Annotated in this window: 46 protein-coding genes and 1 pseudogene (1 of these 47 running past the window's edge); 22 read left to right on the plus strand and 25 right to left on the minus strand. The window is 73.6% G+C overall.

Annotated features, from left to right (window positions below; genetic code table 11):
• The 8 genes from AC5WAM_RS26315 to AC5WAM_RS26350 all read right to left on the minus strand — a co-directional run.
• Positions 1-1,359, minus strand: the 5' portion of a protein-coding gene (locus tag AC5WAM_RS26315; RefSeq protein ID WP_366790405.1) for a GlnX family signal transduction membrane protein. The gene continues 96 nt to the left of window position 1, outside the view; the window shows 1,359 of its 1,455 coding nt (coding positions 1-1,359); it begins with the start codon at positions 1,357-1,359; its stop codon lies beyond the left edge, outside the window.
• 362 nt (positions 1,360-1,721) lie between these two features.
• Entirely contained in the window at positions 1,722-2,699 is a 978-nt protein-coding gene (locus AC5WAM_RS26320) for an N-acetylglucosamine kinase (protein WP_366790406.1), read from the minus strand.
• Positions 2,690-4,009, minus strand: a complete 1,320-nt coding sequence (locus AC5WAM_RS26325; RefSeq protein ID WP_366790407.1) for a 6-phospho-beta-glucosidase — start codon at positions 4,007-4,009, stop codon at positions 2,690-2,692. Before AC5WAM_RS26325 ends, AC5WAM_RS26320 begins: the two co-directional genes overlap by 10 nt.
• 7 nt (positions 4,010-4,016) lie before the next feature.
• Positions 4,017-4,928 carry a carbohydrate ABC transporter permease gene (locus AC5WAM_RS26330; RefSeq protein WP_366790408.1) on the minus strand — a complete coding sequence of 304 codons (912 nt, stop codon included), beginning with the start codon at positions 4,926-4,928 and terminating at the stop codon, positions 4,017-4,019.
• 5 nt (positions 4,929-4,933) lie between these two features.
• Positions 4,934-5,866 carry a carbohydrate ABC transporter permease gene (locus AC5WAM_RS26335; RefSeq protein WP_366790409.1) on the minus strand — a complete coding sequence of 311 codons (933 nt, stop codon included), beginning with the start codon at positions 5,864-5,866 and terminating at the stop codon, positions 4,934-4,936.
• 13 nt (positions 5,867-5,879) lie between these two features.
• Positions 5,880-7,220, minus strand: a complete 1,341-nt coding sequence (locus AC5WAM_RS26340; protein ID WP_495518994.1) for an ABC transporter substrate-binding protein — start codon at positions 7,218-7,220, stop codon at positions 5,880-5,882.
• Positions 7,221-7,286: 66 nt separating this feature from the next.
• A complete protein-coding gene (locus tag AC5WAM_RS26345; RefSeq protein WP_366790411.1) occupies positions 7,287-8,465 on the minus strand; it encodes an ROK family transcriptional regulator in 1,179 nt (392 codons plus the stop codon).
• A 274-nt stretch (positions 8,466-8,739) separates the two neighbouring features.
• A complete protein-coding gene (locus AC5WAM_RS26350) occupies positions 8,740-9,822 on the minus strand; it encodes a mechanosensitive ion channel family protein (protein ID WP_366790412.1) in 1,083 nt (360 codons plus the stop codon).
• 298 nt (positions 9,823-10,120) lie between these two features.
• On the opposite strand from AC5WAM_RS26350, the gene AC5WAM_RS26355 reads away from it, so the two are divergent.
• The gene (locus AC5WAM_RS26355; protein ID WP_366790413.1) at positions 10,121-10,657 is read left to right on the plus strand and encodes an HNH endonuclease; all 537 of its coding nucleotides are present in this window, start codon (positions 10,121-10,123) and stop codon (positions 10,655-10,657) included.
• Between the two features lie 137 nt (positions 10,658-10,794).
• Here the strand turns inward: AC5WAM_RS26355 and AC5WAM_RS26360 are convergent, their stop codons facing one another.
• Positions 10,795-13,728, minus strand: coding sequence for a beta-N-acetylglucosaminidase domain-containing protein (locus tag AC5WAM_RS26360; protein ID WP_495518995.1), 2,934 nt, complete (start codon positions 13,726-13,728; stop codon positions 10,795-10,797).
• Between the two features lie 329 nt (positions 13,729-14,057).
• Here AC5WAM_RS26360 and AC5WAM_RS26365 point away from each other — a divergent pair, with 329 nt between their 5' ends.
• From AC5WAM_RS26365 to AC5WAM_RS26375, 3 genes are read left to right on the plus strand one after another with little or no spacing between them, the layout of a single operon-like run.
• Positions 14,058-14,294, plus strand: a complete 237-nt coding sequence (locus tag AC5WAM_RS26365; protein ID WP_150511176.1) for a hypothetical protein — start codon at positions 14,058-14,060, stop codon at positions 14,292-14,294.
• Between the two features lie 8 nt (positions 14,295-14,302).
• A complete protein-coding gene (malQ, locus tag AC5WAM_RS26370) occupies positions 14,303-16,450 on the plus strand; it encodes a 4-alpha-glucanotransferase (protein ID WP_495518996.1) in 2,148 nt (715 codons plus the stop codon).
• Positions 16,451-16,498: 48 nt separating this feature from the next.
• Positions 16,499-16,738 (plus strand): hypothetical protein, encoded by a 240-nt coding sequence (locus AC5WAM_RS26375; RefSeq protein WP_138959772.1) that lies wholly within the window; start codon positions 16,499-16,501, stop codon positions 16,736-16,738.
• An 86-nt stretch (positions 16,739-16,824) separates the two neighbouring features.
• On the opposite strand, the gene AC5WAM_RS26380 is transcribed toward AC5WAM_RS26375, so the two are convergent.
• Positions 16,825-17,349 carry a MarR family winged helix-turn-helix transcriptional regulator gene (locus AC5WAM_RS26380; RefSeq protein WP_366790416.1) on the minus strand — a complete coding sequence of 175 codons (525 nt, stop codon included), beginning with the start codon at positions 17,347-17,349 and terminating at the stop codon, positions 16,825-16,827.
• Between the two features lie 156 nt (positions 17,350-17,505).
• Here AC5WAM_RS26380 and AC5WAM_RS26385 point away from each other — a divergent pair, with 156 nt between their 5' ends.
• From AC5WAM_RS26385 to AC5WAM_RS26395, 3 genes and pseudogenes are all read left to right on the plus strand, one after another.
• A complete protein-coding gene (locus AC5WAM_RS26385; RefSeq protein ID WP_495518997.1) occupies positions 17,506-18,483 on the plus strand; it encodes an EamA family transporter in 978 nt (325 codons plus the stop codon).
• A 217-nt stretch (positions 18,484-18,700) separates the two neighbouring features.
• Positions 18,701-19,650, plus strand: a pseudogene (locus tag AC5WAM_RS26390) (DMT family transporter); the annotation flags it as partial.
• Between the two features lie 175 nt (positions 19,651-19,825).
• Positions 19,826-20,719: a LysR family transcriptional regulator gene (locus AC5WAM_RS26395; protein WP_495518998.1), complete on the plus strand. Its 894-nt coding sequence runs from the start codon at positions 19,826-19,828 to the stop codon at positions 20,717-20,719.
• 297 nt (positions 20,720-21,016) lie between these two features.
• On the opposite strand, the gene pepN (AC5WAM_RS26400) is transcribed toward AC5WAM_RS26395, so the two are convergent.
• Positions 21,017-23,584, minus strand: a complete 2,568-nt coding sequence (pepN, locus tag AC5WAM_RS26400) for an aminopeptidase N (protein WP_495518999.1) — start codon at positions 23,582-23,584, stop codon at positions 21,017-21,019.
• Positions 23,585-23,771: 187 nt separating this feature from the next.
• On the opposite strand from pepN (AC5WAM_RS26400), the gene AC5WAM_RS26405 reads away from it, so the two are divergent.
• From AC5WAM_RS26405 to AC5WAM_RS26425, 5 genes are all read left to right on the plus strand, one after another.
• Positions 23,772-24,788 (plus strand): ABC transporter substrate-binding protein, encoded by a 1,017-nt coding sequence (locus tag AC5WAM_RS26405; RefSeq protein ID WP_495519000.1) that lies wholly within the window; start codon positions 23,772-23,774, stop codon positions 24,786-24,788.
• A gap of 76 nt (positions 24,789-24,864) precedes the next feature.
• Positions 24,865-25,746 carry an ABC transporter permease gene (locus tag AC5WAM_RS26410; RefSeq protein ID WP_366790421.1) on the plus strand — a complete coding sequence of 294 codons (882 nt, stop codon included), beginning with the start codon at positions 24,865-24,867 and terminating at the stop codon, positions 25,744-25,746.
• A gap of 8 nt (positions 25,747-25,754) precedes the next feature.
• Positions 25,755-26,501 carry an ABC transporter permease gene (locus AC5WAM_RS26415; protein ID WP_366790422.1) on the plus strand — a complete coding sequence of 249 codons (747 nt, stop codon included), beginning with the start codon at positions 25,755-25,757 and terminating at the stop codon, positions 26,499-26,501.
• A 129-nt stretch (positions 26,502-26,630) separates the two neighbouring features.
• Positions 26,631-27,458, plus strand: a complete 828-nt coding sequence (locus AC5WAM_RS26420; protein ID WP_495519001.1) for an ABC transporter ATP-binding protein — start codon at positions 26,631-26,633, stop codon at positions 27,456-27,458.
• Positions 27,455-28,729: a flavin-dependent oxidoreductase gene (locus tag AC5WAM_RS26425; RefSeq protein ID WP_366790424.1), complete on the plus strand. Its 1,275-nt coding sequence runs from the start codon at positions 27,455-27,457 to the stop codon at positions 28,727-28,729. The genes AC5WAM_RS26420 and AC5WAM_RS26425 overlap by 4 nt, the downstream gene beginning before the upstream one ends.
• On the opposite strand, the gene AC5WAM_RS26430 is transcribed toward AC5WAM_RS26425, so the two are convergent.
• Together AC5WAM_RS26430 and AC5WAM_RS26435 are read right to left on the minus strand one after the other, a co-directional pair.
• The gene (locus AC5WAM_RS26430; protein ID WP_495519002.1) at positions 28,698-28,910 is read right to left on the minus strand and encodes a DUF397 domain-containing protein; all 213 of its coding nucleotides are present in this window, start codon (positions 28,908-28,910) and stop codon (positions 28,698-28,700) included. The genes AC5WAM_RS26425 and AC5WAM_RS26430 overlap by 32 nt on opposite strands.
• Positions 28,907-29,758, minus strand: a complete 852-nt coding sequence (locus AC5WAM_RS26435) for a helix-turn-helix domain-containing protein (RefSeq protein WP_495519003.1) — start codon at positions 29,756-29,758, stop codon at positions 28,907-28,909. The genes AC5WAM_RS26430 and AC5WAM_RS26435 overlap by 4 nt, the downstream gene beginning before the upstream one ends.
• 234 nt (positions 29,759-29,992) lie before the next feature.
• Between AC5WAM_RS26435 and AC5WAM_RS26440 the strand changes: the two genes are divergently transcribed.
• Entirely contained in the window at positions 29,993-30,430 is a 438-nt protein-coding gene (locus tag AC5WAM_RS26440; protein WP_495519004.1) for an ATP-binding protein, read from the plus strand.
• Here the strand turns inward: AC5WAM_RS26440 and AC5WAM_RS26445 are convergent.
• A complete protein-coding gene (locus AC5WAM_RS26445; RefSeq protein WP_495519005.1) occupies positions 30,427-31,611 on the minus strand; it encodes an MFS transporter in 1,185 nt (394 codons plus the stop codon). The two genes, AC5WAM_RS26440 and AC5WAM_RS26445, sit on opposite strands and share 4 nt — an antisense overlap.
• 125 nt (positions 31,612-31,736) lie before the next feature.
• Between AC5WAM_RS26445 and AC5WAM_RS26450 the strand changes: the two genes are divergently transcribed.
• Positions 31,737-32,621, plus strand: a complete 885-nt coding sequence (locus tag AC5WAM_RS26450) for a LysR family transcriptional regulator (RefSeq protein WP_495519006.1) — start codon at positions 31,737-31,739, stop codon at positions 32,619-32,621.
• Positions 32,622-32,627: 6 nt separating this feature from the next.
• Here AC5WAM_RS26450 and AC5WAM_RS26455 read toward each other — a convergent pair whose 3' ends face one another.
• The 3 genes from AC5WAM_RS26455 to AC5WAM_RS26465 all read right to left on the minus strand — a co-directional run bounded on the left by AC5WAM_RS26455 (position 32,628) and on the right by AC5WAM_RS26465 (position 36,782).
• Positions 32,628-33,143, minus strand: coding sequence for a DUF1203 domain-containing protein (locus AC5WAM_RS26455; RefSeq protein WP_495519007.1), 516 nt, complete (start codon positions 33,141-33,143; stop codon positions 32,628-32,630).
• A 387-nt stretch (positions 33,144-33,530) separates the two neighbouring features.
• Positions 33,531-34,538, minus strand: a complete 1,008-nt coding sequence (locus AC5WAM_RS26460) for an aspartate-semialdehyde dehydrogenase (protein ID WP_172383882.1) — start codon at positions 34,536-34,538, stop codon at positions 33,531-33,533.
• A 159-nt stretch (positions 34,539-34,697) separates the two neighbouring features.
• Positions 34,698-36,782 carry a TerD family protein gene (locus AC5WAM_RS26465; RefSeq protein ID WP_495519008.1) on the minus strand — a complete coding sequence of 695 codons (2,085 nt, stop codon included), beginning with the start codon at positions 36,780-36,782 and terminating at the stop codon, positions 34,698-34,700.
• 229 nt (positions 36,783-37,011) lie between these two features.
• Between AC5WAM_RS26465 and AC5WAM_RS26470 the strand changes: the two genes are divergently transcribed.
• The 3 genes from AC5WAM_RS26470 to AC5WAM_RS26480 all read left to right on the plus strand — a co-directional run bounded on the left by AC5WAM_RS26470 (position 37,012) and on the right by AC5WAM_RS26480 (position 40,111).
• Positions 37,012-37,560, plus strand: a complete 549-nt coding sequence (locus AC5WAM_RS26470) for an RNA polymerase sigma factor (RefSeq protein WP_495519009.1) — start codon at positions 37,012-37,014, stop codon at positions 37,558-37,560.
• On the plus strand, positions 37,557-38,375 hold the full coding sequence (locus tag AC5WAM_RS26475; RefSeq protein WP_495519010.1) for a hypothetical protein: 819 nt from the start codon (positions 37,557-37,559) through the stop codon (positions 38,373-38,375). Before AC5WAM_RS26470 ends, AC5WAM_RS26475 begins: the two co-directional genes overlap by 4 nt.
• A gap of 239 nt (positions 38,376-38,614) precedes the next feature.
• Complete coding sequence (locus AC5WAM_RS26480; protein ID WP_495519011.1) at positions 38,615-40,111, plus strand: M28 family metallopeptidase; 1,497 nt, start codon at positions 38,615-38,617, stop codon at positions 40,109-40,111.
• A gap of 118 nt (positions 40,112-40,229) precedes the next feature.
• On the opposite strand, the gene AC5WAM_RS26485 is transcribed toward AC5WAM_RS26480, so the two are convergent.
• From AC5WAM_RS26485 to AC5WAM_RS26500, 4 genes are all read right to left on the minus strand, one after another.
• On the minus strand, positions 40,230-43,529 hold the full coding sequence (locus AC5WAM_RS26485) for a S8 family serine peptidase (protein WP_495519012.1): 3,300 nt from the start codon (positions 43,527-43,529) through the stop codon (positions 40,230-40,232).
• A gap of 609 nt (positions 43,530-44,138) precedes the next feature.
• Positions 44,139-44,585, minus strand: coding sequence for an NUDIX hydrolase (locus AC5WAM_RS26490; RefSeq protein WP_366790436.1), 447 nt, complete (start codon positions 44,583-44,585; stop codon positions 44,139-44,141).
• Between the two features lie 56 nt (positions 44,586-44,641).
• Positions 44,642-45,526: a pyridoxamine 5'-phosphate oxidase family protein gene (locus AC5WAM_RS26495; protein ID WP_495519013.1), complete on the minus strand. Its 885-nt coding sequence runs from the start codon at positions 45,524-45,526 to the stop codon at positions 44,642-44,644.
• Positions 45,527-45,585: 59 nt separating this feature from the next.
• Positions 45,586-46,041 carry a VOC family protein gene (locus tag AC5WAM_RS26500; protein ID WP_366790439.1) on the minus strand — a complete coding sequence of 152 codons (456 nt, stop codon included), beginning with the start codon at positions 46,039-46,041 and terminating at the stop codon, positions 45,586-45,588.
• Positions 46,042-46,197: 156 nt separating this feature from the next.
• Between AC5WAM_RS26500 and AC5WAM_RS26505 the strand changes: the two genes are divergently transcribed.
• The 3 genes from AC5WAM_RS26505 (at position 46,198) to AC5WAM_RS26515 (ending at position 50,045) form a co-directional block, all read left to right on the plus strand.
• Positions 46,198-46,752 carry a CGNR zinc finger domain-containing protein gene (locus AC5WAM_RS26505; RefSeq protein WP_366790440.1) on the plus strand — a complete coding sequence of 185 codons (555 nt, stop codon included), beginning with the start codon at positions 46,198-46,200 and terminating at the stop codon, positions 46,750-46,752.
• A 260-nt stretch (positions 46,753-47,012) separates the two neighbouring features.
• On the plus strand, positions 47,013-48,764 hold the full coding sequence (locus AC5WAM_RS26510) for a TIGR03767 family metallophosphoesterase (protein ID WP_495519014.1): 1,752 nt from the start codon (positions 47,013-47,015) through the stop codon (positions 48,762-48,764).
• Between the two features lie 111 nt (positions 48,765-48,875).
• Positions 48,876-50,045: a serine hydrolase domain-containing protein gene (locus AC5WAM_RS26515; protein ID WP_495519015.1), complete on the plus strand. Its 1,170-nt coding sequence runs from the start codon at positions 48,876-48,878 to the stop codon at positions 50,043-50,045.
• A 108-nt stretch (positions 50,046-50,153) separates the two neighbouring features.
• On the opposite strand, the gene AC5WAM_RS26520 is transcribed toward AC5WAM_RS26515, so the two are convergent.
• Positions 50,154-51,221, minus strand: a complete 1,068-nt coding sequence (locus AC5WAM_RS26520) for a hypothetical protein (RefSeq protein WP_366790443.1) — start codon at positions 51,219-51,221, stop codon at positions 50,154-50,156.
• A 310-nt stretch (positions 51,222-51,531) separates the two neighbouring features.
• On the opposite strand from AC5WAM_RS26520, the gene AC5WAM_RS26525 reads away from it, so the two are divergent.
• Positions 51,532-52,608 carry a S1 family peptidase gene (locus AC5WAM_RS26525; protein ID WP_495519016.1) on the plus strand — a complete coding sequence of 359 codons (1,077 nt, stop codon included), beginning with the start codon at positions 51,532-51,534 and terminating at the stop codon, positions 52,606-52,608.
• 73 nt (positions 52,609-52,681) lie between these two features.
• Here AC5WAM_RS26525 and pepN (AC5WAM_RS26530) read toward each other — a convergent pair whose 3' ends face one another.
• Positions 52,682-55,270: an aminopeptidase N gene (pepN, locus tag AC5WAM_RS26530; protein ID WP_495519017.1), complete on the minus strand. Its 2,589-nt coding sequence runs from the start codon at positions 55,268-55,270 to the stop codon at positions 52,682-52,684.
• A 147-nt stretch (positions 55,271-55,417) separates the two neighbouring features.
• Here pepN (AC5WAM_RS26530) and AC5WAM_RS26535 point away from each other — a divergent pair, with 147 nt between their 5' ends.
• On the plus strand, positions 55,418-56,074 hold the full coding sequence (locus AC5WAM_RS26535; protein WP_366790446.1) for a mycothiol-dependent nitroreductase Rv2466c family protein: 657 nt from the start codon (positions 55,418-55,420) through the stop codon (positions 56,072-56,074).
• Positions 56,075-56,107: 33 nt separating this feature from the next.
• Here the strand turns inward: AC5WAM_RS26535 and AC5WAM_RS26540 are convergent, their stop codons facing one another.
• Positions 56,108-56,329: a hypothetical protein gene (locus AC5WAM_RS26540; protein WP_144003464.1), complete on the minus strand. Its 222-nt coding sequence runs from the start codon at positions 56,327-56,329 to the stop codon at positions 56,108-56,110.
• 140 nt (positions 56,330-56,469) lie between these two features.
• Positions 56,470-57,120: a superoxide dismutase gene (locus tag AC5WAM_RS26545; protein WP_172388058.1), complete on the minus strand. Its 651-nt coding sequence runs from the start codon at positions 57,118-57,120 to the stop codon at positions 56,470-56,472.
• Positions 57,121-57,347 lie beyond the last annotated feature (227 nt).

Below are 57,347 nucleotides of genomic sequence, written 5' to 3' on the forward strand. Positions count from 1 at the left end.
CGCGCCCTTGCCGTCCTGCGCGGCCTGCTGGAACTCGCGCTGCTCGTGCGCGAGCGCCGTGTCCAGGGCGCTGTCCACATTGTCGAAGGACTCGCCCGTCGACGTGCCCTTGGTGCTCTCGGAGCCGATGACCTTGTCGAGCGCGGCCTCGTAGGAGCCCGCGTCGTCGCTGGCGCGGGCCGACTTGTGCCGGGCCTTCCACTCGGTCACGTTGTCCGCCGCGGCCGCGACCGGGCGCTGCCCCGCGCCGTCGTCGGCCAGCCGGGCCGCCTGCGCGAGCAGCCCGGACCCGCCCGCGAGCCGCCGCATCTGCTCCTGGTAGGCGGTGTCGAACTTGTCCTTGCCGTCCTCGGTCGTCTCCGCGCCCCTGCTGACCAGGGTCAGGTTCTCGTTGCCCCGCGCCTTGAGGGAGCTGATCCGGGCGTCGTTGAGGACGGTCAGGGACCGTACGCCGTCGTCGTACGAGGTGCTGAGGCCGGAGCGGGCCACGGTGTGGCCGACGACGAGCCACAGCAGGACGACGGCGGCGGCCGTGCTGGCGGCGAGGAGGCCCGCGTTGAACACCCGGTTCGTGCGCCGGTAGTTGCGGCGCTGGGCCCACACGAGCGCGGCCAGGGCGAGGGCGCCGAGGGCCAGCGAGGCCCACGGGTAGGGCTCGGCGTCGGCGTAGTCGTCGTCCAGGCGCTGGTTCTCGGCCTTGTAGAGCTTCTCCGCGGCGGGGAGCATGCGGGTCTGCATGGTGTCGTTGGCGTACCGCAGATAGGCGCCGCCGAGGGGCAGGCCCTGGCGGTTGTTGGCGCGGGCCCGCTCGATCAGGGACGTGTACCGGGGCAGCAGCTTGTTGAGCGCGCTGATCGCCGCGGCCGACGAGCCGTTGCCGCCGGTGCCCGCGTTCGCCGCGGCCGTGGCCAGCTTCTCGCTGGCCCGCTCGATGTCCCGCTGGTAGCGCTCCCTTATGTTCGCGGGCTCCTGGCCGCCGCCCAGGAAGCCGGTCGACGCGGCCGTGTTGGCGTCCGCGAGGGAGCGGTAGATCGCGGCGGCGTCCGCGCTCAGCGGCTGGCTGCGGTGCAGCACGCGGTCCGCGGCGTCCGCGCGCGACGTCGTCTCCCAGGTGGTGACCGCGCCGAACGCCAGGACCAGGGCGGCGAGGACCGCGCCGATGACGCGGAGCCTGCCCGGCTCCGTGGTGGCCGCCTTGCGCAGGCGCTTGACGCCCTCCGCCCAGGCGGGCTCCCGCGCGGGGGCCTTGGGCGGCGGCTTCGGCAGAGCCGCGGGCTGCGCGGCGGGCTGCGCCGCGGGCGGTGCCTCGGGTGCTGCTGGCGGGTGTGTCACCTGGGCCTCGACCTCCCCCTTGGTCATCGGACGTGGCACCGCCGTCTCTTCCTGGGCCCCGGGCCTCGGGCGGGAAGTGGTGCTCGGCCGCAAGTATCGCCGTCGGGGCGGGGATCCGCACGGGGCTTGCCTCGATCTTGTGCGGATTGCGGTGGGCCGCGCACTTTGGAACACGCGCTCGACCGCGCTCCGGTTCCCTTCCGCACCGCCGCCGCGGCGGGATCTCTCCCACCGCCCCCACCCGTGACACCCGACGAGCCGGTCGGGCCCCGACCTGGCGGCCTGCGCGCCGTCGTTCGGCGGTCAGTCGAACGACGGCGTGCGGCGGGGCCAACCAGCCCGTCCGGCGTTTGAGGACAAGCGCGGTAGCGCGGTGCTTTGAGCCGGGGTCAGAAGGCGTAGTGGTCGCGGAGGCGGGCGTAGGCGGAGGGCGGGGCGGCCGTGGTGTCCAGGGCGAGGAGGGCTGCGCCCAGGACGGGGGGTTCGGTGACCACGCGGGGCACGGCCTTGGGCGCGCGCTCGGCGAGCAGGGAGCGTACGCCGTCGTCCAGGAGACGGTGGCGCGCGGCCAGCACGCTGCCGCCCAGGAGCACGGGCGCCTCCTCCTCCAGGAGGCCGAGGCGGGCGAGCGCCACCGCGGCCATGGCGACGATCTCCTCCGCCATCCGCTCCACCAGCGCCCGCGCGACCGCGTCACCCGCGGCGGCCGTGGCGAAGAGCACGGGCGTCAGCTCGTGCTGGCGCACCGCCTCGACGTGGCCCAGGTGCAGCGCCTCGATGAGCGCGTACATGGAGTCGAGCCCGAAGTGCGCGGGCAGGTCCCGCATCAGCGCGGTGGGCCCGCCGCGCCCGTCCTCGGCGCGGGCGGCGTGCCACAGGGCCTCCTGGGCGAGCCCGCCGCCCCCGCCCCAGTCACCGGAGATCTTGCCGATGGCGGGGAAGCGGGCGGTGCGCCCGTCGGGCAGCATGCCCACGCAGTTGACGCCCGCGCCGCACACCACGGCGACGCCGCGCGGCTCCGCGTCCTCCAGGAGGCCCGCGCGCAGCACCGCGAAGGTGTCGTTGCGCACGTCGACGGTCCCGCCCCAGCCGCGGCGGCGCAGCGCGTCGGCGAGCTCCCGCTCCTCGACCGGGAGGTCGGCGTTGGCCAGGCAGGCCGAGACGTGGCCGACGGACGTCAGGCCCGCTTCCCGCAGGGCCCGGCCCACGGCGTCCGCGAGGACGTCCACGGCCGTCTCGACGCCGTCCTGCGGGGGCCGGAATCCGCCGCCGCGGGCCGTGCCGACGACGCTGCCGTCGGCCGCGACCACCGCGACGTCGGTCTTGCTGTTGCCCGCGTCGATGGCGAGCACGGGACTCAGGCCCACGCCAGGTGCTCCCGGTTGTGCGCGACGAGCTTGTCGGTGAGCTGCTCCGCGTACGCGTACTGGCCGACCAGCGGGTGGGCGAGCAGCGCCTTGAAGACGCGGTCGCGGCCGCCGTGCAGGGCCGCGTGCAGCGCCAGGTCCTCGTACGCCGTGACGCTCGCGACCAGGCCGGAGAAGAGCGGGTCGAGCGACGGGACGGCCAGCGGCGTGGCGCCGTCCTTGCCGACGGAGGCCTGGACCTCGATGACCGCGTCGTCGGGGAGGAAGGGGAGCGTGCCGTTGTTGTAGGTGTTGACCACCTGGTACGGGCTGCCGCCCGCCCGTCTCCCGCCGCCACCCTCAACGGAGGGCCCTTCGGGCCCGCTGCTGGTCTCGCCGAGGAGGGACGCCGCGAGGTCCACGGCCGCCTCCGAGTAGAAGGCGCCGCCGCGCTTGGCGAGCAGCTCCGGCTTCTCGTCCAGGGCCGGGTCGCCGTACATCGCCAGCAACTGCCGTTCCATCTCGGCGACTTCGGCCGCCCGGGAGGGCTTGGTGGCCAGCTCCCGCACGACCTCGTCGTGCTGGTAGTAGTAGCGCAGGTAGTAGGAGGGGACGACGCCGAGGCGGTCCACCAGGGTCTGCGGCATGCGCAGGTCGGCTGCGACGGCCTCGCCGTGCTCGGCGAGGAGGCCCGGCAGGACGTTCTCGCCCTCGGGGCCGCCGAGCCGGACGCCGAGCTCCCAGGTCAGATGGTTCAGGCCCACGTGGTCCAGGTGCACCCGCGCCGGGTCCACGCCCAGGTGCGCGGCGAACTTCCGCTGGAAGCCGATCGCCACGTTGCACAGGCCGACGGCCTTGTGCCCGGCCTGGAGCAGCGCGCGGGTGACGATGCCGACCGGGTTGGTGAAGTCGATGATCCAGGCGTTCGGGTTGGTGCGGCGCACGCGCTCGGCGATGTCCAGGACCACCGGGACGGTGCGCAGCGCCTTGGCCAGGCCGCCCGCTCCGGTCGTCTCCTGGCCGACGCAGCCGCACTCCAGGGGCCAGGTCTCGTCCTGCTGGCGGGCGGCCTGGCCGCCGACGCGCAGCTGGAGCAGGACCGCGTCGGCGTCGGCGACGCCCGCGTCCACGTCGGACGTGGTGACGATCCGGCCCGGGTGGCCCTGCTTGGCGAAGATGCGCCGGGCGAGGCCGCCGACGAGTTCGAGGCGCTCCGCCGCCGGGTCGACGAGGACGAGCTCCTCGATCGGCAGGGTGTCCCTCAACCGCGCGAAGCCGTCGATGAGTTCGGGTGTGTAGGTCGAGCCTCCGCCGACCACTGCGAGCTTCATTGCTGAATCAGCCCTTTACTCCGGTGAGGGTGACGCCTTCCACGAAGGCCTTTTGTGCGAAGAAGAAGATGACAATGACCGGAGCCATGACCAGCAGGGTCGCTGCCATGGTCATGTTCCAGTTCACCATGTGGGCGCTCTTGAAGGACTCCAGGCCGTAGCTCAGCGTCCACGAGCCCGGGTCCTGCGCCGCGTAGATCTGCGGGCCGAAGTAGTCGTTCCAGCAGTAGAAGAACTGGAAGAGCGCGATGGCCGCGATGCCCGGCTTGGCCATCGGCACGATGATCGTGAGGAGCGTCCTGAACTCGCCGCAGCCGTCGACGCGCGCCGACTCGATGTACTCCTTGGGGATGGTCAGGAGGAACTGGCGGAGCAGGAAGATCGAGTACGCGTCGCCGAACGCCATCGGGATGATCAGCGGCCACAGCGTGCCGGACAGATGGAACTGCTGGGCCCACACCAGGTACATCGGGATCACGATGACCTGCGGCGGCAGCATCATCGTGGAGATGACGAGCAGCATCGCGGTGCGGCGGCCGCGGAAGCGGAACTTGGCGAGCGCGTACGCGACGGGGATCGCCGAGCACACGGTGAAGAGCGTGCCGAGGCCCGCGTACAGCAGGGAGTTGCGCCACCAGGTGAGGAAGCCGTCGGTCTCGAAGACGGCCTTGTAGTTCTCCCAGTGCCAGGAGGACGGCCACAGGTCGCCGCTCATCGCCTGGGAGTCGCTCATCACGGACGTCAGGAAGACGAAGACGAACGGCAGGAGGAAGAGCAGCGCGACGGCGATCGCCACGCTGTGCACGGCTATCCAGTGCAGGATCCGCTTGCGGCGGGCGCGGGCGGCCGCCGGGTCGCGCCGCCCCGCGGGGGCGGCGGCCTTCGAGGGCGCGGGCGCGCTGAGTGTCGTGGAAGTCATGGGGATCAGTCCTCCGCCGAGAGCAGGCCCGAGCGCTTGCGCATGAGCAGCAGGGTCGCGGCCATGGCGATGGCGAAGAGCACGAGCGAGAGCACGCACGCGGCGCCGGTGTTGAAGTTCTGGAAGCCCATCGAGTAGACGAGCTGCGGGACCGTGAGCGTGGAGTGGTCGGGGTAGCCGGGCTGGATCACCGAGCCGGGCCCGATGTTGACGCCGGAGGCGATCTTCCCGGCGACCAGGGCCTGCGTGTAGTACTGCATGGTCTGCACGACCCCGGTGACCACGGCGAACATCACGATCGGCGTGATCGACGGCCAGGTGACGTAGCGGAACTTCGCCCAGGAGCCCGCGCCGTCGAGCTCCGCGGCCTCGTACTGCTCCTTGGGGACGTCGAGCAGCGCCGCCATGAAGATCACCATGAGGTCGCCGATGCCCCACAGGGAGAGCATCACGAGCGACGGCTTGGCCCAGTTCGGGTCGTTGAACCAGGTGGGCGCGTCGATGCCGGCCCTGGACAGGATCTCGTTGACCGGTCCCGTGCCCGGATTGAGCAGGAAGACGAAGGCGACCGTGGCCGCCACCGGCGGGGCCAGATAGGGGATGTAGAACGCGGTGCGGAAGAACCCGACCCCGCTCTTGATCTTCGTCACGAGCAGCCCGAGCGAGAGCCCGAAGAGCACGCGCAGGGCCACCATCACGACGACCAGCCACAGCGTGTTCCACAGGGCGGGCCCGAAGAGCGGCATCTGCTCGAACACGTACCGCCAGTTCCGCAGGCCCACGAACGTGGGCTCCTTGATCTGGTTGTAGTGCATGAACGAGAAGTAGACGGTGGCGATCAGCGGGTACGCGAAGAAGACGCTGAAGCCGATCAGCCAGGGGGAGAGGAAGCCGAGCACGCGCAGTCTGCGGCGCGTCGGGGGTGAGAGTGTTGCCATGGCGGGGCCCTCCTCAGTTCTCTGACTGGAGGTTGTCGGCGTCGATCTGGTCGTCGAGTTTCTTCAGGCCCCCGCGCAGGTTCTTCTCGCGGCCCGCCTCGACCCCGTACGAGAAGTCCCCGAACGAGTTGACGTAGGAGTTGCCGTTGGTGGTCGGGGGCAGGGCCTGGCTGTGCTCGCTCTGCAGGATCTTGAAGAAGGTGCGGAACGTCGGATCGGCGTCCAGCTTCGGCGACTTGAGGGCCGCGAACGTCGAGGGCACGTTGTGGATGGCGTTGGCGAGGTTCACGACCTGGCCGGTGTCGGCGGTCAGGAAGCGCACCAGCTCCCAGGCCGCGTTCTGGTGCTTGCTGCTGTGCGCGATGCCCGCGACGGTGCCCGTGATGAAGCCGCGGCCGTAGGTGTCGGCCTGGTCGTCGGGCACCGGGAGGGGCGCGACGTCCCAGGTGAACTTCGCCTTGGCGTCCTTCAGCATCAGGCCGCGCCACTCGCCGTCCAGGAGCATGGCGAGCTTCTGGGTGAGGAAGGCGTTCTGGCTGGACATCTCGTCGCCGAAGGTCAGACGGAACTTCTCCAGGGCTTCGAAGCCGCCCTGCGCGTCGATCAAGGCGTTCGTCGTCTTGAAGTAGTCGTAGGAGGCAGGCTCCTTCGCCAGCCGCGACTTGCCGTGGGCGTCGAAGTAGCGCGGGCCCCACTGCGCGAAGAGGCGGTCCGGGCTGCCCTGGTACAGGCGGAAGTTGGGCATGTAGCCGACCCGCTCGTACGAGTCCTTGCCGCTGCGCACGGTCAGCTTCTTCGCCACGGCCTTCAGCTCGGACATGGTGCGCGGCGGGTGCTCGATGCCCGCCTTCTCGAAGAGGTCCTTGTTGTAGTACATGCCGAACGCGTCCGCGAGGAGCGGCAGCGCGCACTGGGTGCCCTCGTAGCTCGTGTAGTCGAGGAGGGTCTTGGGGAACGTCTTCTTCTTGTCGAGGCCGGTCTTCTTCATGAAGGGGTCGAGGTCGACCCACATGCCGGAGTCGCAGTACTGGCCGACGTTGTTGGTGGTGAAGGAGACCACCACGTCGGGGGCCTCGCCGCCGCCCGCCCTGAGGGCCTGGTTGATGGTGGCGTCGGTGACGTTGCCGGTCGCCTTCACATCGATGTTCGGGTGCAGCTTCTCGAACCGCTCGATGCTCTCGTTGATCGCCTTGACCTCGCCGGGCGCCGACCAGCCGTGCCAGAACTTGAGCGTCACGGGCTTGGTCGGATCGTCGTCGTCGCTGCCGGTGCTCGGGTTGGCGCAGCCGGACAGGAGCAGTCCGGCGGCGGCGAGCACGACCGGCACGCGTGCGCGTATGCGCCATCGCGGCATGGCGGACTTCCTTTGCGGGAGGGGGAGGGGGCGGGGGCGGACGGGGGAATGCGGGTCCGGCGCGGCTCAGGCCGTGTCGAAGAGGGTGTCGCGGGCCTGGGTGAGGGCCGTGCGCAGGGCGCCGGTGAGGATCGGGTCGCCGTCGAGCTCGCTGATGCGCAGCAGGGGGCGGGGCAGCGCGAGGCCGGTCAGCTCGGCCTCGACGCGCAGGCGCAGCTCCTCGCCGCCCGCCTGCGGCACCTGCCCGGACAGGACGACCAGCTCGGGGTCGACCACCGCCACGACCGCGGCGAGGGCGGTGGCGATGTGACCGGCCAGCTCGTCGCGCACGGCGGGGTCGGCGAGGGCGTCGGCGAGCGGCTTGCCCCCCGCCCGCCTGCGGACCACGGAGCCGGAGACGAGGCTCTCGAAGCCGCCCCGGTAGGAGCCGGGCGTCGACTCGGGGCCGCGCAGCAGCGGGGCGCCCGGCACCGGCATGTAGCCGATCTCGCCCGCGCCGCCGGTCGCGCCGCGCAGCAGGGTGCCGCCGAGGACGATCGCGGCGCCCACGCCCTCGTCGAGCCAGGCGAGCACGAAGTCGTCGTGGTCCTGGGCCGCGCCCTCGTACTGCTCGGCGATGGCGGCGAGGTTCACGTCGTTCTCGATGGTGACCGGGGTGCCGAGCACCTCGGCGAGCTCGGCGCGCAGGGTGCGCGAGTGCCAGCCGGGCAGGTGCGGGGCGTAGCGGAGCCGGCCGTCGTGCGGGTCGATGGCGCCGGGCGTGCCGATGACGGTGGCGCACAGGTCGTCGTGGTCGAGCCCGGCCTGGGCGAGCGCCCCGTCCACGGCCTCGACGACGAGCTGGGCGGTGCGGTGGCGCACGTCCTCGGCGATGGCGTCGGCCTCGATGCGGAAGCGGCCCACCTCATGCCCGGTGATGTCGGCGACCAGGGCGGTCAGCCCGGTGGGGTCGGCGGACAGGGCGGCGACGCTGCCGACGCCCGGGTCGATCTCGTACAGGACGGCGTTGGGGCCGGGGCGGCCGCTCTGGCGGCCGGTGGTGCGGACCAGGCCCGCGCTCTCCAGGCGGCTGAGCAGCTGCGAGGTGGTGGGCTTGGACAGGCCGGTGAGCTCGCCGATGCGGGTGCGGGTGAGCGGCCCGTGGGCGGCGAGCAGGTCGAGCGCGGCGCGGTCGTTCATGGCGCGGAGCACGCGGGGCGTGCCCGGAACGCCGGGCGACCCGTTGGAGGGGGTGGTTCCGGCCATCGCTGACGACACCTGCCCTTCGGCTGCCCGCCCCCCTACGTCACTGTTAGGAAGGCTTCCTATTGGTTGCGAGGAACGTAAGCCGCCGTGAAGGGCCCGTCAAGAGTGGGCGGCGCGGGGGCAACCAAGTCGTTACCTGCGGAAGATCCACCGGGGCGCACGCACCGGCCGCGGACGCCGAAGGGGGCGCCCGGGTGGTGCCGGGCGCCCCCAAGGGCGGATGAGAAAGGTGTCCGAAAACAGCCCGAGGGGCTCCCGCGGTGGAGCCCGACGGCTACTTCGACAGGTTCGGCGGGGGCGGTATCGGCGAGGCCGTCATCGACTGCGGGGACGTCGTCGAGGCGTACGCGGACGGCGCCGCCACGCCCGCCGTCGGGTCGGCGGCGGGCCCCTCCTCCAGCGGCAGCGGCAGGCCGCCCACGATGCGGATGCCCTCCTCGTCGAAGGCCCGCTTGATGCGCCAGCGCAGCTCGCGCTCCACGCCGAGCGACTTGCCGGGCATCGTCTTCGCCGAGACCCGCACCACCATCTGGTCGAGCAGCACGCTGTCCAGGCCGAGCACCTCGACCGGGCCCCACAGCTGCTCGTTCCAGGGCTCGTCCTTGCCGATCCGCTCGCCGACCTCGCCGAGCACCCGCTTGACCTTGTCCAGGTCCTCGTCCGAGCGCACGGTCACGTCGACCCCGGCGGTCGACCAGCCCTGGGAGAGGTTGCCGATGCGCTTGACCTCGCCGTTGCGCACGTACCAGATCTCACCGGCGTCGCCGCGCAGCTTGGTGACGCGCAGGCCCACCTCGACGACCTCGCCGGAGGCCACCCCGGCGTCGATGGAGTCGCCCACGCCGTACTGGTCCTCCAGGATCATGAAGACGCCGGAGAGGAAGTCGGTGACCAGGTTGCGCGCGCCGAAGCCGATGGCGACACCCGCCACACCGGCCGAGGCGAGCAGCGGCGCGAGGTTGATCTCGAAGGCGCTGAGCACCATCAGCGCGGCCGTGCCCAGGATCAGGAACGACGCCACCGAGCGCAGCACGGACCCGATGGCCTGCGACCGCTGCCGCCGCCGCTCCACATTGACCAGGAGCCCGCCGAGCGCGGTGCCGTCCACGGCCTGCGCCGTGCGGTTCATCCGGTCTATGAACTTGGTGATGGTGCGCCGTACGAGCACTCTGAGGACCATCGCGATCACGACGATCAGCAGGATGCGGAGCCCGATGGCGAGCCACGTCGACCAGTTCTCCTCGACCCAGCTCGCGGCGTTCTGAGCGCTCTCGTGCGCGTCGTCGAGCGTGACGGGCTTCGGCGTCTTCGTCGGGTCCGGGTCCGTCCCGGCGGCCGAGAGCACGGACAGGAACACGGCGGGTACCTCCAGGCATAGCGGTCTGCCCAGGAGATGCGCCGGGCAGACCCACCACACTAACGGGGCATTGTGTGGGGATCGTTGTCATGTTCGAAGGCGGCCGGGTGATCACCCGGTGACCAGCGGCAGCTCAGCCGTGGGAACACGTGTCATCAGCGGTGCCGGAGGGATGTGGTTGAAAACACTTCAAGGCCGTTACCGGGACATGGTGGCGCTACGACCAGGCATGAGGGGAAACTGGTGCACAGATCGTCCCGGCGCGAGCCACGCGCCGCCGGCGTACAAGGAGGCCTCCGTGCCGCATGTCCTGGTCCTCAACGCGTCGTACGAGCCCCTTGGCGTCGTACCGCTCCGCCGCGCGCTCATCCTCGTCCTGGAGAACAAGGCACTCTGCCTCGAGGAGTCCGGCGCCTTCATGCACAGCGCGACCCGCACCATCCCCGCACCCAGCGTGGTCCGGCTCAAGCGGTTCGTGCGGGTCCCTTACCGGGGGCCCGTTCCTCTGACGCGACGTGCGCTGTTCGCCCGTGACGGCGGCCGGTGCATGTACTGCGGTGGCGTCGCAACCAGCGTCGACCACGTCATTCCGCGCAGCCGCGGCGGCCAGCACGCCTGGGACAACGTGGTGGCGTCCTGCCGCCGCTGCAACCACGTGAAGGCCGACCGGCACCTGATGGAGCTCGGCTGGCGCCTGCGCCACAAGCCAGCCCCGCCCACAGGTCTCGCCTGGCGCATCATCGGCACCGGGCATAGGGACCCGCGCTGGCTGCCGTACCTGCAGCCGTTCGGCGCGGACGACGCGATGGCCCGGATCGACGGCATCTCCGCCTAGGGGATCGGATCGGTTCGGGCCTTTGTCGTAGCCGCGACGACGCACGGCCAGGATGTGCGGCGTCGCGGCTACGACAGCATCGCGGCCACGGCCACGGCCACCTGCACGGAGCATGAGCACGGGCCGGGCCCCCGGGCTCAGTCCGCCACCCCCCGCTCGGCCACGGCGTAGGCCTCCACCGACCACAGCGAGTAGCCGAAGCGCGTCGCCCGCCGGTCGCCCTGCACCCGGACGAAGCGGGTGCCCGGCGCGTCCATGCGCACCGACTCGCGCCCGCCGCGCCCGTCCCGCACGGTGGCGGCCGTGCGCCAGGTCCTGCCGTCGGCCGACGTCTGGATCCGGTACGCGGCGGCGTACGCGTCCTGCCAGCGCAGCACCACCTGGCCGAGCCGCACCGGACCGGCCAGCTCCAGCTGCCACCAGGCGCCGTCCTCGGGCGGGGAGGACCAGCGGGTGGCGGCGTCGCCGTCGAGGGCGGCCGAGGCCGGGAAGCGCGCCGTCTCGTCGCCCGACGACGACGCCCGCGCCCCGCGCGCCAGGTCCGGGCCGCCGGTGCGGGGATAGGCCCGCACCGCCACCGTCCGCGTCCCGCCCGCGAAGGACACCGGGATCTCGTACGTCCCCGCGCGCGTGCCCGCCGGGACGCTCACGTCGAGCGGCACCTCCACCCGGGTGCCGCGCGGCAGCGCCGTCGCCTCCGGGACGCGCACCCGGATGCCCCCGGGCGCCCGCGCCTCAAGGCGCCCGTACACGGGGCCGGGCCGGCGCGGGAGCAGCCGCGCCGTCACCCGCGCGGGGGCACCGCCGATCTCCGCGTCGGCCTCGGCGCGGGCCAGCGTCAGCCGGGCCGCGGGGCCGTCGGCGAACCAGGGCGCCAGGTGCAAGACCGTTCCGCCGGACGCGGTGACCCGCACGGCGTCGGCGCTCAGGCCCGGCTCCGGGCGGGCCTCGGTGAACCCGGAGGCGGAGAGCCCGGCGAGGCGGCGCCAGCCCGCGCCCGGCACGTGGGCCTCCAGCGCGCCCCGGGTGCCGGGGTCCGTCAGGGCCGTCACGGCGGCCAGTGCCCGGGCCCGGCCCCAGCGGGACTCGGGCCCGTCCGCCGCGTGCGCCCCGTCGAGCCCCGCCCACCGCCGGTACGCCCGCTCGACGCGGTCCAGGAACGGGTCAAGGACGCCCGCGCCGACCGTCACGCCGCCGGTCCGCAGCTCCGCGCGGAGCCCGTGCAGGGCCCGGGCCGCGCGCCAGGCCGTGGCGCCGTCGTCGCGGGCGGTCGCCGACAGCAGGGCGACGGCCGTCTCGCCCGCCGCGCCGTAGCGCGCCAGCTGCGCGGCCCAGGGCGCCACGTCGCGCCCCACCTCCGTCCCCGCGAGGTGCCCGGGCGCCGCGCGCATGACGGCGAAGGCGGACCGCAGCTCCTGTGCCGCGGCCTCGGCGCGGCCCTGCTCGGGCGTCGCGCGAGCCGCCCAGAACGCCCGCAGCAGGGGCCGCAGATACGCCGACTCCTCGGCACCGAGGACGGACGAGGCGTCGTTGCCCGCGAGGGCCCGCAGCGCGCCGCGCGCCCGCACGTCGCCGCCCGCCAGGTCGTCGATCGCCGCGAGCCAGGACGCGTGGGGCCGGTAGCCGCGCGGGTTCCAGGCGTAGTCGGCGGCCGTGAACAGCGGGATGCGGGACGCGACGGGCTGCTCCATGGCGTTGCCGAGCAGGCCCGCCGAGCCCTGCGCCACGGCGGGCTCGCGGCCCGTGTAGGGGCCGAGGAAGACGCGGTCCCGGGCGAAGTCGTTCACCGGGTAGTTGTCCATCGTGACGAGCGGATGCGCGCCGAACGCCGCGCGCGCGTCCGCCAGTTCACGACCCGTGATGGTGCGCGGCACGACGCCCACGCCCGTCCACGCCACCTCCACCCCGCCGTCCAGGTGCCGCGCCAGGGCATCGCGGTACGCGGTCGAGCCGTCCTGGAAGTACTCGGTCGGCATCAGGGACAGCGGCCGCGCCCCGGGGTGCCGGGCGGCGAGGTGGCGCGACAGGGCGTTGGCGACCCGCGCCTGCGCCCGGGCCGCGGCGCGGGGGCCCGCACCGAAGGCCTCCGCGTCCTCGGCGCAGTGCCACTCGCTGTAGCTCACGTCCTGGAACTGGAGCTGGAAGGCGCGGAAGCCCAGCGCCCACATGGCGTCCACCTTGCGGGCGAGGTCCCGCACGTCCCGGTCCGACGACAGGCACATGCCCTGGCCGGGGGCGACCGCCCAGGCGAGCGTCACGTGGTTGCGGGCGGCCCGCTCGGCGAGCGCGCGGAACGCGGCGCGCTGTGCCGCCGGGTACGGCTCGCGCCAGCGGGCCTGGCGGTACAGGTCGTCGCCCGGCGCGTACAGATACCGGTTCTGCTTCGTCCGGCCCATGAAGTCCAGCTGGGCCAGGCGCTGTTCGCGCGTCCACGGCGTGCCGTAGAAGCCCTCCGTCAGGCCGCGCACCGGGGCCGCGGGCCAGTCGCGGACGCGGACGCCGGGGATCAGCCGGGCCTGGACGTCCGTCAGTTGCCGCAGCGTCTGCGCCGCGTGGAAGAGGCCGTCCGGGCCGACGCCGTCCAGGGCCACCGTGCCCTGGCCCGCGACCTCGCCCACGGCGAGGCGGTAGCCGCCCGGGGGCAGGCCGGCGCGGGGCCGGGCGCCGAGCGCGCGCAGTGCCTCGGCCGCGCCGGTGCCGCCCGCGCGGACCACCAGGTGCGTGCCGGGCGGTGGCGGGGTGCCGTCGCGCACCTCCGTGAACCGCCGTGCGCCCGCGTCCCGCAGCAGGCCGCGCAGGACGTCCAGGGCGTGCGGGTCGGCGTCCCCGTCGGTGACCAGGACGACCGCGTCGCCGACGGGGACCGGGGCGGTGGCCGTGGGCTCCAGGTCGTGGGGGCGGGGCCACACCTGTGGGGGCTCGGCGGAGGTCCGCTCCGCGTCCGTACGGGGGCCGCCCGGGGGCGGTGGGGTGGCGAGGGCCGGTTCCGTGAGGGCGGTGGTGGTGCCCAGGGTGCTCGCGATGACGGCTGCGGCGATGGCGGCCGCGCCCTTCCTGCCCCGCAGTCGCACGGCCCCCTCCTCGTCACTGTCGTCGCACGAACGGTCACGTAGAGCACTGAGCCCACCATTGCCGCGGGGCGGGTGTCAACGCGGGGGAGGATCCAGCCCGTCCGGCGTTCGAGGACGAGGCGCGGGGCGCCGATGGAACGGGGGCGCGGGGGAGCCCCTGGATCGCGAAGGGGCGGGTTCGGGGAAGCCCCCGGCGGGGTCGCTGTGACCAGCGTCACCTTCGCGGGTCGTTTGCGTCTGTGGTGCGGCGCAGTGGGTATGCCCCCGGGAACCGAAGCCCGCGAAATCCCTCGCGCATCCACGCCCACCCGCGAAACAAGGAGCGTCCCGTGCCCCCTTCGGCGAATCTTCTCCCGTCCGGCCTCCCCCTGGAGGTCTCGCACCCGGACTCAGGACTCGACGGCTCCTGCTCCTGCGGCTGCCTGGAGCCGCCCCTGACCAGCGAGCCCCCGCTCGCCGACGCCGCGCCGCTGACCAGTGAGCCACCGCTCACCGACGCCGCGCCCCTCACCAGCGAGCCGACCTCCACGGGCACGGCCGCGGGCCTGGACCCGGCCGGGATCTAGGGCGCGGGGTGACCCTGGCCCGGCTCGCCGCCCTGTACGGCGTGGCCGCCTCGTACTCCCCGTCCCCGGGCCGCACGGTCCAGGCCTCCGACGCGGCGCTCGTCGCCGCGCTCGCCGCACTCGACGTCGACGCGAGCACGCCGGACGCGGTGGGCGCAGCCCTCGCGGAGCGCGAACGGGCCCTGCGGGAAAGGCTGTTGCCCCCGACCGTGGTCCTCTGGCGCACGGCGGAGGAGATACCGGAGGAAGGGCCCGCCCCGGAGCCCCTGCGCGCGCTGCCCGCCCGCACCCGCCTCCACCTCCGCACCGAACAGGGCGACACCCTCACCTGGGACGCCCCGTCGCCGCCCCCGCCCCTGCCGCTGGGCGCCCACCGGCTGCGCGCCACCACCCCGGACGGCGCCGTCGCCGAGGCGCACCTCCTCGTCGCCCCGAGCCGCGCGCCCGAGCCGCGCGCGCGGGCGTACGGCTTCCTCGTCCAGCTGTACTCGCTGCTGAGCCGCCGCTCCTGGGGCATGGGCGACCTGGGGGACCTGGCGGAGCTCGCCGCCTGGGCGGGCCGCTCGGTGGGCGCGGGCTTCGTCCAGGTGAACCCGTTGCACGCGGCGGTGCCCGCGCCGCCCGGCGGCGCCGGCGACCCCTCGCCGTACCGGCCGTCCTCGCGCCGCTTCCCCGACCCCGTGCACGTACGGGTGGAGGACGTCCCGGAGTTCGCCCGGCTGCGCGGCGCCGCGCGGCAGCGGGCGAGCGCCCTGCTCGAACGCGGCGACGGGCTGCGGCGCGCGGTGCTGCGGGACGGGTGCCTCATCGACCGCGACGCGGTGTGGGCGGCCAAGGCCGAGGCGCTCGAACTGGCCGCGCGGGTGCCGCTCGGCCCCGGCCGCTGCGCCGCGTACAGCGACTTCCTCGCCGAGCGCGGCGAGGCCCTGGAGGCGCACGCCACCTGGTGCGCGCTCGCCGAGCGGCACGGACCCGACTGGCACGCCTGGCCCGCGCCCCTGCGCGACCCGGACAGTCGCGAAACCGCCCGCGCCCGCGCCGAGTTGATGGACCGCGTCGACTTCCACGAGCGCCTCGCCTGGTACGTCGACGAGCAACTGGCCGCGGCGCAGCGGGCCGCGCGGGACGCGGGCATGGGCATCGGCCTCGTCCACGACCTGGCGGTCGGCGTGCACCCGGACGGCGCCGACGCCTGGGCGCAGCGGCGCTGCTTCGCGGCGGGCATGTCGACGGGCGCGCCCCCGGACGCCTTCAACGCCCGCGGCCAGGACTGGAACCTGCCCCCGTGGCGGCCCGACCGGCTCGCGGAATCCGGATACGCGCCGTTCCGCGAGCTCCTGCGCGCGGCGCTGCGGCACGCGGGCGCGGTGCGCATCGACCATGTGATGGGCCTGTTCCGGCTGTGGTGGGTGCCCGCGGGCCGCCCGCCCACGGAGGGCACGTACGTGCGCTACGACGCCGAGGCGATGCTCGCCGCCCTCGTCCTGGAGGCGCACCGCGCGGACGCGCTCGTCATCGGCGAGGACCTCGGCACCGTCGAGCCGGGCGTGCGCGAGGCGCTGCGCGAGCGCGGGGTGCTCGGCACGTCGGTGCTCTGGTTCGAGCGGGACTGGGCCACCGAAGGGCCCGGGGGGTCGGGCAAGGCGCTGCCGCCCGGGGAGTGGCGCGCGGACTGCCTCGCCACCGCCACCACCCACGACCTGCCGCCCACGGCGGCCCGCGTCACCGGCGAGCACGTCACGCTCCGCCACGACCTGGGCCTGCTGACCCGGCCGCTGGCCGCCGAGCGCGCCGAGGCCGCGGCCGAGGTGCGCGAATGGCTGGCGCTCGCCGCCCGGCTCGGGTTGCTGCGCGGCGGCGCCGGGCACGAGGAGGACGAGGTGCGCGCGGTGCACCGGCTGCTGCTCGCGACCCCGGCCCGGCTGATCGGGGTCTGGCTGCCGGACGGGGTCGGGGACCGCCGCCCGCAGAACCTGCCGGGCACCCTGGACGCGTATCCGAACTGGCGGCTGCCCATCGCCGACGCCGCCGGGCGGCCGGTGTCCCTGGAGGACCTGACGAAGTCGCCCCGGCTGCACGCGCTGCTCGACGTCTTCCGGGAGTTCCGGGGTGCCCGCGCCGGCGGGGCCTGCCGGGGCCCGGGCGCGGTCCCCTGATGGCACCCCGGGCGCGCGGCCCGCGGAGCCGTTCGCTAGTTTGGCATCGTGGACAAGAAGAACGCCCTGCGCGCCGGTGCCGTTGCCACCGGTACGACGCTGATGATGCTGCTCATGTCGTCCCCCGCGCTCGCGCTCACCCGCGACGACGGCGACGACCCGGCTCCCAAGCTGAGCGTGGCGGAGACGCTCGGGCTGTACGTGGCGGCACCGATCGTCCTCTTCCTGGTGATCGCGGGCCTGGTCATGGTGGGTGACAAGTCCCGCAAGCAGCAGAAGCAGGGCTGATCCGCCCCCTTTTCTGACGTCGAGGGCGCCCCTCGGCGGCGTGCACGTACCGCGTGTACGCCGCCGGAGGGCGCCCTCGTGCGTGTTCAGGCGGGTGCGGCGCCCGCGAGCAGCTTCCTGAGCAGGTCGGCGAGCCGGGCCGTCTCCTCCTCGTCGAGCCCGGCGGCGCCGAGCGCCGCGCGCTGCGCCTCCAGACCGGCCACGACGGCCCGGTCGACGAGCTCGCGCCCCGCGTCGGTCAGCGTGACCTGGAGTCCGCGCCGGTCGTTCGGATCGGGCGAGCGGCGCAGCAGGCCCGCCCGCTCCAGCTTGTCGAGGCGCCCCGTCATGCCGCCGGTGGTCAGCATCAGCGTGGCGGAGAGCTGCCGGGGCGAGAGCGTGTACGGCTCGCCGTGCCGGCGCAGCGTGGCGATGACGTCGAACTCGCCCCGGGTGGTGCCGACTTCGCGGTAGGCCTTCTCGACGCGGTCGCCGACCGCCTGCGCCACGCGGTACACGCGGCCGTAGATCTCCATGGGGGTCGTCTCCAGTTCGGGCCTGACCGAGGCCCACTGATCGATGATCGCGTCGACGGCGTCGGCGTCGACGTGCGCAGTGTCCGGGGAGTGCATGGGGGAAGTATCGGCCCCCGCTCCAGAAGCTTGCAAGTAAGCAGATTCAAGCTAAGTGAATTTTCGCTAAGTGGGTTGACGTTAAGTAGCTTGCGGCTAAGCTAATCACCACCAAGCTTCCACTCCGGCCTGTCGGGCCGCCGAGAGAGGTGTGCCATGAACCGCGCCGCCACGATCCTGCTCACCGCCTACGCCCCCATCACCTGGGGCTCCACCTACGCCGTCACCACGGAGTTCCTGCCGGCGGACCGGCCCCTGTTCACGGCCATGATGCGGGCGCTGCCCGCCGGACTCCTGCTGCTCCTGCTGGCCAGACGGCTGCCGAAGGGGGTGTGGTGGGGGAAGGCGGCGGTCCTCGGTGCGCTGAACATCGGGGCCTTCTTCCCCCTCCTGTTCCTCTCCGCCTACCGCCTGCCCGGTGGCATGGCCGCCGTCGTCGGCTCCGTCGGGCCGCTGTTCGTCGCCGGGCTCTCGGCGCTCGTCCTCAGCGAGCGCCCGACCGTCCGCACGCTGCTCACCGGGATCGCGGCCGCGTTCGGCGTCAGTCTCGTCGTCCTCAAGGCCGCCGGGAGCCTGGACGCGATCGGTCTGCTCGCGGCGGTGGCGTCCACGGCGTCGATGTCCACGGGCACCGTGCTGACCAAGCGCTGGGGCCGCCCCGAGGGCGTGGGCCCGCTGGCCCTGACGAGCTGGCAGCTGACCATGGGCGGCCTGCTCATCGCGCCGCTCGCCTTCTTCGTCGAGGGCGCGCCGCCCGCGCTCGACGGCCGGAACATCGCGGGCTACGTGTACCTGTCCATCGCCGGTACGGCCGTCGCCTACTGGCTGTGGTTCCGCGGCTTCAGCCGCCTCAGCGCGACGCAGGTCAGCCTGCTCGGACCGCTCTCGCCCCTGACGGCGGCGGTCATCGGCTGGGCGGCGCTCGGCCAGTCGCTGACGGCGGTGCAGGTGGCGGGCATGGCGCTCGCGTTCGCGGCGACGCTGTTCGGTCAGCTCAAGCCCCGCGAGAAGGCGCAGTCGGCCGGGGCGCGCACGGTGGCGGGGACGCCCGCCGTCGCCGGATCGTTCAGCCCGGCTTCAAAGAACGGTCGGAAAGATTCGATGGACCTGAGCGGTTCGGCGGTGCGACGGTAGCCCGGCAAGCGAACGCACCCACCGCCCCGGACCCGGGGAGAGAGGCGAGGGATACCAGTGGCGACGACCCTGGACCGGACCGTCGAGCCGAGCGCGAAGGACGCGGAGGACGCGGAGGACGCGAAGGGTGCGGAGGACGCAGGGGCTGCGAAGGACGCGAGGGACGCGGAGGACGCGGAGGACGTGGGGGACGCGGAGGACGTGGAGGACGCGGAGGATGCAGGGGCTGCGAGGGACACGGGAAGCGCGCGGGCCGACCGGGCCGACCAGGGCGACTGGTCGGCCCGGTCGGCCGTTGTCGGGGGCCTCGGCGCCGGGCTCGGGCTCGCGCTGCTCGCGACCGTGGTCTGGTCGGGCAGCTTCGTCACGTCCCGCGCCCTCGCCGACAGCGTGCCGCCCGTCCAGCACGCCTTCTGGCGCTGGCTGATCGCCGTCGCGGCGGTCGCGCCCTTCGCGCTCCGCCGGACCTGGCGCCGACGGGCCGTCCTGCGCCGCCACTTCGGCTACCTCCTCGCCGCCTCCTTCCTCGGCGTCGCCCTCTACAACACCCTGGTCAACCAGGCGGGCGTCACCACCACCGCGGGCAACATGGGCATGATCATGGCCGCGTCGCCGGTGCTGATGGCCTGCTACGAACGCCTCGGCGGGGCCCGGCTCGGCGCCCGCCGCACCACCGGCATGCTGATCGCCTGCGCCGGGGTGCTGCTCCTGGTCAGCAAGGGCTCCCTCGCCCTCGACCTCGCCCCCGGCGACCTGTGGGTGATCGGCGGCGCCCTCGCCTTCGGCTCTTACAGCGCGCTGCTGCGGCGCAGGCCCCCGGAGCTCGGCGGCCTGCCCTTCCTCTTCGCGACGTTCGTGCTCGGCGCGCTGATGCTGCTGCCCGCGTACGCCGTCAGCCTCACGGTCCAGGGCGGCTTCACCCCGACACCGGACACGGTGACGCCGCTGCTCTACGTGGGCGTCGTCTCCTCGGCCGTCGCCTTCTTCGCCTGGAACAAGGCCATCGCCCTGATCGGCGCGGCCCGCGCCGGAGTCGTCTACTACCTCCAGCCCGCCTGTGTGGCCCTGCTGTCCTTCGCCCTGCTCGGCGAGGGGATGAGCCTGCCGAGGGCGGCGTGCATGGGCCTGATCCTCGGCGGGGTGGTGCTCGGCTCGACGGCGGGCCGCGGGCGGGGAGGGCGCGCCCGCCTGACTGTACGGGCGCGCCCGGCCGGCGGGACGGGGCTCGCCCGGCCGGCGTGCTCCGATCCTGCCGGGCGGCCGGGGCCGGGGCGTCGGCCCCCGGGCGGTACCGCCTCCGCCGCGCGGGGGAGACCGGCGGGGCCGCGGGTACGTTGGCCGCATGAGTGAGTGGGACATCAAGAAGCTGCGGATCCTGCGCGCGCTGCGGGACCACGGCACGGTGACGGCGGCCGCCGCGGCGCTCAGCATGACGCCGTCCGCCGTGTCCCAGCAGCTGTCCAACCTCGCCCGACAGCTGGACGTCCCCCTCCTCGAAGCGCAGGGGCGGCGGGTGCGGCTCACCGACGCCGCGCAACTCGTGCTGCGGCACGCCGAGGCGGTCTTCGCCCAATTGGAGCGGGCCGAAGCGGAGTTGGCCGCGCATGCGCGGGGCGACGCGGGGGAGGTGCGGGTCGGGGCCTTCTCCACGGCGGTGCCCGCGCTCGTGGTGCCCGCCGTACGGGCCCTGCGGGAGGCCAGGCCCGGCGTCTTCGTACGGGTCAGGGAGGCCGAGGCGGCGCAGGCGTACGAGCTGCTCGCGGCGGGCGAGGTGGATCTGGCCCTGTCGCTCGCCGCGCAGGCCCCGGCGCGGAGCGACCCCCGCTTCACCGGGGTCACCCTCTTCGCCGACCCGCTGGACGTCGCCCTGCCCGAGGGGCATCCGCTCGCCCGCAAGCGGGGGCTGCGGCTCGCCGACCTCGCCGACGAGCCGTGGATCTTCGGCGGCTCCGGGCCCTGGTCGGACATCACGCGGGCCGCGTGCGAGGCGGCGGGGTTCGTGCCGGAGCAGGCGCACAGTGCCGCGGGGTGGGCGGCGATCCTGGCGATGGTGGGGGCGGGGATGGGGGTGGCGCTGGTGCCGCGGATGGCGGGGGCCGCCGGGTGTGGGGGTGTGGTGACGCGGGGGCTCGGGGCGGAGCGGCCGTACCGCCACGTCGTGGCGGCGACCCGGCGGGGCGCGGGCCCCGCCGTGACCCACGTCCTCACCGCCCTCCGCGCGGCGGCCCCGGCCTGAGCCCCGGGCCCCTGTGCCAACGGCGGGGCGGCACCTAGGCGCTGTGCCCACCCGTCCCGCCCTGCGGGACGATTGCCCACAGCAGGGGACGGGGACCCACCCAGCCGCAGCGCTCTGCGTCGGGGCCGGGCCGGCGAAGCTCGGGCGTTACGGGTGGGCGGGTGGGAAAGACCCGCCGCGGTAGCGGCGGGCACCCGCCCACCCACCCGCGGGCGCTCCGCGTCGGGGCCGGGCCGGCGAAGCCGGGGAGCTACGGGTGGGCGGGTGGGAGGAAAGAGCCCCCCGGGGCAGCCGGGGTCAGGCCTTGTCGGCGGCCCGCGCCCGCAGGGCCCGCTCCACCCCGGCCCGAGACTCCGTGATCAGGCGGCGAAGGGCCGCCGAGGGCTCCGCCGAGGCGAGCCACGCGTCGGTCGCTTCGAGCGTCGCCGCGGACACCTGGACCGACGGGTAGAGCCCCACGGCGACCTGCTGCGCCATCTCGTGCGACCGGGACTCCCACACCGCCTTGACGGCGCCGAAGTACTTCTCCGCGTACGGCGCGAGCAGTTCCCGCTGCTCGGTCTGCACGAAGCCGGAGATCACGGCCTCCTGCACGGCGTTGGGCAGCGCGTCGGACTCCACGACGGACGCCCACGCGGCCGCCTTGGCCTCGGGGGTCGGCCGTGCGGCCCGCGCGGCGGCGGCGTGCCGCTCGCCCGCGGCGGTCCTGTCCCGCTCGTACTCGGCGTCGATGCCCGCCTCGTCGAGGCGGCCCACGGCCGCGAGCCGTCCCACGAACGCCCAGCGCAGCTCCGTGTCCACGGCGAGGCCCTCGATGGTCTCGGAGCCGTCGAGCAGCCCTTCGAGCAGCGCGAGGTCGGACTCCGTGCGGGCGGTGGCCGCGAACGCCCGCGCCCAGGCGAGCTGGTGGTCGCCGCCGGGCTCGGCCGCGCGCAGGTGCTCCAGGGTCGCCTCCGTCCACCGCGCGAGCAGCGCGTCGCGCCCGGCCGGGTCGGCGTACAGGTCGAGGGCGAGCTTCACCTGGCGGTGCAGGGACTGCACCACGCCGATGTCGGACTCCTTGGCGATGCCGGAGAGGACGAGCGCCAGGTAGTCGCGCGTGGGCAGCTCCGCGTCGCGCGTCATGTCCCAGGCGGACGCCCAGCACAGGGCGCGCGGCAGCGAGGCCTCGAAGTCGCCGAGGTGCTCGGTGACGAAGGCGAGGGACTCGCTGTCCAGGCGGACCTTCGCGTACGACAGGTCGTCGTCGTTGAGCAGGACGACCGCCGGGCGGGCCCGGCCGACCAGGGCCTCCACGGCCGTCAGCTCGCCGTCGACGTCCAGCTCCACGCGGTCGGTGCGCACCAGCTTGCCCGAGCTGTCGTCGAGGTCGTAGAGGCCGATGGCGATGCGGTGCGGCCGCAGGGTGGGCTCGCCCGTGGCGCCCGCGGGGAGCGCCGGGGCCTCCTGCTTGACCGCGAAGGAGGTGATGACACCGGCGGAGTCGACGTCCACGACCGGGCGCAGGACGTTGATGCCCGCGGTCTGGAGCCACTTCTGCGACCAGGTCTTCAGATCGCGGCCGCTGGTCTCCTCCAGGGCGCCGAGCAGGTCGCTGAGGCGGGTGTTGCCGAACGCGTGGCGCTTGAAGTACGCCTGCACGCCCTGGAAGAACTCGTCCATGCCGACGTAGGCCACCAGCTGCTTGAGGACCGAGGCCCCCTTCGCGTAGGTGATCCCGTCGAAGTTGACGAGCACGTCGTCGAGGTCGCGGATGTCCGCCATGATCGGGTGCGTGGACGGCAGCTGGTCCTGCCGGTACGCCCAGGTCTTCATGGAGTTCGCGAACGTCGTCCACGAGTGCGGCCAGCGCGAGCCCGGCGCGTACGCCTGGCAGGCGATGGAGGTGTAGGTGGCGAACGACTCGTTCAGCCACAGGTCGTTCCACCACTCCATGGTCACGAGGTCGCCGAACCACATGTGGGCCAGCTCGTGCAGGATGGTCTCGGCGCGCACCTCGTACGCGGCGTCCGTCACCTTGGAGCGGAACACGTACTGGTCGCGGATCGTCACCGCGCCCGCGTTCTCCATCGCGCCCGCGTTGAACTCCGGCACGAAGAGCTGGTCGTACTTCTTGAAGGGGTACGCGTAGTCGAACTTCTCCTGGAACCAGTCGAAGCCCTGCCGCGTCACCTCGAAGATCGCGTCGGCGTCGAGGAACTCGGCGAGCGAGGGCCGGCAGTAGATGCCGAGCGGAACGCTCTGCCCGTCCTTCTCGTACGAGGAGTGCACCGCGTGGTACGGGCCGACGATCAGGGCCGTGATGTACGTGGAGATGCGCGGCGTGGGCTCGAAGGACCAGAGGTCGTCCTTCGGCTCGGGCGTCGGCGAGTTGGAGATCACCGTCCAGCCGCTCGGCGCCTTCACGGTGAACTGGAACGTGGCCTTCAGGTCCGGCTGCTCGAAGGAGGCGAACACGCGGCGCGCGTCCGGCACCTCGAACTGCGTGTACAGATAGGCCTGCTGGTCCACCGGGTCGACGAAGCGGTGCAGGCCCTCGCCGGTGTTCGTGTACGCGCAGTCGGCGACGACGCGCAGCTCGTTGCGCCCCTCGCGCAGGTGCTTCAGGGCGATCCGGGAGTCGCGGAAGACCGCGGCGACGTCCAGGGCGTGGTCGTTGAGGACCACCTCGTGGACGGCCGGGGCGATCAGGTCGATGAACGTCTCGGCGTTCGCCTCGGCGCTGTCGAAGCGCACGGTGGTCACCGACCGGTAGGTGCCGCCCTCCTGCGCTCCGGAGAGGTCGAGATCGATCTCGTACGAGTCAACGGTGAGCAGCTTCGCCCGCTGCTGCGCCTCTTCGCGGGTCAGATTGGTGCCGGGCACGCGGTCATCTCCTCAGTGCGACTTGCGAAGTTTCTGTGATGTTTCCGGCCATCCTTCCATGCGGGGCGCCGGGGTGCCCCGGCCCATTGTTCTCGGCCCGCCCTGCGGTTAGCATCCGCGCGTCGGCTCAGGCCCCACGGCCCTGAGCGGGCCCGACGGTGGCGGTCACGCGCGGAAGCAGGTGTATATGGCACGGGGAGTACGGGGCCGGTTACGCGGGAGAAGTCCGCGCGCGGTCCTGGCCCCGACGGCGGCCCTGGCCCTGCTGCTCGCCACGGCGGGCTGCGGCGACTCCGGCGGCGACGGGGGCGGCACGGCGGACGGCAAGGGCCTGGAGAAGACCACGATCACCGTCGGCACGATGCCCGTGGCGGACACCGCCCCGCTCCAGCTCGCGATCAGCAAGGGCTTCTTCAAGGCCGAGGGGCTCACCGTCCGCACGACGACGCTCCAGGGCGGCGCCGAGTCCGTCGGCAGGCTGCGCGCGGGCGCCCTCGACATCTCCTTCGGCAACTACGTCTCGTACTTCCTCGCGCACGCCAACAAGGCCCTGGACGTGCGGATCGTCGCCGACGCCTTCGCCCTGGCGCCCAAGACGCACGCGGTCCTGGTGCGCAAGGACTCGCCGGCCAAGACCCTGAAGGACCTCGAAGGCAAGAGGATCGGCGTCAACACGAAGCGGAACATCAGCTCCCTGCTCGTCCGGAAGGCCGCCAAGGCCGAGGGCGTCACGTTCGACGAGGACGAGGACTTCGCCGAGGTCGACATGCCGAACATGGAGACCGCCCTGAAGACGGGCAGCGTCGACGCCGTGCAGGCCGCGGAGCCGTTCGTCAGCGCGATCGAGGAGTCCGGCACCGGCCGCGTCGTCGCCGACCTCGGCAGGCCGCCGACCGCGGGCTTCCCGATCGCGGGGTACGCGACCACGGCGCGGTTCGCCGAGAAGAACAAGAAGACCGTCGAGGCCTTCCAGCGGGCCATGGCCCGCGCCCAGAAGCAGGCCGCCAACCGCACCACGGTCGTGCGCACGCTCCCCGACTACACCAGGATCACCCCCGACCAGGCCGCCCAGCTCCACCTCGGTGGCTATCCGGTGGCCCTGGACCCGGCGCGGCTTCGCCGGGTGGTGGACCTGATGCGGGAGTTCGGCTACCTGCGGCGGCCGCTCGACGTCGCGCCGCTCCTCGTGCGCACGGGGCCGTGAGGGCGATGCGGTGAAGGAGGCGGCGCGCTTCGGTTCCGGGTCCGGCCCGGAGACAGGGGCGCGCGCCCGTCGCCGCGTGCGCCCGGGCGCCCTTCCGCGCGCCGGGGCGCTCGCCTCCCGGCGGTGGGGACGGGCCCTGCTCGGCGCGCTCGGCGCGGGCGGGGCCGTGCTCGTCCTCGAACTCCTCTCCCGTACCGGCGCCTTCGGCGCCGGGGAGCTGCCGCCCGCCACCTCCGTGCTCGCCCGCGCCGCCGGAATGGCCGTCGACGACGGCTTCCTCGGCCAGCTGGGCACCACCGTCTCCGCCTGGCTCGGCGGGCTCGCCCTCGCCGTCGCCCTCGCCGTGCCCGCCGGGCTCCTGCTCGGCTCGCTGCCCCGGCTCGGCGCCGCGAGCCTCGCCGTGGTCGAGCTGGCCCGGCCCGTGCCGTCCGTCGCGCTCATCCCCCTCGCGATCCTCGTGTTCGCCGAGCCGGTCCGGGTCGAGCGGTCCCTCGTGTGCTACGCCGCGCTGTGGCCGATCCTCCTCAACACCCTGTACGGGCTGCGCGACGTCGACCCCGTCGCCAAGGAGACCCTGCGGTCCTTCGGCTTCGGGCCGCTGTCCGTCCTCCTGCGGGTGTCCCTGCCGAGCGCGGGCCCGTTCGTGCTCACCGGGGTGCGGATCGCCGCCTCCGTGGGGCTCGTCGTGGCGGTCAGCGCGGAGCTGCGGGCCGGGGGCGACTCGGGGCTCGGCGTGTATCTGCTCCAGACGCAGTCCGGGGGCGGGCGACCGGACCTGATGGTGGCGGGGGCGGTGTGGGCGGGGGCCCTGGGGGTGGTGGCGAACGGGGCGCTCGTGGCCGTGGGGCGGGTGGCTTTTCCCCAAGCCCGCCCCTTCCCGAGACGAAGGGGCTCTGCCCCCTCGACCCCCGGATATCGCGCTTCGCGCTCGTCCTCAAACGCCGGACGGGCTGAATGATGACCGTTGTGCGCTTTCTGCTGCTGCGGGGGTGGCTGCTCGCTCTGCTCGTCCTCGCCTGGGAAGTGGCCGCCCGGCGGGCCGGGGACGTGTACTTCCCGCCGCCCAGCCGCGTCGTGCGGCTCATGGTGCGCGAACCCGGCCTTGACGCGCTCCGGCAGAGCCTCGGGCAGCTGCTCCTCGGGTGGGCGATCGCCGGGGCCGCGGGGGTCGCCGTCGGGGTGGGGGTCGGGCTCTCGCGGGTGGCGCGGTACGTGCTCGAACCGGTGCTGCAGTTCGCGCGGGCCGTGCCGCCGCCCACGCTCATCCCGTTCTTCATGGTCGTCTTCGGGCTCGGCACGTCCATGCGCCTTGCGACCGTCGTGTTCGGGGTCGTGTGGCCGGTGCTGCTCAACACCGTCGACGGGGTGCGCTCCGTCGAGCCGGTGCAGCTGGACTCGGCCCGGGTCTTCGGCCTCGGCCCGGCCGCGCGGCTGCGGTACGTGGTGCTGCCCGCCGCCGCGCCGAAGGTCTTCGCGGGGCTGCGCGTCGCGCTCGGCTTCGCGCTGATCCTCATGGTCGTCGCCGAGCTGATGGGGGCGGGCGACGGGGTCGGCGCCCGGCTCAACGCGGCCGAGCGGGAGTTCCGCCCCGACCGGATGTGGGTGGTGATCCTCCAGCTCGGCGCCGTCGGCTGCGTACTCAACGGACTCTTCCTGCTGGTCGAGCGGAAGGCACTCGCCTGGCACCGGGGCGCACGGCGCGGAAACACCTAGGGCGTGGGGGCGCCCGCCGTTCCCGCGCAACCGGTTCACCCGGCGCGGAGGGAACGACCGAAGCACGTGAGCACTCAATTCACATAGACCACGAGGCAGTTGGCAGCAGGCGCACAGGGGGAACACGGGATGCTGGACATCGCGGGGCTCAGTCATCGCTACGACGACGGCCATCAGGCGGTCGAGGACGTCGAACTCTTCGTGGACCGGGGCGAACTGGTGAGCATCGTCGGCCCCTCGGGGTGCGGCAAGTCCACGCTGCTGCGGTGCGTGGCGGGCCTCCAGCGGCCGAGCGCGGGCCGGATCACGGTCGGCGGCCGGGCCGTCGAGGGCGCCGTGCCGGACGGCCTCGCGGTCGTCTTCCAGGACTACACGCGCTCGCTCTTCCCCTGGCTGACCGTCCGCGACAACGTGGCCCTGCCGCTGCGCCGCCGTGGCCTCGGCCGCGCCGGGCGCCGCGCCCGCGCCCGGGACGCGCTCGCCCAGGTCGGCCTCGCGGACGCGGCGGCCAAGTACCCCTGGCAGCTCTCCGGCGGCATGCAGCAGCGCGTGGCCATCGCCCGGGCCCTGGCGTACCGGCCCGCGCTGCTGCTCATGGACGAGCCCTTCGGCTCGGTGGACGCCCAGACCCGCGAGGACCTGGAGGACCTGCTCCTGGCCGTACGGGGCGGATTCCCGGAGGACGCCGAGGATGCCGAGAACGCCCGGGACGCCGGGGGCGCGGCGGGCGGCGGGGGCGCGGCACCGGGAGGCATGACCATCCTCCTGGTCACCCACGACATCGACGAGAGCGTGTACGTCGGCGACCGCGTCGTCGTCCTCAGCGGCGCCCCGGGCCGCGTCCACCGCGAGCTGCGGGTCGAACTGCCCGCACCGCGCGACCAGATCGCCACCCGCGGCCTGCCCGCGTTCGTGGAGCTGCGGGCCGAGGTCGGACGGGCGGTGCGCCGGCCATGACCGTGGACGTACTGATCGCGGGCGCGGGCATCGGGGGCCTCACCACCGCGCTGAGCCTGCACGCGGTGGGCATCGACGTGCGCGTCGTCGAACCGGTCGACGTGCTGCGGCCCGTCGGCGTCGGCATCAACCTCCTCCCGCACGCCGTGCGGGAGCTGACCGAACTGGGCCTCGGCGACCTGCTCGCCGCGACCGGCGTGCAGACGGCCGACATGGTCCACTACGACCGGCACGGCAACCGCATCTGGGGCGAGCCGCGCGGCCTCGCGCTCGGCTACCACTGGCCGCAGTACTCCATCCACCGGGGCGCCCTCCAGATGCTCCTGCTCGACGCGGTGCGCCAGCGGCTCGGCGAGCGGGCCGTGGTCACCGGCACGGCCTTCGTCCGCTTCCTGGAGGACGGCAACGCGCTGCGGGTCGTGCTGCGGGACGTGGCCCGCGGGCGGGAGCACGCGGTGCGCGTGCGGGCCCTCGTCGGCGCCGACGGCCTCTACTCGACGGTCCGCGCCCGGCTGCACCCCGGCGAGGGCCCGCCGCGCTGGAACGGCATCCGGATGTGGCGCGGCGTCACGGAGTGGCACCCGGTCCTCGGCGGCCGCACGGTCGCCGTCGCGGGCAGCAACGCCCACGCGAAGCTGGTCGTCTACCCCATCTCGCGGGAGGCCGAGCTGCGCGGCCGGGCCCTGCTCAACTGGGTGGCGGAGGTCCGCTTCCCGCCGGAGCCGGGCGCCGGGCCGGGCTCCGCCGACTGGAACCGGGGCGGCCGCCTCTCCGACGTCCTGCCGCACTACGCGGGCTGGCGCATCGGCGACCTCGACGTGCCCGCCCTCTTCGCCGCGACCCGCCGCATCCTGGAGTACCCCATGGTCGACCGGGAGCCGCTGCCGTGGTGGGGCAAGGGGCCCGTGACCCTCCTCGGGGACGCCGCGCACCCCATGTACCCCGTGGGCTCCAACGGCGGCTCCCAGGCCATCCTGGACGCCCGCGTCCTGGCCCGCTGTCTGGCCCTGACGGACCCCGACCGGGCCGCGGGGCTCCGCGCCTACGAGGAGATCCGCCGCGAGGCCACGGCCGCCCTGGTCCTCGCCAACCGCCGGATGCCCGCCGACCGCTTCCTCGCGGCGGTCGCCGAGCGCGCCCCGGACGGCTTCGAGCGGGTGGAGGACGTGCTGACGCCCGCGGAGCTCGGCGAACTGGAGGCCGCGTACCGCTGGACGACGGGCACGGACGTGGCGGAGCTCAACGGGAGGGGGTCGTGGGGGCTTCCCTGAGCCGGTCCAGGAGCCGGGCGAGCGCGGCGGGGGTGGTGGTCAGCACGGTGCCCGGGGCGTCGCTCTCGCGCAGGTGGACGGCGCGGTGCGCCGAGGCGACCTCGACGCAGTGGTCGCCGTCCCCGCCGTCGGAGAAGCTGGACTTCTGCCAGGCCGTCACCGGGATCATCGGTCGTCTCACAGCTCCTTCTTCACACGCCGGATCAAGTCGCGCGACCGTGCGGGGTCGAGTGCCGCCTCCTCCACCTTACGGAGCAGGGCCCGCAGTCGTCGCAGTGGAGCCTCGGCGTCGACGGGCCCCTTGTTGACGGGCGCGTCCCGAAGTCCGGTGTCCAGCCTGCGCACGGGCCCGCCGAGGTACATCATCGAGGCCCCGGCACCGGCGAAGCCGTCCAGGTCGACGGGGATGACGCGCACCCGGATGTGGTCCTGTTCGCTCAGGTCGAGGACCTGCCGGAGCTGGGCACGGGCGACCTGACGGTCGGCCACGCGGATCCGCAGGGCGAATTCGTGGACGATCGCCTCGTACGGCGTGGGGTCGTCGCCCTCGATGACGGTGCGGCGCCGCATGCGGTGCTCCACCCGGGGCTCCAGCTCACCCGGCGGCAGCCAGGGGTTCACGTACGCGTAGACCGCCCGGGCGTAGTCCGGCGTCTGGAACAGCCCCGGCACGTGCGTGATGACCGCCTCCCGCAGGAACGCCGCGTGGTGCTCCAGCTCGGCGAGGTCGAGGAACGCCTGCGGCAGCACGCCCCGGTACTCCTGCCACCAGCCGCGGGTCCGGTCGGTGGCCATGGCCACTAAGGCGTCGACCAACGCCTCGTCCGTGCAGGCGTAGTGGGCCGCGAGGCGGCGGACCCGCTCCTCGCTCACCCCCGCGACACCGGCCTCGATCTGGCTCATCTGGACGGAACTCGCCCCGAGGAGCGCCGCGGCCTCGGTCGCCTTGAGCCCGGCCGCGTCCCGCATCCTGCGCAGCTCGACCCCCAGGCGCACCTGCCGCGCGGTGGGGTTCCGCCTGGTCGCCATCATCGGCTCCTTGGTCCAACTCGCCCTGGGGGTCTCCTCGTTCGGGTGTCAGATTACGTGTACGCCTTGCGAGGTCATAATTTTCAGGCCTACCGTCAGTGATGTGTCGCTCACGCTGCGAGACATCGGGAGTTCCGGAAGCGGGTCGTCCCCTCACGCCACGACGGGGTGATCCGCAGCCGCCCGGGATGCGCTGCGTGGTGCAACTCCTCAGACCTCAAAGGGAGTTCGCGTATGACCGAGGACGGCAGCAAACCTGAACCCTTTCCCGGGGCGGAGCCCTGGGAGTACACCCTCCAGATCCCGCGCGAGCTCTGCGCGGTCACTGTGTGTCGCCATACCCTCCGGGTGATCCTCTCCGTGCACGGCCTCGGCGGCGTCGTCGACGTGGCCGAACTCCTGGCGACCGAGCTGGTCTCCAACGCCGTGCGCCACACCAAGGGCCCCGTCTCCTTCCGCCTCCTGTGGGCCGACGGGGTCCTGCGCATCGGCGCCTGGGACGCCGACCCCACGCCGCCCGCCCCGACCCCGCGCCCGGCCCCCCTCGACGTCGAGGACGGCCGGGGCCTCGACCTGATCCGCTGCTGCTCCGACACCTGGGGCTGGCACCCGCTGCCGAAGGAGGGCGACGCAGGCAAATACGTCTGGTGCGAGCTCGGCGCCGCCGCCTAGCGCGCGCTCCTGCCCGCCGTCGCCACCACCCCCAGGGCGAGCACCGCGAGGCCGCCGCCCAGCCACAGGACGTCCGTCGCGCCCAGGCCGTCGGCGACCCGGCCGCCGAGCAGCGCGCCCAGGGCGATCGCCGTGTTGAAGATCCCGGCGAAGAGCGCGGACGCGGCCTCGCGGGCCTGGGGGGCGGCGGCCATGACCCAGTTCTGGGAGGAGACGGAGACGCCGCCGTAGGCGAGGCCCCAGGCGACGAGCAGGGCGACGGACGCGGGCAGGGACGAGCCCGCGGGGACCAGGAGCAGCACCACGCCCGCCAGGGCCGCGGAGATCAGCAGGAGGGTGCGGCGCGGGTCGCGGGCCGCGAAGGTGCCGCCCAGGAAGTTGCCCGCGATGCCCGCGACCCCGTAGCACAGGAGGAGGCCGCTGATCAGGCCCGCGCCCACGTCCGGCACCCGCTCCAGGACCGGACGGACGTATGTGTACGCGGCGAAGTGGCCGACGACCAGGAGCGCCACCGCGATCAGGCCGACGCGGAGCCGGGGCAGGCGCAGCAGGCCCGGGAAGACGCCGAGGCGCACCGGCTCGCTCGGCGGCAGCGCCGGGAGCACCACGGCGAGCAGTGCGGCCACGCCGAGGCCGAGCACGGCCACCGCGCCGAACGCCCAGCGCCAGCTGGCGAGTTCGCCGAGGAAGGTGCCCGCGGGCACGCCGAGGACCGACGCCACGGCTATGCCGCTGAAGATCACGGAGGTGGCCCGGCCGACGGACTCGGCCCGCACCAGGCGCACCGCGAGCGAGGCCGCGACGGCCCACACGCCGCCGATGCAGAGGCCGACCACGATCCGCGCGACGAGCAGGACCTCGAAGGACGGCGCCAGGGCCGACAGGAGGTTCGCGGCGCCCAGCAGGAGCATCAGGCCGCACAGGACGGCCCGGCGGTCCGCGCCGTGCACCGCGACCGGCAGGAGCAGGGCGGCGAGCGCCGCGACCACGCCGGGCAGGGTGACGGTCAGGCCCGCGGTGCCGTCGGACACGCCGAGGCCCGAGGCGAGCGAGGTGAGCAGGCCGACGGGCAGCATCTCCGTCGTCACGACGGAGAAGGTGGCGGCGGCGACGGCGACGACGGACAGCGGCAGGGCGCGTTGCCGCGTGCCCACGTGGGGGGTCTGGGTCAGTGTTTCCATGGGCGTTTCCATGGGCACCAGACAACGCCCGCCCGGTGACCGGGAACAACGCCGAAGATCTCATCCTTGAATGAGCGGGACTCATCGATCCCGGAACGATCGAGCGTGGGCGGGAGCTGCCGGCTGTGGGCGGAGTGGAGATACGGGAGCTGGAGTGCTTCCTCGTGCTGGCCGAAGAGCTGCACTTCGGACGGGCGGGGGAACGGCTGTACGTCTCGCAGAGCCGGGTCAGCCAGCTGCTCGCCGCGCTGGAGCAGCGGGTCGGGGCCCGGCTCGTGGAGCGTACTAGCCGCCGGGTGCGGCTGACCCCGCTCGGCGAGCGGTTCCGTGCGGAACTGCGGCCTGCCTACGCGGAGTTGACCGCCGTCGTCGACCGGGCCAAGGAGGCCGCGCGCGGGGTGGAGGGGCGCCTGCGCATCGGCTTCCAGGGCACGGCCGACGCCCGGCTCATGGAGGCCATCACCACCTTCCAGCGGCGGCACCCGGGCTGTGTGACCCAGATCGCGGAGGTGCCCTTCGCCGATCCGTTCGGGGCGGTGCGCCAGGGCGAGGTGGACGTGGCGATCGTGCTCCTGCCGGTGGCCGAGCCGGACCTCGTCCTCGGCCCGCTCTTCTCCCGGCAGCAGCAGACCGTCGCCGTGTCGGTACGGCATCCCTTCGCGGGGCGGGAGCGGCTCGCCGCGGCCGAGCTGCGCGGCACGCCCCTGATCGCGGCGGCGCCGCCCGCCCCCGCCTACTGGCGCGAGGCCCACGCCCCCTCGGCCCTGCCCGCGCCCGCCGTCCGGACCCTCCAGGAGGGCCTCACCCTGGTCGCCGCGGAGCAGGGCGCGATGCTCCTGTGCCGTCCCACGGCCGCGTACCACGGCCGCGAGGACGTCGTCTTCGTACCGGTGGACGGGGTGCCGGACTCGGTGCTCGGCGTGGTCTGGCACCGGGACGGGGAGACGGAGCGGGTGCGGGCGTTCGCGCGGGCGGTGACCGAGGCGACCGCCGTGGCCGCGGCGGCGTGATGGCCGCTACGCGGCTTCGGGGCGGTGCACCACGAAGTGCAGGCAGCCGTACTCCACGGCCCGCACGTGCACCTGGGTGACCTCCGGCGCGGCGAACGCCTCCTCGAAGGCCTCGTCGTAGCCCGCCGTCGTGTCCTCGGGAAGCTCCAGGAGACGTCCGCCGACGATGTGGCCCCGGTCGTCGTAGCGGCGGAAGGCGCGCAGCGCCCCGGCGCGCGCGAACGGGTAGCCGGTGGCCGCCTCCCGCGCGGGGCCCTCGCAGGGGTCCGCGTGGATGAAGACCGGGCCCTGCTCGTCGTACGCGCCCGGCCGGGCGCCGGTCCGTGCCGCCCAGCGGCGGAGCGGGGCGTACGCGACCAGGGCGACGCGGTCGCCCGGGGCGATCGGGCGCAGGCAGCAGCGCAGGGGGCTGCCGCCCTCCTCGTCGACGTACGGCACGCAGGCGCGGCCCGCGTCGTCCCGCTCACGCAGCTGCGCCAACGCCTCCGGCGGGATGGGCTGAGGTGTGTACAGGGTGCTCATGCCCCCACCCTCCGCCGTGCCCCGCGCCCACGCTGGCGCTTTCCGGACACCTAGGCCGCTCCACCGCTACCCGGCGGTTTCCCCACCCGCCCACCCGTACCTGCCCCAGCGACCACGCCCGGCCCCGACCTAGCGGCTTGCACGCCGTCGTCCACCATTCCACCGCTACCGCGGCGGTTTCCCGTACCTGCCCCAGCGCCCGGGCCCCGCTCCCTAAGGAGGGGGCGGGTGGGCGGGAAAACCAGACCGGCGGCTGGCGACAGCGCCTGGCCGAGGTCATTCAGCCCGTCCGGCGTTTGAGGACGAGCGCGGAGCGCGACAGACCGAGCCCGTCCGGCGCGTGAGGACGAGGCGCGCAGCGCCGACGGGCCCGGTTCAGCTGTCCGGTCAGGACTTCGCGACCAGCTCAGCGATCTGCACGGCGTTGAGCGCAGCGCCCTTGCGGAGGTTGTCGTCGGAGATGAAGAACGCGAGCCCGTGCTCGACGGTCTCGTCGCGGCGGACGCGGCCGACGAAGGCCTCGTCGCGGCCCGCGGCGACCAGCGGGGTGGGGACGTCCGTGACGACGACGCCCTCCGCGCCGGAGAGGATCTCGACGGCGCGCTCGGGGCTGATCGGCCGCTCGAAGCGGGCGTTGACCTGGAGGGAGTGGCCGGTGAAGACGGGCACGCGCACGCACGTGCCGGAGACCTTGAGGCCGGGGATCTCCAGGATCTTGCGGGACTCGTGGCGGAGCTTCTGCTCCTCGTCGGTCTCGTTCAGGCCGTCGTCGACGACGGAGCCCGCCATCGGCAGGACGTTGTACGCGATCGGGGCGACGTACTTGTCGGGCGCGGGGAAGTCCACGGCCGAGCCGTCGTGCGCCAGCTTCGGGGCGTCGGCGCCGACCTTCTCGATCTGCCCGTACAGCTCCTCGACGCCCGCGAGGCCGGAGCCGGAGACGGCCTGGTAGGTGGCGACGACCAGCGAGGTGAGCCCGGCCTCCAGGTGCAGCGGCTTGAGGACGGGCATCGCGGCCATGGTCGTGCAGTTCGGGTTGGCGATGATGCCCTTGGGGCGGTCGGCGATCGCGTGCGGGTTCACCTCGGAGACGACCAGCGGCACCTCGGGGTGGCGGCGCCAGGCCGAGGAGTTGTCGATCACGACGGCGCCCTGTGCGGCGACCTTCTCGGCGAGGGCCTTGGACGTGGCGCCGCCGGCCGAGAACAGCACGATGTCGAGGCCGGTGTAGTCGGCGGTCGAGGCGTCCTCGACGGTCACGCCGTCGACGACGGTCCCGGCCGAGCGGGCCGAGGCGAACAGGCGCAGCTCGTCGACCGGGAACTTCCGCTCGATCAGGATCTTGCGCATGACCGTGCCGACCTGACCGGTGGCTCCGACGATTCCGACCTTCACGGCTACTCCCTAAAGTTCTGGCACGTGCCTCGGCTGGCTTTCAGCCTTCCCATCATGCGGGGGACCCCAGGGCGCCTGTCCAATTCATTGAGGTCTCAATCGTCCCGCGGGGCGGCGCTGACCAGCAGGTGAGACGCCGCCCCCGGCCCCGGGCGGCGCTCAGCCCCGGTGCTCGATGCCCCAGCGGCCGCTGGTCCTGATCTGCAAGTAGCCGCCGGGCAGCAGCTGCAGGCCCGCCGCGGTGCTGATCCGCCGCACCGGTTCGAGCCGCTCGTCGAGCTCCCAGAGGACCAGGAGGTCGATCAGGCCCCGGCCCTCGTGGGTGAGCATCATCTCGGTTTCCGTACCGGTGTGACGTACGACTCCATAGCCCTGGCCCTCGACGCGCAGGCCCTTGCCGAGGGCGGGCGCGCTCGCGGCCGGGGCGGGCTCGATCCGCCAGGCGGTGTGGTCGCCCGCGCTGACCAGGACGTACGCGTAGCCCGCGGGGGAGACCCACAGCGGTCCGGTGACGGGGCGGCGGCGCCCCGAGGTGTCGGCGGAGATCACCGTGCGGCCGTGCGCCTGGACGGTGCGGGTGCTCAGGGGCTCGTCGCCGGAACCGGTGCGGGCGAGGCCGAGCAGCGCGGGCGGCCCGTCGTAGCGGAACACCGCGCTGCCCGCGCCCTCGGCGGGACCGGTCAGGGGCGGCGCCTGCTCGACGGGCAGCAGCCGGAGGCTCCAGTCGCCCGCGCCCTCCAGCTTGAGGCGCACCTGCGCGGCGCCGTCGCGGAAGATCAGGGTCCGGCCGCGCTCGCCGTTGTTCTGCCCACTGAGGAACTGCTCCTCGTCGTCGTACTCGTCGAGCAGCTTCGCCTCGTACCCGAGGAAGGAGTCCTCGCCCGCGATCGCGTAGTCGAGCAGGGCGGGGCGGCCGGGGGCCGGGTTGACCAGCGTGACCGTGGCCCGGCCGCGCCCGGAGTAGGCGCCGGTCGCCTGGGCGACGGCCTGGTCGACGACCGGCAGCGGGCGGGCGCTGAGCTGCCAGGGGCCGTCGGCCTCCAGGGCGAGCAGCAGCGGTCCGTCGGTGAGCGGCACGGTCTGGCGCAGCCGGTCGGTGTCGTTGACGAGCAGGTCGTAGTCGTCGAGGTCGCGCAGCCTGGTGGCGTCGTGGCTCTTCAGGCCGATGTAGCCGCCGCCGTCCTCGTCGCCCGCGAAGTCCACGTCGAGGTCGGCGGCCGTGCCGTGGTACGCGAGCACGTCGGGGCCGTAGCCCTGGAGCGCGCCGGGGCCGAGCGGGCGGGCCGCCGAGAGCGGCAGGACGCGTACGCCCCACTCGTTGTCGGCCTCCACGCGCAGGCGCAGCGGGCGGCCCTGCGGGACCTTGACGAGCACGCGGCCCCGGAAGTCGTCCAGGGTGCTGTTGAAGAGGTAGTCGTCGTCCTTGTTGCGGCGGTTGAGCGTGGTCACGCCGAAGTAGCCGTCGCCGCGCTGCCACGCCTCGACGAGCACCGCGGCGCCGGGCGGCAGCGGCGCGTCGACGCTGACGACGCCGTTGCCGTGGCCCTGCTGGGCGAAGGGGTGGAACTCGGGGCCCAGGGGCGCGGCGGGAGCGGGCCCGGGAGCGGGCACGGACGGCGCGTACGACGGCTGCGGCACCGGCACCGGCGGCTGCGGCTGCCGTACCGGCTGCGGGGGCTGCGGCTGCTGTACAGGCTGCGGTGCGGGCGCGGGACCCGGCTGCTCCACCGCGATGCCGAAGTCCGTCGCCAGGCCCGCGAGGCCGGACGCGTAGCCCTGCCCGACCGCGCGGAACTTCCAGCCCCCGTCGCGCCGGTAGAACTCGCCGAGCACGAACGCCGTCTCGGTGGTCGCGTCGGTGACGGCGTAGTGCGCGACGACGCCGCCGTCACCGGTCATGGCCTGGAGGTACAGGCCGGGCACCGCGCCGAAGGTGCCGCCGTCGCAGGACCCGGCTATCAGCACGCGCTGGACGTCCGGCTCGATCCGCGGCAGGTCGACCTCCAGCCACTCGGCGAGCTGCCCGCCGCCCTCGGCCGTGCCCGCGTGCCGCACCGCGCCGGACGGGTGCGCGGGCTGGTTGTAGAAGACGAGGTCGGCGTCGCCCCGGACCGTGCCGCGCGCGTCGAGGAGCAGCGCGGAGGCGTCGACGACGGGCGCCCCGGGCACCTGCGAGCGGCAGACCGCGACCCGCAACGGAGCCACCGGGACAGGGGTGTTGGCCCCCTTGGAGATGTGCGTCATGGGGCTCATCGTGTCAGTGGAGACAGTGTGAAGTCGATGAGGAGAAGTGGCGGAGAGGGTTCCGGATGCGTCACCCCCGCCACGCCCTTGACCTGCGATGACGCGCCCCGCCCCGGGAGCCCCCGGCCCGCCGGAGACGACTTCCCGGCCCACCGGAGACATCTCCCCGCCCGTCGAACGATTCGCCCCGCTGCCGCGTCGTAGGGGAAACGGAGGAGGGGGAGGGGCATTGCTGCGCGGAAAACCACGCCGTCAGGCGCGCGAGGCGGCCGACCGCCGCACACCGGCGGCGGACCCGCTCGACCCGGCCCAGGAGGCCCGGGTCCGGGCCGTCCTGTCGCTCGGCGGAGTGCCCTACGGCGAACTCCAGGACGGGGTGCAGCAGGTCAGGCTGCGGCTCCTGGAACGGGCGGCGAAGGGGGAGCAGGCCCCGCGCAACGTGTCCGCCTGGGCCGCGGTCGTCGCCTCGAACTGGGCCGTGGACTGGCACCGGGCCCGGCACCGCCAGGAGCGGCTCGGCGAACGGCTCGCCGCGCTGCGCCCGGAGCGGCCCGAGGACGACGGCGCCGAGTCGCGCGTCCTGTCGCTGGCCGTGGCGCAGGGCCTGGACGAACTGCCGGACGGCCAGCGGCAAGTCGTCGTCCTGCGCTTCTACGCGGACCTGCCGGTGCGGGACATCGCCGCCGAGCTCGGCATCCCGGAGGGCACGGTCAAGAGCAGGCTGCACGCGGCCGTACGGATGCTGCGCACGCGGCTGCAGAAGGAAGAGGTGGTGTGACCGTGGTGCACGGCGCGTACGACGAGCACGACGAGCACGAGGGCCGCGCCGCGCGGGGCGGGACGCCCGGGGAGCGGTACGACGGCCCCGACGCGCTGATGCTCGCGGTCACGGACGAGCCCGTGCCCGAGGCCGCGCGCGCCGACGAGCGGTTCCTGGCCGAGCACGCGGCGGCGGTCGCGGACGTGGCGGCGCTGCGGGAGCAGCTGCGGGCCGTGGGGGACGCCCTGGCGCGGGGCCCGCGGGAGGCGCCGCCGCGGCCGGTGCCGACGCGGGGCCCGCGCCGGGGCGCGCCCGTGCGGCGGCGCGCGCTGCTCGCCCTCGCCGCCACGGCCGCGGCGGGCCTGCTCGGCGGCGTGGTGTGGCTGGGCGCGCGGGCCGACCTCGGCGCCGGGGAGGACGGAGCCAGCAAGTCGGCGGGCGCGGGCGCCGAATCGGGGGTCGAGCGCCAGGAGCCGGGCGATGACGGCCCCCAGCAGGACGCGGGCGGCAAGCGGTCGCCCGCGGGCTACGTCGCCTGCGCCCGCCTCATCGTCGAGGGCACCGTACAGAGCGTGGAGACGCTGCCGGGCGGCGGCCAGGACCGGGTCACCCTGGACGTGTCCCGCGCCTACAAGCCCGCCGAGGCGCCGGAGGAGGTGACGTTCGTGATGGACGTGAACGCGGATCCGCCCCTGCGCGCGGGCGACCACGCCCTGATCGGCATCCCCGAGGGGGAGGCCTCGCCGGACCTCTGGACGACGGGCAAGCGCATCGCGGAGGAGCGCCGCCGGATCGTCGCCGCACTGCCGAAGGCACGCGGACTGGAGTGCTGAAAGGGCACGGAATCGAGTGCTGAAGGGGCACGGACCGAAGGGCTGAAGGGTACGGACCGAAGTGCTGAGGGGCACGGACTGGAGTGCTGAGTTCCGGTGACAGTTGGGTGAAGGCGCTGTTGCGCCCCGCGATAAACCCTTTGAACTGCGGTTTTTCCGGGCTAACTTCCTTCCACCGCGATCACTGATGATCAGCAGTGGTCGTCACCGATCACCGAGCCCCCCATGGAAGGACCCCCGTGCGCGCACCCCGCAGCCGGGCGACGGCCGCTCTCGTCTCCGCGGCCGTCGCCGTCCCCGTCCTCTTCGCCGCCGCACCCCAGGCGGGCGCGCAGGCCGACCACAAGCCGCACCCCACCACGCAGGAGCGGCAGGCGAAGAAGCTCGCCAAGAAGCTCGTCGAGAAGTCCTCCGGCAAGGGCGCCTACCGCCACCTGGAGAAGTTCCAGGAGATAGCGGACAAGAACGGCGGCAACCGCGCCGCGGGCACCAAGGGCCACAAGGCGTCCACCACCTACGTGCACGACCGCCTGAAGAAGGCCGGGTACAAGGTCTCGTACCAGGACTTCACGTTCTACGAGTCGGAGACGCTGCGCGAGGGCGCGGCCGTCCTGTCGCCCGAGGCCCGCAAGCTCAACGCGGTCGCCTTCGACTTCAGCAAGGCGACGCCCGAGGGCGGCATCCAGGCGCCGCTCGCGGCCGCCCGCGTCGACGACACCCCCGGCTGCGAGGCCGACGACTACACCTCGGACACCTTCACCGGCAAGATCGCCCTGGTGAAGCGCGGCTCCTGCACCTTCGCCGAGAAGGAGGCCGCCGCGGCCAAGGCGGGCGCCATCGGCCTCATCCTGTACAACCACTCCGGCGACAAGCCCGTCCACGGCAACCTGGAGACCCCGGACAACGCGCACATCCCGGCCGCGGGCATCACCCTGGCCGAGGGCGAGGCGCTCGCCAAGCAGATCGCCCAGGGCGAGGTGAAGGTCTCCCTGGACGTCGCCACCAAGGCCGTCCCGCACAAGACCCGCAACGTCATCGCGGAGACCCGCGGCGGCCGCGCCGACCGCGTCGTCGGCCTCGGCGCCCACCTGGACTCCGTGCCCGAGGGCCCCGGCATCAACGACAACGGCTCCGGCTCCGCCGGTCTGATCGAGGTCGCCGAGAAGCTCGCCAAGGCGACCAAGGGCGGCACGAAGCTCAACAACAAGGTCCGCTTCTCCTGGTGGTCCGCCGAGGAGCTCGGCCTGCTCGGCTCCGACCACTACGTCAAGTCGCTGACGGCCAAGCAGAAGAAGAACATCAAGCTGTACCTGAACTTCGACATGATCGGCTCGCCGAACGCGGCCGAACTCGTCTACGACGGCGACAACTCCGACGGTGTCGGCTCCGGCCCGGGCCCGAAGGGCTCCGCCCAGATCGAGAAGCTGATCAACGGCTTCCTCGACAAGAAGAAGGTCCCGCACTGGGGCACCGACTTCGACGGCCGCTCCGACTACGGCCCCTTCATCGCCGAGGGCATCCCCGCGGGCGGCACCTTCACCGGCGCCGAGGGCCTCAAGACCGAGGAGCAGGCGACGAAGGCGGGCGGCAAGGCCGGCCAGCCCTACGACCCGAACTACCACGGCAAGGGCGACACCCTGAAGAACATCGACCGCAAGGTCTTCGACGTGAACGTCGACGTCATCGCGAACGCCGTCGGCACCTACGCGCAGGACCTCGGCTCGCTCAAGCGCTGATCCCCCGCGCGGCACCGCCGCACGCACGAGAACGGGGCGGGCACCTGGACCAGGTGCCCGCCCCTTCCGCATGCCGTGCCGCGGACGGTCTCCGTAGCGGTTGCTCGGTGAGTACCGGTTACTCGGTGACCTTCGCGACCGTCACGGTGCCGGCGCCCGCGACGGTGCCGCGCGCGTTCAGGAGGTTGACCTCGCCGAACAGCACCCGCCCGGAGGCGGCGGGCGCGCCCGCGACGAGCTCGGCCGCGACGGTGGCGGACTCGCCGTTGGCGAGCTTCACCGGCTTGGCCTCGTCGACCTTGACCTGGCCGAGCGACGCGGAGAAGAACACGTCACGGTAGTCGTACGCGGTCTGGCCGGTCGGGATGGAGTAGCCCGCGACCTCGATCGTGTACGTCCCCGGCGCGGGCTTGGCGATGCTCACCGACTCGTCCGAGTCGCCGTCCGCCGACTGCGCGACGACCCGGCCGTCCTTGAGGACCGCGAGGTCGAGGTCGGCGCGGGCGTCCGCGGTGGAGCCGATCGCGGCGTCCAGACGCTCGGCGCCCTCGGGCACGACGACCGTGGTGGTCTGCTTCTGGCCCTGCTTGATGGTGGGCCGCGCGGTGGCGGCCGAGCCCAGCGAGCCGCCCTTCAGCTTGCCGTCCACCGCGGCGTAGTCGTTCGTCGCCTTCCAGGTGACCGGGGTCGGCTGCCCGACCTTGGCGTCGTCGACCTGCTGCGGCGCCGGGGCGAAGGACACGCCGAGCGCGGACACGTCGAGGCGGTAGGGGTTGTCGAGCACCGGCGACGTGCGCCGCGACTCGACCTCGATCTCCCAGACGCCCGGCGTCGGGTTCTTGTACGACCGCAGGTCGGGACGGCAGGTGTTGTCCGGGTTCGGGAAGTTCGGGTAGCAGACGAGCGAGGACGTCTCCTCCGACGGCAGGCCGTAGGGGTGCACGGAGATGAAGCGCGTCTGGCTCTTGTCCGCGAGCCCGCCGAGGGCGACCTCAAGGGTCTTGGTGCCCTTGGGGACCGTCACGAAGTGCGACTTGGTGCTGTTGCGCTGCACCGAGCCCTTCGCCGTGTACGTGAACTTCGGCGCGGCCAGCTCCTTGGAGACCACCACGGTCGTCATGATCTGGTGGTCGATGCCGGGCGTGCGCTTGTCGTTCACGGTCAGCCGGGCGCTGGAGACGCCCGCCGACCGCGGCGCGGCCTCCACCTTGACGGTGACCGGCTTGTCGCGGGTCAGCAGGATCTCGGAGGGGCCGACGAGCCGGAACGTCTTCTCGTGGTTGTTCGCGAACTTCAGCTCGTGCCGCACGGGCCCGCGCGGCCCGGTGGTCCGGGTGAGGGTGACCTTGTAGGTCTTCTTCTCGCCCGCCTTCAGGCCGCCCTCACGGTCGTACAGACCGGTGCCGGGCTTCTTCAGCTCCTGGTCCAGGGCCGTGTCGACGGGCGCCTTCACGGTGTACTCGTGCGCCTTGGCGCCGCTCTTGATGGCGTCCCAGGCACCCACGACGTCCATCCGGCCGGTGCCCTGCTCATAGGCCTGGACGCCGGGGATGCGGTCGGCGGTCGAGGTGAGCGCGGTGCGCAGCTTCGCCGGGGTGAGGTCGATCCGCTGCTGCTTGGCGGCGCTGAGCAGCAGCGCGGCGGAGCCCGCCGCCTGCGGCGACGACATCGACGTGCCGTTCAGCATCGAGTAGCCCGCCGGGAGCTTGTAGCCCGCCTCGGCGACCGGGCCGCCGGGCAGCCAGGTCTGCGTGGTGTTGATGGCCGAGCCCGGCGCGGTGATCAGCGGCTGGAAGCCGCCGTCCTCACGCGGCCCGCGCGAGGAGAAGTTGAACATGCCGTACTTCTTCGTCACCTCGGAGCCGTAGTTGGCGGCCCAGGTCTCCTTGGAGATGGCCGCGCCCACGGAGATGACGTGGTCGGCGAGCCCGGGGTCGCCGATGGTGTTGGCGCCGGGGCCCTCGTTGCCCGCGGAGATGACCAGCTGCACGCCGTACGTGTCGATCAGGCGCTTGTACAGCTCGGCACGGGCGTTGTTGCCGTCGTTCAGCGCGGGCAGACCGCCGATGGACATGTTGACGATGTCGACGCCGCGCTTGGTGACGAGGTCGATCATGCCCTCGGTCAGGGCCACGTTGGTGCAGCCGCCGGACCAGGTGCAGGCGCGCGAGGAGACGATCTTGGCGCCGGGCGCGGCGCCGCTCATCTTGCCGCCGAACAGCTTGTTGGCGGCCGTGATGCCCGCGACGTGCGTGCCGTGCTCGGACTCGATGAGGCCGATGTTCACGAAGTCGGCCTTCTTGCCGACCCAGTCGCCGCCGTAGGGGTCCGTCGGGACGTCCTTGCGGATCTCCACGACGAACGGCACGCGCTCGGCCACGTCGGTGGCCGGGTCGTCCTTGCCGAAGTAGGCGACCTGGTGCTTGTCGCCGTAGGGCTTCATCGGCTTGTCGTCGGTGAAGTCCTTGTTGTCGTTCAGGTCGACGCGGACGGTGCCGGCGGCGGGGTCGTACAGCACGCCCCAGGTGTCGGTCGTGTCGCCGTCCCGGTTGAGGTCGCCCTTGGCGTCGCCGCCCGCGGTGGCGGCCTCGCGGAACCGGCTGATCTGGAAGGACCCCGAGGGCGCCTTCCACGTGTCCCCGTCCCACGTGAAGGCCGGACCGCTGACCGGGTTCGTCATCCGCCGCCAGGTGCCGTCGCCGTCCACGATCGGGTCGGTGGCCGTCACCCAGTCGGTGATCTTGCGCTCGCCGGTGGTGGTCTTCTGCAGCGCCGGGTGCCCGAGGTCGACGCCCGAGTCGAGGACGCCGATGGTGATCCCGCGTCCGTCGGCCTTCGGGTTCTTCTTCACGAAGTCCACGGCGCCCGTCTCGAAGGACGGGTTGTACGGGTTCTTGGCGGGCGTGTCCTTGCCGGGCGCGGGGTGGGCGGCGGCGCCCGCGGCGGGCCCGGCCCCCTTCGCGCTCTGCGGCTTCGGGTCGTCCAGCTCGATCTCCTGGCGCAGGTCGATGCCGTGCACCGTGGTGAGCTTGCTCGCCGCCTTGATCGCGGCGTCGGCCCGCGCGGTCGGCACGGAGGCGCGGACGTAGCCGAGCTTGTCGTACGTGCGGCCCACCGAGCCGCCCTCGACGGCGTCCAGCTGCTGCGCGACCTGCTCGGTCGCGCCGGGCTGGGTCGCGACCATCATCGTGACGGTCTTGTCCCCGTCCGCCTTCGCGTCCGCGAGCAGCTCCGCGTCGGCGGCGCCCAGCTTGGCGGCGGCGGACTTGGGAGCCGGGGCGGGCGTGTCGTCGGCGAAGGCCAGGGGGAGCGGGGCCGCCGCGGTCAGGGCGGCGGCCACGGCTATCGCGGTGGCGAGGCGGGCGGTGCGTCTCGCGCCCGGTCCGTCCTCGGTGGAGTGCTGTGTTTCGCGGGTCATCTACATCCCTGTACGTGAATTCGAAGTGGTCAGTTTCGAAGTGGCCAAAGCGGTCCGGAAATCGGGGCCGGATGACCGCTCAGCTTTACGTAAGGGGTGCCTTCTTGGGGAGCCCTGCCTGCCCCGGGGTTGCGCGGTGGCGTACTCCCGCCATACGCCACACGGAACAACACGCCCCATAACGGGACTTGCCCCCACCGCCTCCTCACGGGGCGCCCCGGACCCGCCCCTTCCCGAACCATGGGCCGCCGCCCCTGGGGCCCCGCCTCCACCGCACTCCCCGCCCCACCTCACAACACCGCGCTACCGCGCTCGTCCTCAAACGCCGGACGGGCTGAACGGACCGGTGCTTTCCCACCCACCCGCCCCCTGAGACCCACTGAACGACGACGGGAAAGCCGCGAGGTCGGGGCCGGGCAGGGTCGCCGGGGTGGTCACGGGTGGGTGGGCGGGGGAAATCCCGCCGCGGTAGCGGCGGGCGGCCGAGCACGGCGGGAAGGCCGTGAGGTCGGGGCCGGGCCTGGTGACTGGGGCGGAACGGGTGGGGGCGGTGGGAGAAGACCCCGCCGCGGTAGCGGCGGGAACGGGGACCGGTTCAGGACCCAGGGGTCAGGCCAGGTGTCCGCTGGGCGGGCGGCCCCGCCACAGGTCGAGCCCGACGTCCACCAGGCTCACCCGGTCCAGCCCCGGGACGGAGTCCAGCGCGTGCCACGCCGCCAGGTCCGTCGACCCCGACGTCTCGTGGCGCAGCGACCCCCCGACCACCCGCCCCTCGTACACGATCCGCACCCCGTGGAAGTCGGCGACCGCCCCGAGCCGCCGCGGATACCGCCGCCGCAGCGAGTCGACGCCGAGCAGCACGACGGGCTCCACGGCGTACCCCGTCTCCTCGTCGACCTCGCGGATCACCGTGTCGTAGGGGTCCTCGCCGTGGTCCATGCCGCCTCCGGGCAGCGTCCAGCGCTTGCTGCCGTCCCCCGCGACCCAGCGGGCGAGCAGCACCGATCCGTCCCGCACGCATACGGCGTAGGCCGCCACCCGGAGCTCCTTGTGCATTCGCTGACGTTAGACCGCGTACACCGGCAAGGCACGGTCTGTTACCCAACTGCCGATCACGGGTTGGCGGGGGAGTACTCCGGTGCGGACCACGTCCACGGGCTGGCCCCGGCGGTCTCGACGGCCTCGTCGACGCTGAAGCGGACGGTGCGCTCGCTGTCGGGCCCGTACGCGGTGGCGGCGGTGCCGGTGAGCTGGAGCGCGGTGCCGCTGGTCCAGTCGAGGAAGAGCAGCCCGGCGCCGGGGTCGGCGGTGAGGTTGCCCAGGGTGAGGAACATGGCGTTGCCCGCGTAGTCGGGCCAGCTCAGCTCGGTCGGGGAGAGGACCCGGACGAAGCCGGGGTTGCCGCCCCGGTGGCTGGCGTCCGCGCCGCCGTCACGCACGGTGGCGATGAAGAAGGTGTCGGCGGAGGCGACGAACCGCCGCTGGTCGGCGCTCAGTCCGGAGGTGACGCGCGGCGCCTCCGGGGCCCCGTCGCGCCGCCCGCCGACCAGCTGCCGCCGCTGGAGGTGCTTGGGGCAGTTGGAGAACACCTGGTCCGCCTCGATCGCGAGGCCGCCCGGCGTCGGCCGGGCCCGCCCGTTGAGCCGCATGCGGCGCCGGGTGCGCGGGTCGAGGGCGATCGTGCCGACGGGCGTGCCGGGGCGGCCGAGCGCGGCGGCGAGCGGATCGCCCGCCCCGGCCCCGCCCGCCACGGACACCTGGTGCGCCCCCGTAGCGCGGACGAAACCGGGGTCGCCGGTGAGCGGCGACGCCCACACCCGCCCGCCGTCCGGGTCCCGCCCGCCGACGACCAGCATCGGCTGGAGCGCGAGGAACGCGGCGGCGACGGGGCGGATGCCCGGGCCGATGGACCGGCCGACGTGGTCGGCGAGCGCGCGCACGCCCACGCGGTCCTGCACGGCGCGCGAGCCGGGGTGGTAGGGATCGTGCTCGGTCACGGCGGTGCCCTCCTTCGGGGCTCGGGAAAGCGGGAAGCGGGGGAGCGGGAGCGGGGCTCCTAGAAGAAGCCGCAGGTCGGGGCCGAGCCCGACGGAGCCGTGCCGGTGTCGGCGCCGGACCGGGTGTAGATCTCAAGACGGGTGCCGTCCGGGTCGTGGAAGAAGATTCCGCCGGACGCCGCGCCCTCGCCGTGCGGCACGACGCCGTCGTACGCGAACTCCACGCCGTGGGCCCGCAGATCGCGCTCGTAGTCGCGGACGACGTCGACGGACTCCACCTCGAACGAGAGGTGGTGCAGGCCCGCGCGCCCGGAGTCGTACGCGCCGCTCGCCTGCTGCCACAGCGTGAGCGCGAGGGTGCCCTCGCGGCCGAGGAAGGCGTAGCGGCGGCCGTCGTCGGCGCCCTCGCCGGTCACCTCGAAGCCGATGACGTCCCGGTAGAAGGCGAGCGAGCGGTCCAGATCGGTGACGTTCAGGCCGATGTGACCGGTGGGCGGTGCGGTGATCGTGGTCATGACTCTCCCCTGTGCGTGCTTCTGTCCGGCGGCGCGGGGGAGTCGTCGGTCCTCCGCGCCGGATCGGCTAACCGTTGAAAGTTAGATTAGTGGTTAGAGATCGAGAGCGTCAACCGCTCACGTACTCTTGACTGGTTAGCTCTGAAGGGAGAGCCCATGCCCGCCGCCCACGACCCCCGCCCGCTCACCGGCGAGCCCCTCTCCCTGGACCTGCTCAACACCCGCTGGATGCACGACGGCGCCCGCGAGGACCTGCTCACCGACCCCGAGGGACTCGCCGTCTGGCTCGCCGCGAACGGCCTCGACACGCGCTTCGCCGCCGACGCGCGGACGCTGCGGAACGTCCTCGCCGCCCGCGACGCCCTCGCCGGACTCGTCGACCTGCCGGGCAAGCCGGGCGGCGACGCGACCGCGGTCGCCCGCCTCGACGCGGTGCTCGCCCACGGCCGGATCCGGGCCCGGCTCACCCCCGAAGGCCCCGCCGAGGAACCGGAGTTCGCCGACCCGGCCTGGGGGCCCGCCTGGCTCGCCGCGCGCGACTACCTGGACCTGCTGTCCGCCGCGCCCGACCGGATCCGCCGCTGCGCCCACGAGGCGTGCGTCCTGCACTTCTTCGACACCTCGCGCAACGGCACGCGGCGCTGGTGCAGCATGGCCGTCTGCGGCAACCGCGCGAAGGCCTCACGCCACTACGCCCGCACCCGCCCCTGAACCTGCCCCCGCGGCGCCCCCCTACCCCGGGAAGTGAACGGCGCGTGACCGGCGCGCCTCCGCCCGGAGAGATGCGCATGCACACGCAGGGTGTCCCTCAGATCCACTTACGGTGATCGGCGTCACCCGTTGTGGCGACGTTAACGCGCAGGTCACTCCCGCTGCCAACGATCCAGTACGAGCGGGGAGCGCACCGGACAGCCACGGTCCGGACCTCCCCGCGACCACTGCCGACGCGTTCGCACTCGGGGAGACGCGCCATGTCGCGCATACGCTCTGTCGCCACCGCCGTCACGACCGCCGCCGTCAACCGCCGGGCGTTCCTCGCCGCGACGGGCGCGGTGTCCCTGTCCGCGGGCGTCGGGTACGCCGTGGGGCCGGGAGGCCACGGGAAGGCGGCCGCCGCCCCGCGCGGCCCGGTCGCGGTGTCCCGTCCCGCGCCTGCCGCCCCGCTCGCCCCCTACCGCAAGGGCACCACCCTCCACTCGGCGGCCGCGCCCCGGGGAACCGCCGGCTACCGGCGCCTGGGCGAAGGACCGGCCTGGCCGCGCGTGGTCCGCGCCGACCTCGCCCCCGCCCACCGGGGCCGGGAGGCGCGCCGCACCGCGCTCGCCGCGTTCGTGCAGTTCACGGACCTGCACCTGGTCGACGTACAGCATCCGCTGCGGTACGAGTACCTGCGCGCCCAGACGGCGAGCGCCTGGCGGCCGCAGGAGGCCCTGTCCGTGGCGGGCGCGGTCTCGCTCGTCGAGCGGGTCAACGCGCTGCGCGGCGCGCCCGCCACCGGCGCGCCCCTGCACTTCGTGATGACGACCGGCGACAACACGGACAACAACTCGCGCACCGAACTCGACTGGTTCCTCAAGGTGATGAGCGGCGGCCGCGTCACCCCCAACTCCGGCGACCCGCGCCACTACGAAGGCGTGCAGAACAGCGGTCTGAAGCTGTACTGGCACCCCGACGCCGCGCTGCGCGACGCCGACAAGCGCGTCGGCTTCCCGCAGCTGCACGGCTTCCTCGACGCCGCGATCCGGCAGGTCAACAGCCCGGGCCTGAACCTGCCCTGGTACTCCACCGTCGGCAACCACGACGCCCTGCCCGGCGGCTGTTACGCCCCCGGCGACTCGTACTTCGCCGACCTCGCCGTCGGCGGCCGGAAGCTGATGTCCCTGGACGCGGCGCGCGGCGCTGCCCTGTGGAAGGCCGTCAAGAAGGGGCAGGACCCCAAGGGCGCCCACTTCAAGGAGGTGCTGCGGGCCGAGAAGCGGCGCATGCGGTCCGTGACCCCGGACGCGGCGCGCGCCCCCTTCACCCCCGCCGAGTACGTCCGGGCCCACCTCGACCCGGCGCACGCGGGCCGCGGCCCCGTCGGCCACGGCTACACCCAGGAGAACCTGGCGAACCGCACGCAGTACTACGCCTTCCGCATCACCGACGACGTCCTCGGCATCAGCCTGGACACCACCGACCTGGGCGGCCACTACGAGGGCTCGCTCGGCACCGCCCAACTGCGCTGGCTGGAGCGGACCCTGAAGGCCGTCGAGCGCAGCGGCGACGCCTCGTACGTCATCGTCTTCAGCCACCACACCAGCCGCACCATGCGCAATCTGGTCGCCGATCCGCACCACCCGCGCGAGGCCCGGCACGGCGGCGACGAGGTGCTCGCGCTGCTGCGCCGCCACCGCTCCGTCCTGGCCTGGGTGAACGGCCACAGCCACAAGAACGCCATCACCCCGCACGGCTCGCTCTGGGAGGTCTCCACCGCCTCGCACGTGGACTTCCCGCAGCTCGCGCGCGTGATCGAGCTGGTCGACAACCACGACGGCACGCTGTCCCTGTTCACCACCCTGATCGAGTCGGCGGCCCCGCACCGCACGGACTTCGCCGACCTCTCCCAGACCGGACTCGCCGCGCTCTACCGCGAACTGGCCTTCAACGCCCCGGGCGCCAAGCCCGCCCTCGGCGGCGAACCGGGCGACCGCAACACGGAACTCGTCCTCCGCAAGCGCTGACCCCGCCCCGCCCGACCGCCCCGCCCGACCGCCCCGCCCGTGACTTCCCGGCCGGGGCGGAGTTCTGCCCTGCGTAACGGGCGGACGAAGCGGACGAAGGGACGGCGACCCATGGCGGTGCGGAGACGGCTCACGCCGGTGCGCAAGGGGTGCGCGGCGGCGGCAGCCCTGGTCGCCACGGTGGCGGGGGCCCTGACCGCCCCCGCGGCCGCGACGCCCGGCGCGGACCGGGACCACCGCGGGACCCGGGCCGCCCTGGCGGCCGCCGTACGCGGCGGCGTCCCCGGCGCGACGGCCCAGGCACGGGACCGGCACGGCCCGTGGAGCGGCGCCGCGGGCGTCGGCGACCTGCGGACGGGCACCCCGCGCGGCGCGCACGACCGGTTCCGCGCGGGCAGCATCACCAAGACGTTCGTGGCGACCGTGCTGCTCCAGCTGGAGGCGGAGGGCAGGCTCGACCTCGACGACGCGGTGGGCGCGTGGCTGCCCGGCGTGATCGAGGGCAACGGCCACGACGGCGACCGGATCACCGTCCGACAGGTCCTCAACCACACCAGCGGCATCCACGACTACAGCGAGGACCCGGACTTCCACCGACGGCTCACCACCCCGGAGTTCCTCGCGCACCGCCACCGCACCTGGCGGCCGGCGGCCCTGGTCGCGCTCGCGCTGCGCCACGCGCCGGACTTCGCCCCCGGCCGCGGCTGGGCCTACTCCAACACCAACTACGTCGTCGCCGGAATGGTCATCGAGAAGGTCACCGGGCGGCCCTACGGGGACGAGATCCGCGACCGCATCGTCACCCCCCTGCACCTGCGCGCCACCTCCGTGCCCGGCACGAGGCCCACCCTGCCCCGGCCCGGCTCGCGCGCGTACTCCAAGCTCTCCGGCGCCGTCGGGAGCAGGACGTACGACGTGACCGAGCTGAACCCTTCCCTCGCGGGCGCCGCGGGCGAGCTGGTCTCGGACGCGGCGGACCTGAACCGCTTCTACGCGGCCCTGCTGCGCGGCGAGCTGCTGCCGCCCCGGCAGCTCGCCGCGATGAAGAGGACGGTCCCCACTCGGGGGAAGGAGGGCGCGGGCGGCCGCTACGGCCTCGGCCTGCTGCGGCTCGAACTGCCCTGCGGCACGGTCGTCTGGGGCCACGGCGGCGGCATCCACGGCTCGCTGTCCCTGGCCCTGACCACGGCCGACGGCGGGCACGCCCTGACGTTCAACTTCAACGGCGACTGGGCGGGCGGCCAGGACCGGATCCTGGCCGCGGAGTTCTGCGGCGCCTGACCGCCGCCGCGCGCACCCGCGCGGGGGCGGAGCCCCGCCGTCCGGAGCTCCGCCCCCGCACCCCCCTTCGCGGGCACGCCCCGTGCCTCGCGGGCACGGACGGCCGGGCTATCTGGGCAGGACCACGATGTACGCCGCCGGATCCCGGTCACAGGAGGCCATCAGCGCCGTCAGGACGACCGCCGCCTGCTGCTCGGGCGCGTCCCGCAGCTTCTTCGGGGTGATGTGGACGACGGTGACGCCGAGCCGCTCCAAGTGCTCGCGCTTGCGGGCGTATTCGGACCACTGCTCGTCGTCCTCCAGCTCCGTGCGTCCCGTGCGGCCGTGCCGCGGCGCCCGCGTGTCCAGCTCCACGGCCACGGCCTGCTCGGGCCAGTACGCGTCGACGCCGCCCAGGTGCGGCCCGCCCGGAAGGCGCAGATCCACGTTCCACAGCGGATCGGGGAGCCCGTGGTCGTGGACCAGGGCGTGCAGCCGGTCCTCGGCGATCGCGCGGCCCTCGGCGAGCAGCGAGTCCACGGCGTCCACCACGTGCGGGCGGCCGAGCAGCCGCGCCCGGTTCAACTCGGCCACCAGGGCGGTCGGTTCGCAGTGGCCGCCGCGCACCGCCTCGGTGAGCAGTCGCCGCACCGCGCGCGCCTCGGCCAGGTGGGCGACGGCGTCGGCGAGCGCCCGCGCCACCGGCGCCACCGGCACGCCGGTGATCTGCAGCGGTGTGGGCAGCGTGTGCGCGCGGACGAGGCGGGCGCAGCCGGTCGAGCGCAGCCGCCGGGTGCGCGGGACCAGGACGTCGATCCGGTCCAGGGAGAGCAGCGGCGGCGTGGAGGAGAAGCGGTGCAGGGTGAGGGCGGCGAGCCCGGTGATCATCGCGTCGGCGTAGCCCGCGTGCGGCTCGCCGGGCCGCGGCTGCGCGGGGATCGCCCGGGACTCCTTGGCCGGGGGCCGCCCGGCGTAGAGCAGCACGCCGTGCAGCCGCTCCTCGCTGGTGGGCGGGCCCGGGTGGAGCAGATGGACACCTGGGAGGAGCTGCTGCCAGGGGCCGCCGGGGCGGCAGTGCGCGCTGATCTCGGCGGGGCCGACGCCGTGCGCGCGCAGCTGGGCCGCGCTCAGGACGCGGCGCTGGGCGTCGGCGAGGTGGCGCAGGGGGCGGGGGGAGAGCGGGGTGTTGTGGTTCATGCCGTGGCCATTCCCGGTGCCGGTCCGCCCCCTAACCGCTGTTACAGTCCCGTCGACAAAACCGGACAAGCCCGTCCTAAAGTACGGGAGTTCGAGGACCGAAAAGGTGCGGTTCGGGGGGCGGTCGGCGGGGACGGAGTGCGTCCGCTTTTCCGTGCCACCCCCTTGTGGGCGGTCGGCCCCGTCGTCATACTCGGCGCGATGCTTGGCATGAACGCGACGTAATCCGTCGGCGGTCCGTGCCAGGAACCGGTAACTCCCCGAGGCCGCACCCGACTTGGACGGCTCCATCCCCCCATGGAGGTACTGAGTGACACCCCCACGAGCAACCACACGGCGCCTCGTCCTCACCGGCATCGGCGTCGCCGCCCTGGTCGCGGGCACCCTCACCGCGGCGACCACCAGCTCGGCTGCCCCGGACCCCACTCCGAAGGCCGTCGGCGCCGCCGCGGCGGGCAGGCTCGCCGACTCCCTGACCGACGGCTTCCCCACCGGCACCGCGGGCGCCTACTACGACGCCCCCGCCAAGAAGCTCGTCGTCAACGTCCTCGACGAGGCCGCGGCCGACCGGGTCCGCGCCGCCGGAGCCGAGCCGCGGACGGTCACCCACTCCCAGGCCCAACTGGACGCCGTCCAGCGGGCCCTGGGCGAGCGCGCGGTCCCCGGCACGGCACGCGCCACGGACCCGGTCCTCAACAAGGTGGTCGTCACCGCCGACTCCACGGTCAGGGGCGCCGCCCTCGACCGGCTGAAGCAGCGCGTGGCGGCCCAGGACGGCAAGGCGGTCCTGGAGCGCGCCGCGGGGAAGTTCCAGCCCCTCATCCGCGGCGGCGACGCCATCTGGAGCTCCAGCGGCCGCTGTTCGCTGGGCTTCAACGTCGTCAAGGGCGGCCAGCCCTACTTCCTCACCGCGGGCCACTGCGCCTCCCTCGCGGGCACCAGCTGGTCCGAGACCCGGGGCGGGCCCGTGATCGCCCAGGTCGAGGACTACGGCTTCCCCGGGCGCGACGACGCCATCGTGAAGTACACCGCGAACGTCGCCCACCCGAGCGAGGTCAACCTCTACAACGGCGGCTCCCAGCAGATCACCGGGGCCCGCCAGGCCGTGGTCGGCGAGCAGGTACAGCGCAGCGGCTCCACCACACAGGTGCACGGCGGCAGCGTGCAGCGTCTCAACGCGTCCGTCTCCTACCCCCAGGGCACGGTCAACGGTCTGATCCAGACCAACGTCTGTGCCGAGCCCGGCGACAGCGGGGGCTCGATGTTCGCGGGCACCAGCGCGCTCGGTCTCACCTCCGGTGGCAGCGGCAACTGCTCCAGCGGCGGCCGGACCTACTTCGCGCCCGTCGTGGACGCGCTCTCGCGCTACGGAGCACAGATCGGCTGACACCCGGTCTCCGGGACCCCGGGCCGGGACCGCGCTGCCGCGGTCCCGGCCCGGGACATTCCGGGCGGGACCGCTACCCCTCGGTGGCGCCGGTGTCGCAGGCCTGCGCGCGCAGGGCCCGGGACAGGTCGTCGCGGGACTCCAGGACCAGGCGGCGCAGGGCCGGCGGGGCCGACTCGTGCGCGGAGAGCCACGCGTCGGCCGCGGCCACCGTCTCCGGACTGTCCTGGAGGTGCGGGAACAGGCCCCGCACCACGTCCATGCCGATCTGGATGGACCGCTCCGCCCAGACCCGCTCGATGGCGGCGAAGTACTTCGGGGCGTACTCGGCGACGAGCGCCCGCTGCGAGGGCTGGGCGAAGCCCGAGATCGTCGCCTCCACCAGGGCGTTGGACAGCGCGTCCGACTCCACCACGGAGGCCCAGGCCTGCGCCTTGACCGCCGCCGACGGCCGCGCGGCCAGGCAGCGGACCTGGTGGCGCTTGCCGGACGCCGTGTCGTCGCGGGAGAGCTCGGCCGCGAGCGCCCGCTCGTCCGCCACCCCGTGCACCGCGAGCGGCAGCTGGAACGCCCAGCGCAGCTCCTGGTCCACGTCGAGGCCGTCGATCTTCGCGGTGCCGTCCAACAGGCCCTGGAGGAGCTGGAGGTCGGCGTCCGAGGAGGCCACGGCGGCGAAGAACCGCGCCCACGTCAGCTGGTGCTGGCTGCCCGGCTCGGCGATCCTGAGCTCCCGCAGCGCGCCCTCGGCGAGCAGCCGCCCGCCCTCCTCGCGCCAGCCGGGCGCGGCGTAGTGCGTGTGGGCCGTGCCCGTCCAGGCGTGCAGCATCTGGAGCACGCCGATGTCCGTCTCGCGCCCGGCGAACCGCAGCACGAGGCCGACGAAGTCCCGCGCGGGCATGAGCCCGTCCCGCGTGAGGTTCCACAGCGCCGACCAGCACAGGGCGCGGGCGAGGGGGTCGGTGAGGTCACCGAGGCGCTCGCGCAGGGTGGCGAGCGAGGTCTCGTCGAAGCGGATCTTGCAGTACGTCAGGTCGTCGTCGTTGACCAGGACGAGCTCGGGGGCCTCGGCGCCGACGAGCTCCGCGACCGTGGTGCGGGGGCCCTCGACGTCCACCTCCGCGCGGGCGTACCGCACGAGGTCGCCCGCCTCCGAGCGGCGGTACAGGCCCACGGCCACGCGGTGCGGGCGCAGGGTCGGGTGGCTCTCGGCCGCCTCCTGGACGACGGCGAGCTCCGTGACGCGGCCCTCCGCGCTCAGGGTGACCTGCGGGGTGAGGGAGTTGACCCCCGCCGTCTCCAGCCAGGCCCGCGACCAGGCCGCCATGTCGCGCCCGCTGGTCTCCTCCAGGACCGAGAGCAGGTCACCGAGGCGGGTGTTGCCGTACGCGTGGCGCTTGAAGTAGCGCCGGGCGCCCTCCAGGAAGGCGTCGCGGCCCGCGTACGCCACGAGCTGCTTGAGGACGGAGGCGCCCTTGGCGTACGTGATCCCGTCGAAGTTCAGCTTGGCGTCCTCCAGGTCGCGGATGTCGGCCGTGACCGGGTGGGTGGAGGGCAGCTGGTCGGCGCGGTACGCCCACGCCTTGCGGTTGTTGGCGAAGGTGATCCAGCCGTTGGTGAACCGGGTCGCCTCGACCATCGAGAAGGAGCCCATGAAGTCGGCGAAGGACTCCTTCAGCCACAGGTCGTCCCACCAGCGCATGGTGACCAGGTCGCCGAACCACATGTGCGCCATCTCGTGCAGGATGACGTTCGCCCGGCGCTCGTACGACGCCTGGGTCACCTTGCCGCGGAAGATGAACTCCTCGCGGAAGGTCACACAGCCCGGGTTCTCCATCGCGCCCAGGTTGTACTCCGGCACGAAGGCCTGGTCGTACTTCCCGAAGGGGTAGGGGAAGTCGAAGTGGTCGTGGAAGAAGTCCAGGCCCTGCTTGGTGACCAGGAAGACGTCGTCCGCGTCGAAGTGCTTGGCCAGGCCCTTGCGGCACATCGCGCCGAGGGGGATCTCCAGCCGGGTGCCGTCCTCGAAGACGCGCTCGTAGGAGTCGGTCACGTAGTGGTACGGGCCCGCGACGACCGCCGTGATGTACGTCGAGATGGGCTTGGTCTCGGCGAACTGCCAGACCCCGTCGACCTGCTCTCCCGCGCCGTTGCTCCACACCGTCCACCCCTCGGGGGCCCGTGCGGAGAAGCGGAAGGGGGCCTTCAGGTCGGGCTGCTCGAAGTTCGCGAAGACGCGGCGGGAGTCCGCGGGCTCGTACTGCGTGTAGAGGTAGACCTCGCCGTCCTCCGGGTCGACGAAGCGGTGCATGCCCTCGCCGGTGCGGCTGTAGGCGCACTGGGCGTCCACCACCAGCTCGTTCTCCTCGCGCAGGTCCTCCAGCGCGATGCGGCTGCCGTCGAAGACCTCGGACGGGTCCAGGTCCTTGCCGTTCAGCGAGACGGCCGTGACGCTCGGGGCGATCAGGTCCGCGAAGCTCGCCGCGCCCGCCTCGGCACAGCGGAAGCGGATCGTCGTGACGGAGCGGAAGGTGCGCGGCGTGGTGTCGCCTTCCTGGCTGTCGCCGACCGCCGACCGCAGGTCGAGGAAGACCTCGTACCCGTCGACGGACAACAGCGCGGCCCGCTCCTGGGCCTCGTCGCGGGACAGATTCTCACCGGGCACGGGCGGCACTCCCTCGTGGCTCGCATGACTCTCGTTCGAATGCCTCTGATCCTCGCACGTGCCCCGGTCGGCGGACATCCGGGAATGCCCTGCCACACCCCCGACGTTGCCCTGGCCAGGCTTCGCACACATTCCCTAGGGAGAGACATGTCCGCGTCCTCTGCGACCACCGAGAACGGCAAGACCCCCGTCGACTTCTGGTTCGACCCGCTCTGCCCCTGGGCCTGGATGACCTCCCGCTGGGTCCTTGAGGTCGAGAAGGTCCGCGACATCGAGGTCAGCTGGCACGTGATGAGCCTCGCCGTGCTCAACGAGAACAAGCTCGACGAGCTGCCCGAGGAGTACCGCGAGATGCTGGCGACCAAGGCCTGGGGCCCGGTCCGCGTGGTCATCGCCGCCCAGCAGGAGCACGGCGCGCAGGTGCTCGGCGACCTCTACACCGCGCTCGGCACCCGCATCCACAACCAGGGCGAGGGCCCCACCAAGGAGGCCGTCGCCGGCGCCCTGAAGGACGTCGGCCTGCCCGAGTCCCTCCTCGACCACTGGGACGAGACCCCGTACGAGGCCGAGCTGCGCGCCTCCCACAACGAGGGCATCGAGAAGGTGGGCCAGGAGGTCGGCACGCCCGTCATCGCCGTCCCCGGCGCCGACGGCGAGCAGATCGCCTTCTTCGGCCCGGTCGTCACGCCCGCCCCCAAGGGCGAGGCCGCGGCCAGGCTCTGGGACGGCACCCTGCTCGTGGCCTCGACCCCGGGCTTCTACGAGATCAAGCGCACGCGCACCCAGGGCCCCATTTTCGACTGACCCGTCCTCGGCCGACCCGGCGTCGACCGGCCCTCAGTCGATGCCCCGCGGTATCCGCACGGGCTTCTGCCGGAAGCGCCGCTCGGTCATGAAGGTGCGCACGTTCCTGCACGAGGGCTTGGCGCACATCCAGTAGTGCTCCACGTAGTCCTCGCCGATCGCTCCGCGCAGCCAGGCCTTCTGGGCCTCGCTCAGCGGGCGATGCGGTTCGGTGGTGCCACACGTCCAGCAGGACAACGGCTGTGGTTGCGACATGCGGCCACTGTGTGCCGGAACGAGGCATACCGAAAGGCCCCCGCGAGTCACGTCCTCGCGGGGGCCCTTCCTCTATCCGCCTGCCGACGCGAAGGTTGAGAAGACGATCACGAGGCAGGACGCATCAGGAGGAGGCGGCGTCAGGGGGCCAGCAGCAGGCTGTTCACGCGCTGCTTGGCGGCCTCGTAGCGCTTGGCCACGTCCTGCCAGTTGACGACCTGCCACATGGCCTCGATGAAGTCCACCTTCTGGTTCTTGTACTGCAGGTAGAAGGCGTGCTCCCAGGCGTCGAAGACCAGGATCGGCGTGGAGCCCTGGCCGACGTTGCCCTGGTGGTCGTAGATCTGCTCGACGATCAGGCGGTTGCTGAGCGGCTCGTAGGCGAGCACGCCCCAGCCCGAACCCTGCGTCGTCGCCGAGGCCTTCGTCAGCTGCGCCTTGAACTTGGCGAACGAGCCGAAGGACTCGGTGATGGCGTCCGCGAGCTCGCCCACACCGTCGGCGTGGGTGGGCTCGCCACCGCCGCCGTCCTTGGGGCTGTTCATGTTGTGCCAGTAGATGCTGTGCAGGATGTGCCCGGAGAGGTGGAAGGCCAGGTTCTTCTCCAGGCCGTTGATGGCGCCCCACGCGTCCTTGTCGCGGGCCTCCGCCAGCTGCTCCAGGGTGTCGTTCGCGCCCTTCACGTATGCGGCGTGGTGCTTGTCGTGGTGCAGCTCGATGATCTGCGGGTTGATCACCGGCTCCAGCGCCGCGTAGTCGTACGGAAGTTCAGGGAGCGTGTAAATGGCCATCAGTGAGCCCTCCGACCGTGCTCCGCGGGGGACCGTGCCGTATCGCCCGGTGCCGCGGTGCACCTCTTATTGCGACCTATGTGCAAGTGCAGGCTAGCAGCAGGAGGTGCCGGAAGTTGATCAGCCCTTGGCCCTAGGTCGCGAGCCCCGGCGCGCCCGGGAGCGGGAACGGCCGGAGGCCCGGTCCACACGTGTGGACCGGGCCTCCGGCCGTCGGCGGGGCGCGT

This window comes from Streptomyces sp. JLYT201 (genome assembly GCF_059448825.1).

Coding starts and splice junctions, on each gene's coding strand:
- AC5WAM_RS26425 (WP_366790424.1), top strand. CDS start 27,455: ATGACCGTGGACGTACTGATCGCGGGCGCGGGCATCGGGGGCCTCACC.
- AC5WAM_RS26545 (WP_172388058.1), bottom strand. CDS start 57,120: ATGGCCATTTACACGCTCCCTGAACTTCCGTACGACTACGCGGCGCTG.
- AC5WAM_RS26335 (WP_366790409.1), bottom strand. CDS start 5,866: ATGGCAACACTCTCACCCCCGACGCGCCGCAGACTGCGCGTGCTCGGC.
- AC5WAM_RS26535 (WP_366790446.1), top strand. CDS start 55,418: ATGTCCGCGTCCTCTGCGACCACCGAGAACGGCAAGACCCCCGTCGAC.
- AC5WAM_RS26435 (WP_495519003.1), bottom strand. CDS start 29,758: ATGGCGACCAGGCGGAACCCCACCGCGCGGCAGGTGCGCCTGGGGGTC.
- AC5WAM_RS26505 (WP_366790440.1), top strand. CDS start 46,198: ATGCCCGCCGCCCACGACCCCCGCCCGCTCACCGGCGAGCCCCTCTCC.
- AC5WAM_RS26440 (WP_495519004.1), top strand. CDS start 29,993: ATGACCGAGGACGGCAGCAAACCTGAACCCTTTCCCGGGGCGGAGCCC.
- AC5WAM_RS26490 (WP_366790436.1), bottom strand. CDS start 44,585: ATGCACAAGGAGCTCCGGGTGGCGGCCTACGCCGTATGCGTGCGGGAC.
- AC5WAM_RS26455 (WP_495519007.1), bottom strand. CDS start 33,143: ATGAGCACCCTGTACACACCTCAGCCCATCCCGCCGGAGGCGTTGGCG.
- AC5WAM_RS26395 (WP_495518998.1), top strand. CDS start 19,826: ATGAGTGAGTGGGACATCAAGAAGCTGCGGATCCTGCGCGCGCTGCGG.
- AC5WAM_RS26465 (WP_495519008.1), bottom strand. CDS start 36,782: ATGACGCACATCTCCAAGGGGGCCAACACCCCTGTCCCGGTGGCTCCG.
- AC5WAM_RS26325 (WP_366790407.1), bottom strand. CDS start 4,009: ATGAAGCTCGCAGTGGTCGGCGGAGGCTCGACCTACACACCCGAACTC.
- AC5WAM_RS26385 (WP_495518997.1), top strand. CDS start 17,506: ATGAACCGCGCCGCCACGATCCTGCTCACCGCCTACGCCCCCATCACC.
- AC5WAM_RS26330 (WP_366790408.1), bottom strand. CDS start 4,928: ATGACTTCCACGACACTCAGCGCGCCCGCGCCCTCGAAGGCCGCCGCC.
- AC5WAM_RS26420 (WP_495519001.1), top strand. CDS start 26,631: ATGCTGGACATCGCGGGGCTCAGTCATCGCTACGACGACGGCCATCAG.
- AC5WAM_RS26405 (WP_495519000.1), top strand. CDS start 23,772: ATGGCACGGGGAGTACGGGGCCGGTTACGCGGGAGAAGTCCGCGCGCG.
- AC5WAM_RS26520 (WP_366790443.1), bottom strand. CDS start 51,221: ATGAACCACAACACCCCGCTCTCCCCCCGCCCCCTGCGCCACCTCGCC.
- AC5WAM_RS26540 (WP_144003464.1), bottom strand. CDS start 56,329: ATGTCGCAACCACAGCCGTTGTCCTGCTGGACGTGTGGCACCACCGAA.
- AC5WAM_RS26515 (WP_495519015.1), top strand. CDS start 48,876: ATGGCGGTGCGGAGACGGCTCACGCCGGTGCGCAAGGGGTGCGCGGCG.
- AC5WAM_RS26340 (WP_495518994.1), bottom strand. CDS start 7,220: ATGCCGCGATGGCGCATACGCGCACGCGTGCCGGTCGTGCTCGCCGCC.
- AC5WAM_RS26380 (WP_366790416.1), bottom strand. CDS start 17,349: ATGCACTCCCCGGACACTGCGCACGTCGACGCCGACGCCGTCGACGCG.
- AC5WAM_RS26510 (WP_495519014.1), top strand. CDS start 47,013: ATGTCGCGCATACGCTCTGTCGCCACCGCCGTCACGACCGCCGCCGTC.
- AC5WAM_RS26500 (WP_366790439.1), bottom strand. CDS start 46,041: ATGACCACGATCACCGCACCGCCCACCGGTCACATCGGCCTGAACGTC.
- AC5WAM_RS26485 (WP_495519012.1), bottom strand. CDS start 43,529: ATGACCCGCGAAACACAGCACTCCACCGAGGACGGACCGGGCGCGAGA.
- AC5WAM_RS26445 (WP_495519005.1), bottom strand. CDS start 31,611: ATGGAAACACTGACCCAGACCCCCCACGTGGGCACGCGGCAACGCGCC.
- AC5WAM_RS26345 (WP_366790411.1), bottom strand. CDS start 8,465: ATGGCCGGAACCACCCCCTCCAACGGGTCGCCCGGCGTTCCGGGCACG.